The following is a 53,807-nucleotide window of genomic DNA, read 5'->3' as shown; positions in this document are numbered from 1 at the left end:
AGACTATATGCCGTTCGGCGAAAAGCGCAATTTCGAAGCGGCAACCGGCATGATTCTTTGGGGATATGTCGGCGCGGTAACCGCCGGATTTCGGGGCTTTCGCAATCGAGGACCGGATCAACCCTGAATCCTTTGTCATCAGACATTTACAGAACTGTCACATAAGTGTAATATGTATGTCACTAAAGAGTAATGCGGAGAGAGTGGATGACGAAATTCCTCATGATAGCAGCAGCTTGTGCTCTTCCTGTCGCGGTCCAGGCCGCGCCCTACCCGGAAGCGCACCCCACCGGGTACGACCCCTATGCCGCCGACGCGATCGAGCGCGCCGACTATGCGGCGGCCGAAGATCGCCTATTGCGGCGTCTGGCGGAAAATGATGGCGACGTTTCGGCGATGCTCAATCTTGCCACCGTCATGATGGAGACGGACCGGGTCGCACGCGCGTCTTCGATGCTCGAGCGCGTGCTCGATGCCGAGAATGTGCAGCTCACCAGCGTGGACGGCGAGCCGGTATGGTCACACGACGCGGCAACGGCCGGTCTGCGCGGTCGCGTGATGATCGGTTCGCGGTAAACGGATCCCCGAAAATTCGGGTCGCGAATAGCCCCGCCGGCATCACGTCGGCGGGGTTATTTGTTTCAAGCGAAGCCGTTGAAGGCGAGATGGACGATCTGGCCACTCGCGGGATTGAACTCCGCACCGAAGAAGGAGCGTCCGCCGTCGCAAACAATCATCGTAGAACGGCTGAAGTCGTTCTCCGGATGGCGTGTCACCATCTCCCTGGGAAAGAAGTTCCCGTATATCGTTTCGGTGCCGTCGCGAACGATGCCGATATATTGCCGCGCCCATCTGTCAGCGAGGTTCGACCAGCCCTGTCTTTCGGATTCCGGCCGATAAGAGTCGGGCGTTTCTCCCGAGGCACGTAGCGCCTCGGGCAGCGCTGCTTCGAAAGCCACGATGTCGGCCGGGGAAGGGGTGAAATAGCTGTCGCCGGGCGCGGGTGTGCTGCGTGAACACTGGTCGAGCAGGTCGGCCGCATCGTCGCCCCGATAAATATAGGCGCCAGCCGGAAGGGTTTGACTTTGTTCGGCGGCGGACGGCGTGCAAGCCATGAGCATCGCTAGAGTAACGGCGAAAACGGAACCGGGCTTTGCCATGGGTGTCTCCCAACGATCCAGACCGCAACCATGCCTTATAGCTTCGGCAACGTCACGCCTTTCTGGCCCATATATTTGCCGGCCCGGTCCGCATAGCTGGTCTCGCACGGCTCGTTGCCCTGCAGGAACAGGAACTGGCAAGCGCCTTCATTGGCATAAACCTTGGCGGGCAACGGGGTCGTGTTGGAGAACTCAAGAGTCACATGGCCTTCCCAGCCCGGTTCGAGCGGCGTGACGTTCACGATGATGCCGCAGCGCGCATAGGTCGACTTGCCGAGGCAGATAACGAGAATGTCGTTCGGCACACGGAAATATTCGACCGTCCGGGCGAGCGCGAAACTGTTGGGCGGTATGATGCAGCAATCGGTCTGCCGGTCGACGAAACTGTTGTTGGAGAAATTCTTGGGATCGACGATCGCATTGTCGACATTGGTGAAGATCTTGAACTCGTCCGCCGCGCGCGCGTCGTAGCCATATGAAGACAGCCCATAGCTGATCGTGCCTTCGCGGCGCTGCCCGTCCTCGAACGGCTCGATCATCCCGTCTTCGAGCGCGCGTTCGCGAATCCATTTGTCGGCCATGATGCTCATGAGCGCGATCCTTAGCCCGGCTGGTTCGGCCGCACCACATTCCAGCGTACGGGGTTTTCCACACCCTCGACCTGTCTGATGTCGCTCGCCTCCCACATCACCCAGGGCACCGCGCCGAAATCCGGTTTGAAGAGCCGGCGGGGCAGCCAGAAGCTCCGCTCGACCCGGCGCGTCACCTCATATTCGGCATCGAATTCGCGCGTGACGTAGATCAACGCCGGGCTTTGGGCGTGCCGCTCGACGATCTCGAGAAAGTTTGCGAGTTCCGCGATGAAGATGTCCAGGTTCGGCCGGTCGGTGCAGTTGCCGGTGAAGTCGAGCAGTATCGCGGGGGGCAGAGCATCTTCATGATCGGGCACGGTAGCCACGAAGTTCGTCGCCTGGTCGATGGCGAGGCGGCACAGCTCATAGGTGTGGATGGCGCCATGCCGGAGCCCCGCCTCGTGCGCGGCACGCCAATGCGCGGCGAAATTCGGATCGCGATCGGTATCGCCGTCGGTCGCGTGGATATAAGCGAAGTCGGCACCCGCGGCGCGCAGGGTCGGCCAGTGCACCTCGCCCTGCTCGGCACCGATGACCGGACCCTGGGTCGGATATTGGCTTTCGACCGGATGCCAGCGGATCGCGACCTGCCACAGCGCGATGGCCGCAACGCCGGCCAGCAGCAGCCAGAACACCCCCCATTTGATTGCCTTCATCGTTCCCCCGGTCCGAATGGCATGGCGATCAGCCCTTGATATGCAGGACGCAGATCAGCGTGAACAGACGGCGCGCCGTATCGAAATCCACCGCCACCTTCCCGTCCAACCGCTCCTTGAGCAGCTCGGCCGCGTCGTTGTGAATCCCGCGTCGCGCCATGTCGATCGTCTCGATTTGTTGCGGCGTCGCCTGGCGGATCGCCTGGAAATAACTGTCGCAGATAGCGAAATATTCGCGGATCGGCCGGCGAAAACGCGTGAGCCCTATGATGATCGTTTCGAGCAACGCATCGTTCTCCGCCGCGATATCGAGCGCAAGCCGGCCCTCCTCGACGCGCAGCGTAAGCTTGTAGGGTCCCGCATAGCCTTCCGGATAGTCCTTGGCCGGTTCGAAATGATTGCCTTCGAGCAGATCGAAAATGGCAATGCGCCGCTCCTGCTCGATATCGGCATTGCGCCAGATGATCGTGCGTTCGTCGAGCTGGACGTCTATGATCCGCGGATCGGCCATCCGCGACGCTTAGAGGGCGATTATGGCCGAAATCAATCGCTAAGGGGGCGAGGAACCTTTCCACAGACTTATGCAGGACTTTTACATCCTCTGTCCGCGACACGGTTAAGGGGTTGAGCGACACGCCAATCGAGACGACAAGGGGTATATGGCAGAACCCGCTCCACTCATCGGCGACAACGAAAACGGCATTATGGCGTTGCCGCACAATGTGGAGGCAGAGGCGGCGCTGCTCGGCGCGCTGCTGATCGACAATCGGCTGGTTGACGATGTGCAGCGGATCCTGCGCGAGGACCATTTTTTTGATCCCGTGCATGGCCGTATCTACCAGGCGATCATCAAGATGGTCGTCGATAAGAACATGGTCGCCAATCCGGTCACGCTGAAACCGATGTTCGAAGCCGATGAGGGCCTCAAGGAACTGGGCGGTGTCGGTTATCTGGTGAAGATCACGGAGAGCGGCGTCGCGTTGATCGGCGCCCGCGATTTCGCGACGCAGATCTACGAGCTGGCACTGCTCCGCGCGCTGATCGGCGTTGGGCGCGAGATGGTCGAAAAAGCCGTCGATACGAGTGATGCGGTCGATCCCAAGGCGCAGATCGAGGAAGCCGAAGTCGAGCTCTACAAGGTCGCCGAAGCCGGCGGCGAAAGCGGCGCAACCAAGAGCTTCGCCTCGGCCGCTGCCGAAGCCGTTACCATGGCGCAACGGGCGCTCAATTCGGGCGGCAATGTTTCGGGCTACACGACGGGTTTTTCGAGCCTCAACCATCATTTCGGCGGGCTGCACAAGTCGGACCTCATCATCCTCGCCGCGCGCCCCGGCATGGGCAAGACGGCGCTCGCGACGAATATCGCCTTCGAGACGGCCTTGCGCTTCCAGCGCGACCAGGAAGACGGGATCGAGGAATCGATCGGCGCCCCGGTCGCCTTTTTCAGCCTCGAAATGTCGGCCGACCAGCTCGCCACACGCATCCTGTCCGAGCGCTCCCGGATCAGTTCGGAGAAACTCCGCAAAGGCCAGATCAGCCAGGAAGAGTTCCGCAATCTCGCCCGGGCGGCGGCGGAGCTGGAAAGCCTGCCTTTCTATATCGACGATACGCCGGGCCTCACGATTGCCGCGCTGCGCACGCGCGCACGGCGGCTGAAGCGCCAGCGCGGCATTTCGATGATCGTCGTCGACTATCTGCAGCTATTGCAGGGTTCTGCGCGCACCGGCGACAATCGCGTGCAGGAGATTTCGGAGATCAGCCGTGGGCTCAAAACACTCGCCAAGGAACTGGAAGTGCCGGTGCTCGCGCTTTCGCAGCTCAGCCGCGCCGTCGAACAGCGCGAAGACAAGAAGCCGCAGCTTTCGGACCTGCGCGAATCGGGCTCGATCGAGCAGGATGCCGATATCGTGCTCTTCATCTATCGCGAGGATTATTATCACGGCTTTGCCGAGCCGCCGATGATCACCGAGCAAAGCTCGCCCGAGGATCGCGAGAAACGCTCCGCCTGGGAGCTGAAGAACCAGGAAGTGGCTGGGCAGGCGCAGGTCATTATCGCCAAGCAGCGCCACGGCGCGACCGGCACGGTCACGCTGCACTTCGATCGCGAATTCACGCGCTTCAGCGACATGGCCTATGAGGATCGGCGGCCGAGCTATTAGCGTGTCGCGCGCTTTCGACTAAAGCATCTCCATGCAGCTCCGCACGCGCGCCATTGTCTGCGCCATCCGCCCGCACGGCGAACATGGCACAATCGCCCGGCTGATGACGCCCGGAAGCGGGCTGATGGCGGGCCATGTCCGGGGCGGCCGATCGCGCCGCATCCGCCCGATCCTGTTGCCGGGCAATATCGTCGAAGCAGAATTCCGCGCGCGTACGGAGGAGCAGCTCGCCGGGTTGACCGTCGAACTGGTGACGAGCCGGAGTGGTCTCTACGCCGAAGCGCTGGCCGCAGCCGGCATCGAATGGGCCTGCGCGCTGACCGCCGCCACCTTGCCGGAGGGACAGGCTTATCCGCACATCCATGACGCGCTCGATGCCGTGCTGAGCGCGATCGAAGCCGCGCCGAGCGCGCGGCGCTGGGCGTCGGCGCTCGTCCGCTACGAACTGCTGATATTGCGCGAACTCGGTTTCGGCCTCGATCCTGAAAAGACGGACATTCCCGACGCGATGGAAGATTGGCCGGCGATCTTCGACGGATTTCGACTCACCGGGCATTTTCTCGGCCGCGACCTGTTGGACGAACGGCGCAATGATGTAATGGCGGCACGCGAAAGACTCGTCGAGCGTCTGAAACGCGCCGCGTGAAGAAGGGGAATAGAGCCATGCTGGTCGCGTTGCTGCCCGGAGACGGGATCGGTCCCGAAGTAATCGCGGAGGCGGTGCGTGTACTCGAAGCGCTCGGCATCGACGGTTTGGCGTTCGAGGAAGCGCCGATCGGCGGAGCGGCGTACAAAGCGTCCTGCCACCCGCTGCCGGACGCGACGCTCGATCTCGCTAGGCGCGCGGATGCGATCCTGTTCGGCGCGGTTGGCGACCCCGATTGCGATGGGCTGGAACGGCATTTGCGGCCCGAACAGGCGATCCTCGGACTGCGCAAGGAATTAAAACTCTTCGCGAATTTGCGCCCGGCCAACCTGTTTCCGGAACTTGCCGATGCATCGGCCCTTCGGCCCGAGATCGCACGCGATATCGATGTGATGATCGTGCGCGAACTGACCGGCGACGTCTATTTCGGCGAGAAGGGAATGCGGACGACCGAAGACGGGCTGCGCCAGGGCTATGACATCATGGCCTATGACGAGGCGGAGATCGCGCGGATCGCGCGCTCGGGTTTCGAGACGGCCCGTGCGCGCCGTGGCAAGCTCTGTTCGGTCGACAAGGCCAATGTCCTCGAAACCTCGCAGCTGTGGCGCGATGTCATGATCGAGGTGTCGGCCGATTATCCGGACGTCGCACTCAGCCATATGTATGTCGACAATGCCGCGATGCAGCTCGTGCGCGATCCCGGCCAGTTCGATACGATCGTCACCGGTAACCTGTTCGGCGATATCCTGTCCGACCTTGCCAGCATGTGCGCGGGCTCGATCGGGATGCTGCCGTCCGCCTCGCTCGATGCCGACGGCAAGGGGTTGTACGAACCGATCCACGGTTCCGCCCCCGATATCGCAGGCCAAGCCAAGGCCAATCCGCTCGCGACGATCCTGTCCGCCGCGATGATGCTCCGCTATTCGCTGAAGATGGGCGAGGCGGCGGACAGGATTGAGTCGGCAGTGAGCACGGCGCTTTCGGGTGGATTGCGGACCGCCGATCTCGGCGGCAGCGCCTCCACGCGGGAGGCGGGCGATGCCGTGATTGCCGCGCTACCGCATTGACGCGGCGCATCATCGCTTGGCAAAGCGGGATGCCATGAAACGCAATACCGGACAGGATCGCGCAACGACGGCGAAATGGCGCCCGGCCACGCAGGCCGTGCGCGGCGGCACCGCGCGTTCGGAATTCGGGGAAACCTCCGAAGCGATCTTCCTGACGTCCGGTTACGCCTATGATTGCGCGGCCGACGCGGCTGACCGCTTCGCCGGCGAGCAGCAGGGCATGACCTATTCACGGCTGCAGAACCCGACGGTCGAGATGCTCGAACAGCGGATCGCCCTGATGGAGGGCGCCGAGGCCGCACGCTGCACGGCGAGCGGCATGGCGGCGATGACCGCGGCCCTGCTCTGCCAGCTAAAGACCGGCGATCATGTCGTCGCCGGCCGGGCGCTGTTCGGTTCGTGCCGCTGGCTGACCGATACGCTGCTGCCGAAGTTCGGGATCGAAACGACCACCATCGACGCGCGCGATCCGGATTTGTGGAAGGTCGCAATCCGGCCCGAAACCAAGGCCTTTTTCTTCGAAACGCCCGCCAATCCGACGATGGATATCGTCGATTTGAAAGCCGTGTGCGATATCGCGCGCGATAACGGCGTCATCTCGGTCGTCGACAATGCGTTCGCGACGCCCGCGCTCCAGCGGCCGATGGAGTTCGGCGCGGATATCGTCGCCTATAGCGCGACCAAGATGATGGACGGGCAGGGGCGGGTGCTCGCCGGAGCGATCTGCGGCACCGAGGAATTCATCCTCGAAACCCTGCTGCCCTTTACCCGCAACACCGGGCCGACGCTGTCCGCGTTCAACGCCTGGGTGGTGCTGAAGGGCCTGGAAACGCTCGATCTGCGTATCCGCCGGCAGAGCGAGAATGCGGTGCAGGTCGGGAGCTTCCTCGAGGGTCGCGTCCCGCACATCCTGCATCCGGGTCTTCCCAGCCATCCCCAGCATAATCTCGCAATGACCCAGATGGACGCCTGCGGCCCGATCTTCTCCTTCTTCGTCGATGGCGGTCGCCGAGAGGCCCATGCCTTGCTCGATGCGCTTGAGCTCATCGACATTTCGAACAATATCGGCGACTCTCGCAGCCTGATGACGCACCCGGCGTCGACCACGCATAGCGGGCTGGACGAAAGCGTGCGGGAGGAAATGGGAATCGAAGAGAATATGCTCCGGATCAATGTCGGCCTCGAGGATCCACAGGATCTGATCGACGATCTCGATCGCGCGCTAAAGGCGGCGGGCCTGTGAATGCGCTCTTCCCCCATGCGGCGCGGACCGAAGATGTGATCGTGCGCGTTTCGGTCAGCTTCCTCCCCGAACAGTCCGAACTCGCCAAGGAACGCTGGTTCTGGGCCTATCATATCCGGATCGAGAATTGCGGAGACATGCCGGTGCAGCTGCTCACGCGCCACTGGTTCATCACCGACGCCAATGGGCGTCAGCAGGAGGTTGCGGGCGAGGGCGTGGTCGGCGAACAGCCGGTGATCGAGCCGGGCGGTGCGTTCGACTATGTGTCGGGTTGCCCGCTTTCGACGCCGAGCGGTTCGATGGAAGGCAGCTATGCGATGGTCCGCAACGATGGTGCGCAGTTCGACGTCGCGATCCCGCGCTTCCCGCTTGCAGCACCCGCGGTCGCCGGATGATCAGTCGAGAGGAAAACCGTTAGCCCTGAGCTTGTCGAAGGGCGTCTATCGTTGGATAAGCGGGCTTCGACAGGCTCAGCCCTAACGGAAACGCATGAAAAGAACTCTACTCCCCTTGAACGGATTGCGCGTGTTCGACGCCGCGGCGCGTCATCTGTCCTTCACGCGGGCGGCCGACGAGCTGGCCGTCACACCAGCCGCGGTCGGTCAGCAGATACGCGCGCTGGAAGACACGCTGGGCGTCGTCCTCTTCCGTCGCACACCCAAGGGCCTTGAACTGACGCCGGAAGGCGAACGCGGGCTCGACGCGCTGCGCGCGGGTTTCCTGCAATTCGAGGAAAGCGTGCAGGCGATGCGGCAGGGCCAGTCCTCCAACCGGCTGACGATCGCCGCGCCGCGCGATTTCAGCCGCTACTGGTTGCTCCCGCGCCTCGCCGAATTCGGCAAGACCGATCCCGATATGCGTTTCCAGCTGATCGCCAGCGACGAGCCGCTCGATTTTACCGAGGCCAATCTCGATCTGGCGATCCGGCTCGCCGACGGGCCGGGCGACCATATGGGCGTGAAGCTGGCCGAGCCGGAAGCCGTATGGGTCGGCAAGGGTGAGATCATCTGCTGGGAAGGCGGCAAGGCGGACGAAATCCGGCTGATCGTCGCCGATGCGGGGCTGGCACTGGAGGCGGCGATGTCCGGAATCGGCAAGGCGCGCGTGCCGCGGCTGCTCGCCGAAGCGGCCGGGGCCGAGATCGGCGAGAGCGAGGAGGCGCAGCGCGCCTATTGGCTGATGGCGCCGCTCCCGCAATGGCGGCAGCAAAAGGTCCGCAAGCTCGTCGCCGCGCTCACAGGCTGATGGCCGATCTGCCGACGTTGCAATCGAAGCGGCTCGTCCTCCGCCCCTTGGTCGAGGCCGACGCCGAAGCGATGCATCATTTCTTCTCGGACGAGGAGGCGATGCGCTACTGGTCGAGCGGTCCGCACCAGACGCTTCAGGAAACCGAGGGCTATGTCCGCATCAATGCGACGGACGAGAAATATCTGACTTGGGCGATCACGGAGGATGGCGGCGAGGCGTTGGGCTGGGTCTGTCTGATCCCGGGCCGGGAAGGCGTGGCCGAAATCGGCTACAATCTCCGCCGCAGCCATTGGCGCAAAGGCTTTGTGAGTGAAGCGCTCGCGCGCGTTATTACGCATGCGTTCGGCAAGATGGATCTAAGGCGCATTACCGCCGATACCGATCCGGATAACCACGGCTCGAACGCCGTGCTCGAAAAGCTCGGGTTCCAGCGCGAAGGTTATCTACGGGAAGAATGGACGACGCATCTGGGTGTCCGGGATAGTATCGTCTGGGGCTTGCTGAAGCGGGAGTGGACGGCGCGCTAGGCGTCGATCGCTTCTTCATCCAGCATCGCCGCATTCTCCTGAATGAACTGGAAGCGGTGTTCGGGATGTTTGCCCATCAGCCGGTCGACCAGGTCCTTCACGCCGGCTTCTTTCTGGAATTCCTTGGGCAGCGTGACTTTCAAAAGCGAGCGCGTATCCGGGTCCATCGTCGTTTCGCGCAGCTGTTTCGGGTTCATCTCGCCCAAGCCCTTGAAGCGCGCCACATCGACCTTCTTGCCCTTGAATATCGTCGCTTCGATCTCGGCGCGTTCGACATCGTCCTGCGCATAATGGCTCGTGCCGCCGGCCGTCAGGCGGTAAAGCGGCGGGCGGGCGAGGAAGACATGGCCGGCCTTCACGATGGCCCCCATCTCCTGGAAGAAGAAGGTCATCAGCAATGTCGCGATATGCGCGCCGTCGACATCGGCGTCGGTCATGATGATGATGCGTTCGTAGCGCAGCTGATCGGGATCGCATTGCTCGCGCGTGCCGCAGCCGAGCGCAAGGACGATGTCGGCAATCTCCTGGTTTGCCAATATCTTGGCCGACGTTGCTGAAGCAACGTTGAGGATCTTGCCGCGGATGGGGAGGATCGCCTGCGTCTTGCGATTCCGCGCCTGTTTGGCCGATCCGCCCGCGCTGTCGCCCTCGACGATGAACAGCTCGGTGCCCTCGGGGCCGGCTTCCGAACAATCGGTCAGCTTGCCGGGCAGGCGCAGCTTGCGCGCACTGGTCGCGGTCTTGCGCTTGACCTCCTTCTCGGCCTTGCGCGCGAGCCGCTCTTCCATCCGCTCGACGCAATAGGTGAGCAGCGCCTTGCCGCGTTCCATATTGTCCGTGCAGAAATGGTCGAAATGGTCGCGGACCGCATTCTCGACGAGTTTTGCCGCTTCGGGGCTGGTCAGCCGGTCCTTGGTCTGGCTCTGGAATTGCGGGTCCTTGAGGAACACCGAAAGCATCAGCTCGCTGCCGGACATGATATCGTCGGCCGTGATGCCCGATGCTTTCTTGACACCCACAAGCTCGCCGAACGCGCGGATGCCCTTTACGAGCGCGGCGCGCAGGCCTGCTTCATGCGTCCCGCCGTCGCGCGTCGGGATCGTGTTGCAATAATAGCTGTAGGCGCCGTCGGAATAGAGCGGCCAGGCGACGGCCCATTCGACCGAGCCTTGCCCATCCGGGAAATCCTGCTTGCCCGCAAAGAAGTCCGTCGTCGCGCACGGGCGTTCGCCGACTTCTTCGGCGAGATGGTCGGCGAGGCCGCCCGGAAACTGGAAGACGGCTTCGGGCGGCGTATCGTCCTTGATCAGGGCGGGGTCGCACTTCCAGCGAATCTCGACGCCAGCAAAGAGATAGGCTTTTGAGCGCGCAAGCTGGTGCAGCCGCTGCGGTTTGAACGCGGCCTTCTTGCCGAAGATTTCGGGGTCGGGGACGAAGGAGACGGTCGTGCCGCGCCGGTTCGGTGTATCGCCTACCTTTTCGAGCTTCGAAGTCACATCGCCGCGCGCATAGGTCTGGCGATGCACTTCCTTGTTCTTCGCCACCTCGACGATCGTTTCCTCGGACAGCGCGTTGACGACGCTGATGCCGACGCCGTGGAGGCCGCCTGACGTCGCATAGGCCTTGTCCGTGAATTTGCCGCCCGAATGGAGCGTCGTCATGATGACTTCGAGCGCCGATTTCTTTTTGAATTTGGGATGCGGGTCGATCGGGATGCCGCGACCGTTATCGCTGATCGTCAGCCGGTTGCCAGGCTCCAGCGCAATCTCGATCCGGCTTGCATGGCCGGCGACCGCTTCGTCCATCGCATTGTCGAGCACTTCGGCCGCGAGATGATGGAGAGCGCGCTCGTCGGTGCCGCCGATATACATGCCGGGCCGCCGGCGGACGGGCTCGAGCCCCTCGAGTACCTCGATCGCGGAGGCGTCGTAATCGTCCGTCGAACCGCCGCTTCCGGATTGGCCTGCAAAAAGATCGGTCATGCCGATCGATATAAGAATCGCGGAGTCGCTGCGCTAGCGCTCGGTCGGCGACTTATCCCCAACGTCGCGCCAGGGCTGGCCGACAAAGCGTTTCCAGCGATCGCGAAAGCCCCAGAGATAGTTGATGCGCCGCTCGGCGATGCCCGGCAGGCTGAACGGATCTAGACCCGTCCATGGGAGATAGGGATTGCGCCGGCCATAGGCCCATATCTCGACGCGGGTGGAAGGTCGCACGGACGGTCCGCGCGCGTGAAAGCCGAATGTGTCGCCCACGACCAGCGTATTGGCGGGCACAGCGAAGGTCCGCGGCTCAGGCAGACCGAGGCCCGGCAGCTCTTCGTGCGTGACGCGGAACGAGCCGCGCGACGAGAGACGGTCCACGCCTTCGGGCGCCTTGATGCTCATCTGCCGCTCCCATTCCAGCCGTTCGGGCGTCAGCCGGTGCGAGCCGGGCACGTAGCAGAACGGTCCCTCGTCCTCGGCGACATCGGTGAGGAACAGCCATGCCTTGACCGTCGGGTGGAAAGTGTCGGCGTGGAAATGCGTCTGCGGGTCGGGATCGGCGTCGCGGACATGCGAGAGGATCGATTGAATATATGTGAGCGGCTCCTGGTCGAAGCTGCCCGCATAGCGGATCAGCCCACGCCAGTCGGGATTGCGGAGAAGCGCCCGTGCCTCGGGAATTTTCGTAAGCAAAGCCGGGTCGAGCGCGAAACGCCGCGTGATCGTGTCGCCCTGCACCATGTCGCGCGCCGGGCCGCGATGGGCGAGCACGGCGTCGCGCAACCGCGCGAACTGCTCTGCGGGCAGGAAATCGGACTTGGCGACGAACCCATCCCGGTCGAACGCCGTGCGGTCCGCTGGGTCGATAAGCTTGGCGAGCTTCTCGCGCCGCTTCCACGCCATCGCATGCGCCCGCTTCACACGCGCCGCATGCAGCCCGCGTGCATTCAGCCGGTGCGAACCGATAATCGGATTCTTGCTGAAATTCTTCGCGCCTGTGGCGAGTTGCGCCACCCACCAGGGTGCGAGGAGATAGCGGGCGGGGTTCATGCTGGCCCCGCTGCTATCCGGCTAGCGTACCCGCGGGCCGCCAAAGGGCAGGGGCGGCGGCGGACGGCGGTCTTTGCGCGGGAGCTGCGCCTGATAGGCGCGGCCGCAATGTTCGACGCAATAGGGGAAACCCGGGTTCACCGGCTCGCCGCAGAAATGGAAATCGGATTCGCCCGGATGGCCCATCGGCCATTTGCAGATACGCTCGGTGAGGTCGAGCAGGCCGGTCTTGTCCTCATATTCCGGGTCGAGCTTCTGCGGCACGAGCCGGCGCGGCGGCGCGGGCGGCAGCGGTTGCTGGTCGGCCGGCGACTGGCGGGTAAAGCCGCCAGGGCCGATCGAGCGGTATTGCGGGCCCGACGGCGCGGGCGCGGCCTTTTGCTGCGGCGCTTCGGCGGGCTTGGCGGCGGGCGCGGGCGCTTGCGGCGCCGGCTTCGCTTTCGCCTTGGTTGCTGCCTTGGCTTTCGGCGCGGCCTTCTTCGTGGCAGGCTTCTTCTTCGCCTTCGACTTCGCTTTCACGGGCGAGGGGCGGGACTTGAGGCCCAGCCGATGTGCCTTGCCGATCACCGCGTTGCGGCTCACGCCGCCGAGCTTTTCGGCGATCTGGCTCGCCGTCATGCCTTTTTCCCACATCTTCTTCAGTTCATCGATGCGTTCGTCGGTCCAGGCCATCAATTTTCCTTCTTTAGCTCAAAGCCCAACTGGCTTGCCGGAGCGTGCCGCAGCGGATAGTCGCCTTGGCGATGTCAGACCAGCCCCAATCGCACGATACCGATTTTCGGATGCCGGAAGCCCGAACACTGCCCGAACCGGGCGTACCCTCGATCGCTTTCGTCAACTGGGTTGGATTACGTACGCTCTACATTAAGGAGGTTCGCCGTTTCTTCAAGGTCCAGCTGCAAACCGTCTGGGCCCCGGCGGTCACGACTTTGCTGTTCCTAGTGATATTCACCGTAGCGCTCGGGCGGGGCGACCGCGAAGTGCTGGGCGTGCCGTTCAACACCTTTCTCGCGCCCGGTCTGATCGTTATGGGCATGATCCAGAACGCCTTCGCCAATTCCAGCTTCTCGCTGCTCGTCGGCAAGATCCAGGGCACGATCGTCGACTATCTGATGCCGCCCTTGTCGACGCTCGAACTCCTCATCGCGCTGGTCGCCGGCGCAGTGACGCGGGCCTTCTGCGTCGGCATCGCCGTATGGGTCGCGATGTGGCTCTGGGGGATCGACGTGTCGACCGAGCATGTCTGGGCCATCGTCTATTTTGGCCTCATGGGTTCGATTATGCTCGCCTTTCTCGGCGTGCTGACATCGATCTGGGCGGAAAAATTCGATCACGCGGCGGCGGTGACCAATTTCCTCGTCGCGCCGCTCGCGCTCCTGTCCGGCACCTTCTACACGATCGAGCGGCTCGATCCGATCTTCCAGGCGGTCAGCGCGCTCAATCCGTTCTTCTATGTCATTTCCGGGTTCCGATACGGGTTCATCGGCGCGACGGACTCCAATCTTGCGATGGGCGTTGTTGTGCTGCTGGCCCTCAATATCGGCCTGTGCGCGCTATGCTACGGGCTGCTCGTGCGCGGGTGGAAGATAAAGAGCTGAGGCGCGTTTTCGCCATTTGACGGACTCGTTTCGCGCTCGGTATAAGGCGGTCCGATTGGCGGCCATCGGGGCCGCCTTTTGCTTTTGCGAACGCCGAACAGGAACGCCACAATGACGATCACGCCGCTGATGCCCGTTTACCCCCGCAGCCCGGTGCGTCCGGTGCGCGGCGAGGGCGCCTATCTGTTCGGCGAAGAGGGCGAGCGCTATCTCGATTTCGCGAGCGGCATCGCGGTCAACCTGCTCGGCCATAGCCATCCGCACCTGACCAAGGCGATCCAGGAACAGGCGGCGCAGCTCGTCCATGTCTCGAACATGTATGGCTCTCCGCAAGGCGAACATCTCGCGCAGCGGATTTGCGATCATTCCTTCGCCGATACGGTCTTCTTCACCAATTCGGGCGCCGAAGCGGTCGAATGCGCGATCAAGACGGCGCGGCGCTATCATCACGCGAACGGCGCGCCCGAACGCAAGAAGCTGATCACCTTCTCGGCGGCTTTCCACGGGCGGACGATGGCGACGATCAGCGCCGCGGGATCGGAAAAGATGGTCGGCGGCTTCGAGCCGGTGCTGCCCGGTTTCGAAACTGTCGAGTTCGACAATCTCGATGCGGCCGAAGCGGCGATCGATGCGCAGACGGCCGGCTTCCTTGTCGAGCCCGTGCAGGGCGAGGGCGGCATCCGCCCGGCGAGCGAGGAGTTCATGCAGGGCCTGCGCAAGCTCGCCGACGAGCACGGGCTGATGCTGGCGCTCGATGAAGTCCAATGCGGCTATGGCCGGACCGGGACCTTCTTCGCCTATGAGCAATATGGCATCGAGCCGGATATTCTCGCGTCGGCCAAGGGTATCGGCGGCGGTTTCCCGCTCGGCGCCTGCCTCGCGACCGAAAAGGCGGCATCCGGCATGGTCGTCGGTACGCACGGCTCGACCTATGGCGGCGGGCCGCTGGCGATGGCGGCGGGCGAGGCGGTGCTCGACGTGATCCTTGAAGAGGGTTTCTTCGATCATGTGAAGCAGATGGGCGACCGGCTCCGCCAGGCGCTGGAGCAGATGCTGCCCAATCACGATCATCTCTTCGAAGGTGTGCGCGGCAAGGGCCTGATGCTGGGCATCAAGATGAAGGTCGATAGCAAGCCCTTCGTGCCCTATCTGCGCAGCAAGGGACTGTTGCTGGTCGCGGCCGCCGACGATGTCGTGCGCGTCCTGCCGCCGCTCAATATCGAAGAGCATCACATCACCGAGTTTATCGAACTGCTGTCCGATGCGGCCCGGGACTACGAGCCGCCGCAGGACTCATGACCCGGCATTTCCTCGATATCGCGGAACTGGACGGTGACGCGCTGGCGGCGATCCTCGACGATGCGCTGACGGCCAAGGCCGCGCGCACGGATAAGTCGAAAGGCGCAGTCGACGATGATGCGTCGCTCGCGGGCCATGCCCTGGCGATGATTTTCGAGAAGAACTCGACCCGCACGCGCACCTCGTTCGATATGGCGATCCGGCAGCTCGGCGGCTCGTCGATGGTGTTGGAATCGGGCACGATGCAGCTCGGCCGCGGCGAAACGATCGCCGATACCGCCCGCGTCCTTTCCCGTTACGTCGACGCGATCATGATCCGGACCGACGATCATGCAAAGCTGACGGAGATGGCCGACCATGCGAGCGTTCCCGTCATCAACGGACTGACGGACCGGTCACATCCCTGCCAGATCATGGCCGACATGCTCACGGTTCTTGAGAAACTGAACCGGCTTGCGGGCACGAAATGGGCCTGGCTGGGGGACGGCAACAATGTGCTGACCTCGATCATCGAGGCCGGCAGCATATTGAAGTTCGACGTGGCGGTGGCTTGCCCGGAAAGTCTCATGCCTGCGCCGGACGTTGTCACCGCCGCACGAGAACGCGGCGGTACCGTCGAAATCACACGCGATCCGATGGCCGCGGTCGCCGATGCAGATGTCGTGGTGACCGACACCTGGATTTCGATGGGACAGCAGGGCGGGGACGCGAAGCTGGCCGCGCTTGAGCCCTATCAGGTGACGGAACGCGTAATGGCCGCGGCGAAGCCGGATGCTATCTTTCTCCATTGCCTGCCTGCGCATCGCGGCGAAGAGGTTACGGCCGACGTGATCGACGGTCCGCAGTCGGCGATCTGGGACGAGGCGGAGAACCGGCTGCACGCGCAAAAGGCGATCCTGCGCTGGTGTTTCGGCCTGATCGGATGAGCGACGCCATGGCAGACAGTGCGCTCGGTTTCTCGATACCGGGGCGTAACGCGCGCGGCCGGGTCGTCAGAATCGGACCGGCGCTCGAGGAGGTGCTCGAGGCGCACGCCTATCCCGAACCGCTGGCGCACCTGCTCGCCGAAGCGCTGGTCCTCGCCGCGCTGTTGGGCTCGACGCTCAAGGAAGCGGGTGGTCAGCTCACCATCCAGGCGCAGACGAAAAACGGCGTCGTCGAGCTTCTCGTGGCCGACTACAAACGCGGCGAGTTGCGCGGTTATCTCCGGCACGACGCGGATCGCTTCGCGGAGGCGCCGGCCGATCCGTCGCTGTTCGCGCTGTTCGGCCAAGGCTATCTGGCGATCACTTTCGATCAGGCGATAACCGGGGAGCGCTATCAGGGTATCGTGCCGCTCGAAGGCGGATCGCTGGCCGAGGCCGCCGAGCATTACTTCGTGCAGTCCGAACAGATACCGAGTTTGCTTCGGATCGCCGTGGCGCAGGACGATGCCGGGCGCTGGACCGCCGGGGGCATCCTACTGCAGCATCTGCCGGAAGGCGAAGAAGGCCGCGAGCGAATCCATGTCCGGCTCGATCATCCCGAATGGGAGGACGTTCGCATGCTTGGCGAGACCGTGACGGAAGAAGAGCTCGCCAATCCGGACCTGGAGATGGACGCGCTGATATGGCGGCTGTTTCACGACGAAGGCGAGATACGCGTGCTGCCCCAAACGCCGCTCGGCAAGGGATGCCGCTGCGATCCCGTCCATATCCGCCAGGTCGTCGGCCAGTTCAGCGCCGAGGAGCATAGCGAAATGGCCGATTCCGACGGCATCATTCGCGTGAATTGCGAATTTTGCGCCAAGAGTTTCCCGATAGAAGTCTCTGACCTTTAAAGCGAAAATGTGACTTTCAGCACCGGTTCACCTTGTTTCGGCTATAAAGTGGCCGTGATGGCGGAGTATCGCCGTCAGCTATGGGAGTGAATATGCAGCTTTCCCGGCCCTTCAAGCCGGCCCTTTTTGGCGCCGCGGCGTCGGTCCTGCTCGCGACGCCCAGCGCCGCGCAGGCGCCTGCGGCCATATCCGGCCTGCAGAGCGGCAATTGGGAATTGCGCGATCTTGGCCGTACTGGCGCGCGAACACAGATTTGCGTGCGCAACCCAGCGCGTCTGCTGCAGATCCGCCATGCGGGCCGATCCTGCCCACGCCGCGTGCTGAGCGAGGACAGCCGATCGGTTACCGTGCGCTATGACTGTTCGAGCGCGGGCTGGGGCCAGACGGAAGTATCGGTCGAGACGCCGCGGCTCGCGCGGATCGACACACAGGGCATCGCGAATGGCAGCCCGTTTCACAATGTCTACGAGGCACGCCGGACCGGCGACTGCTGAAAATCGCGCCTTAACCGCCTGTTTACCATATTCGTTTAGACAGAATGGCGTGCCTTTCATGGGGGCACGCTTTCCTCCCTAGCGGGCCGAGAGGCCCAAACCTGGCCGCCTTTACGGGCGGCCTTTTATTTGCGGCAAAGCTTGCACGGCGCGGCCCGCGGGCATAGCTGCGTCGCCGATGACCGAAAATGCGAACAGATATGCGGTGCTGCTGCTGTCCGGCGGCCTCGATTCCATGGTGACGGGCGGCCTTGCACGCGAGGCCGGCTATCGCCTGTTCGCGCTGACTATCGACTATAACCAGCGCCATCGGATCGAGCTGCAGGCGGCGGCGAATGTGGCGGCAGCGCTCGGCGTCGAGAGACATATCGTACTGCCGCTCGACCTGTCGCAATTCGGCGGCTCGGCGTTGACCGACGATATCGCCGTGCCGAAAAGCGGCGTTGGCGACGATATCCCGATCACCTATGTGCCCGCGCGCAACACGATCTTCCTCTCGCTGTGCCTGGGCTGGGCCGAGGCGGCGGATGCGCGCGATATCTTTATCGGCGTCAATGCGCTCGACTATTCGGGCTATCCGGATTGCCGTCCCGATTTCATTGCGAGTTTCGAGGCGATGGCCAATCTCGCCACCAAGGCGGGCGTCGAGGGCGATCGCTTTTCGGTGCACACGCCACTCATCGATATGAGCAAGGCCGACATTGCGCGCGAGGCAGACCGGCTGGGGCTCGATGCGGGGATGAGCTGGTCCTGCTACGATCCGACGCCGGACGGAAAACATTGCGGCCTGTGCGACAGTTGCCGGCTGCGCCGTAAAGGCTTTGCCGAGGCAGGCCTTGCCGATCCGACCGATTATGCGGTGGCCCTGTGAGCTACGCAGTCAAGGAAATGTTCCTCACGCTGCAGGGCGAGGGGATGCAGGCGGGGCGCAAAGCCGTGTTCTTGCGGTTCGCCGGTTGCAATCTCTGGACGGGCCGCGAGCAGGATCGCGCGACCGCCGTCTGCCAGTTTTGCGATACCGATTTCGTCGGGACGGACGGCGAGAATGGCGCGCGCTATGCCGATGCGGAGGCCGTCGCCGCGAAAGCGGGCGAGTTGTGGGGCGATGAACGCGCGCAGGCCTATATCGTCTGCACGGGCGGCGAGCCACTGCTCCAGCTCGATGCGCCGCTGATCGATGCGCTCCATGCCGAAGGCTTCGAGATCGCGGTCGAGACCAATGGCACGATTGTGGCGCCCGGTGGCATCGACTGGCTCTGCGTCAGCCCCAAGGCTGGGAGCGAAGTGGTCCAGCGGTCGGGCGACGAGCTCAAACTGGTCTGGCCGCAGGACGGTATCGATCCCGCAACGTTTCTGGACTGGGATTTTCGCAACTTCCTTATCCAGCCGATGGATTGCGAAGAGGCCGACGCCGCACGGCAGGCGGCGATAGCTTATGTCCGCGATCACCCCGAGTGGCGGCTGACGCTCCAGACCCACAAAATGCTTGGCATTCCCTAACCCGCTAATATTGCACGGGCTTGGCGCGGCTGAGGCTGTTCCAAAGCGCGCGAAGCCAGCGCAGCCTTTTATGCCCGGGCTCGGGCGCATGGGCCGCCAGCCAGTCGACAATCTCTTCCGGCGTGCAGGGTAGGCCGGTCGGCGGATGGATGTAGCGCGGGTAGAGGATCAGCGTGCCGGCGACGAGCGCGTCCAGCGACAGGGTGCGCGTGCGGCGGTCGAAATCGAGCCGGTCGTCGGTCAGGCCCCAGCCCGCATAGAAAGGCCCGCCATAGGTCATCACTCTCTTGCCGCGCATCAGCGCCTCGAAACCGGCGAGCGAGGTCATCGTCGCGAGACTGTCGCACGCCGCTATACAGGCATCGATATTGGCGTCGCTAACGATCCGGTCCGCCAGCGCCGCACTATCGCCATCCGTTATCCGGCCCTTCCGGTTACCGGTCTCCACATCGGGATGCGGCTTGTAGAGGATATAGGCGTCCGGATGGTCGGCACGGACGGCTTCAAGCAGCCCGAGATTGGTATTGATGTCCGCCGTCCCGCGCTCGATGGAGCGGTCGTCCTCAACCTGCCCGACGACGAGGATCGATGCGCGGCCTTCTGGCGGATCGATGTCGATATGCGCGCCGACATTATATTTGCTGATCTTGGCGGCAACGAGCCGTTCGCGCAGCCGCGTCGCGCGCTCCAGAAGGTCTGGCGTGAAATCGGCGGTCTCGAGGATCGTCTCGAGGCGCGAGCTTTGATGCCGGTCGAAATACATGCCGCGATCGTCGATCACCACCGAAGCGGGCAGGTGGAAATCGGAACCCAGCCCGCGCGAGCGCAGGAATCCGTCTTCCATGCGCCAGACCGGGGTCCCGCCGCGCGCGAGCGCGTCCCGCTTTGCCGGATCCTCCTTGCCCGACCAGATCAGCACTTTGCCGTTCTGCCCGCGCGCGTCGCGAACCGCGCTGTCGACCGAACCGTGAAAGCGGATGCTGTTGCGTGGGCCGGCCATCATGTTGCGTACGGCCGCCCGCTTCCAAGGGGTGAACCCGATGGCGGCGAAATGGCCTGCATTGCGGTCCGCGATGCGCCGCCAGTGATGCAAGCGTTCGATCGTCGCCTCGAGCGTCGTCGGCTGGCCACTGATCGGATCGACATAGCGCGAATAGAGCAGGTAAGCGGCGGCGAATATTTCCGCGACGCTGCGCGTGGCCGTTCGGCGCTCGCAGCGGATCTCGTCGCGCGTCGCGCCCCAGCCGGCATAGAAGGGCATGCCGAAACAGCGCACGGGCTTGCCCATTACCAACGCCTCGAAACCCATCAGGCTGGTGACGCAATAGACGGCATCGACGCGCGCGAGGATATCGGCCGCCCGCGCCTCGCTGTCGAGCAGCGTGACCCCGTCCAGCGCGTCGGCAGGTATGCAGCCCTGCTTGAGTCCGCTGGCTACAGCCGGATGGCGGCGAACGACGATCTCCGCACCGGGTTCGTCCCGTTTCGCGGCTTCGACCATATCGGCAAAGCGCGCGCCATCGGCGAGCCCGCCTTCAATGGACACATCGCCATAGGTCTGGTCGACGACCAGCACCCGGCGCTTGTCGGTGGCGGGGAGCAGGTGGTTGGGCAGTTTCGGCGCGCTATTGGTCTTGCTCAGCCCGTAATCGCCGATCTGCCGCATGGCCGTACGCGCGCGCTCGAGCAGCTCGGGCGACTGCCAGCCGCCGTCTTCCAGCAGCCGTTCGATCCGAGAGGGTGAGCGGGCGTCGTAATAGATGCCGATATCGTCGGCGATCAGGCTGAGCGGAGGCGCGCCGGCCTCGCCCAATCCGATCGAGCGGAGAAAACCGTCTTCCAGTGCGATATAGGGCAGGCCCTTTTCGGCAGCGATGGCCCGGGCGCGCTTCGCGGTCGGTTTATAGCCCCATCCCGCCACCGCATCGGTGTCGCTCCGCGCTGTCCGGCTGCGGTCGATACGCTCGACTTCGGGCAGAAACGCGTCGAGATGGGGCACGGCCGCTACCCCGTGGCCGGGGACGAGCAGATTACGCGCCGTCAGACGGTGATGGACGGGTTCGGACATTGCGGGCGGGATGCAAGGCCCGGCCCTTTTTGGCAAGGCCGGTGCGAGCGGTCAGCAGCGTCCGCTGTTATAGCTGCTGCCGCGCCAGCAGCGGTCATCGAGGCGGAGCAGCGGCGGGAGCGGCACCGGCTCGTGATAGGGCATGGTCGCGTCCGCGTAGGAGACGAGGCTGTTGCGCATTTCGCGCATCCGGTTTTGCGCCGTTATGTGAAGCTGGCCCTTGGGCCGGGCGAGCGCATCGCGCGCGATATCGGCGGCGGCATGGCAGAAGCTGCGCTGCGAACCGACGCGCACGTAACTCTGGTACATCGTCGTCGTATATTCATCCATCGTCGCCTGCCAGCGCCGCCCGACGGTTCGCCGGAAATAGGCTTGGAGGCCCTCATAGGCCGCGTTCAGCTCGTCGGCGTGATGGGTGAGGATCGCGTTGTAATTGTCGACCGACATCGCCGAGGGCCAGAACTGGCAGTTCAGCGCCGCGACGTTGAGGCTCGAGCGCAGGTTCCAGACGAGGTTCGCGCGGATATCGGCGGGCTGGCCATTGGTCATTGTGGGCACGAAAAGTCCGGGCTCGGCGCCGGAAACCGGCTGGCCCTGATGCTGGGGCGGAAAGAAGAAGATCTGCGCCGATGCGGGCGCCGCAATCGCCAGCCCCAGCATTGCCGCAATCCCGGCAAAAGCCGCTTTGATCCTGCGCATCTTCACTCTCCCTCGCTCATTCACTCGTCACACTAATAATCTTGCTGTCCGGCGCTGCATCGCGGTTCCGCTCGTCTCGTCGCAACTGCGACTCGCTCCGGCCCAATATCGGCGGCTATTCGGCCGCTTCTTCTTCACCGTCTTCTTCGTCGGCCGGTTCTTCTGCCGGGGCAGGTGGCTCCGCTTCGGCGTCATCGGATACAACCGAACCGCCGGAGGCCGCCGCCGGTGCGTCCGGTGCTTCGGAGCTATCGGCCGGCATCCGGCTTTCCATGCCCATCGTTTCTTCGGCGCCGATCGTGCCGTCGATCAGCGTCGTATCGTTGATCGTGCCGTCACCTTCGCCGGGATCGACATCGGTTACGGCGGTGTCTTCGTCGGTAGTCGCGGTGTCGGAGCCGCCGCCACATGCCGTCAGTGCGAAAGTCGCCATGATCGCCGCCGTTCCGTTCAGAAATCTGGTGGAAATACGCATCTTCCGTCTCCCTCGTTCGCCCGGTTGGATAGCGGGCCGATTTTGACGTCACAAGCCCATCGATCACATGGCCGGGGTCAATATGCTCGGGCGGAACTCTCCAATGTTTTCAAGACGCCGGAGAAATTGCGCTTAATCGTCGCGTCGATCTTCGCCATGTCCGTGACAGCGCCCAGCTTTTCCAGGCTCGTCACCGGATATTCAGCGATCCCGCACGGCACGATCCCGTCGAAATGGGAAAGATCGGGCGCGACGTTGAGCGCGAAGCCGTGGAAGCTGATCCATTTACGGATGCGCACGCCGATCGCGCCGATCTTGGCCTCCTTGTCGCCGTCATCCGTCCAGATTCCGATCCGGCCTTCTGCGCGCCGGGCATCCACGCCGAGTTCGGCCAGACTGTCGATCACCCAGCCCTCAAGCGCATGAACGAAACATCGCACATCGCGCCCGCGCTTTGCTAGATCGAGCATCACATAGACGATCCGCTGGCCCGGCCCATGATAGGTGTATCGCCCGCCGCGCCCGGCGGTGTAGACCGGAAACCGCTCGGCGCTGAGCAATTCCGCCGGATCGGCACTGGTGCCGGCGGTATAAAGCGGCGGGTGTTCGAGCAGCCAGATGCATTCGTTCGCCTCGCCGCGGCGGATCGCAGCCGCGCGCGCTTCCATCTCCGCCAAGGCCTCGGGATAGGGCGTGAGGCCCGGCGAGATACGCCATTCGATACCGGTATCGTCCATCACCACGTTAAATGCGGGCGGCGCGGGCGGCGATCAAGGGTTGTGCCCGCGCGCCAGTCGCCGCATGAAGGCGCCCATGTCCGATAGCTTTCGCTTTTCCCCCAGCACCGGCTGGGACGAGGTTCGGCAACTGCTGGGCCGCGAGATGCAATTGCTGGTTGCGATCGCCGGCGTGTTCTTCCTGCTGCCAGGGCTCGTCCTGTCTTTCGTGCTGCCGCCGATAGCGGATGTCAGCAGTCTCGGCGTGATCGTCGCGGCACTCCAGCCCTATTTGCCGCTGATCATTCTCGTCAGCCTCGTCCAGATGATCGGCCAGCTTGCGATCTGGGTGCTGGTCATGGCGTCGGACCGCCCCACGGTGGCCGAGGCGATCAAGGCGGCGCTCCTCTTCCTGCCTTTCTATTTCCTTATCAATATCCTCAGCAACATCATCGTCGGCGCGGGGCTGCTGCTGTTCATCCTGCCGGGCATCTATCTCGCTTGCCGCCTCGCGCCGATCGGCGCGATCGCCGTCGCCGAGAATGTGCGCAATCCGTTTGCGGCAATCCAGCGCAGTTTCGCAGTGACCAAGAGCAACGCCCTGCCGATCTTCGCCTTCCTGCTGATCGTCGGAATCACGTTCCTGCTGATCTCGCTGGCCGTGTCGTTCGTGTTCGGGACGCTGTTCGTTATCGTCGGGCTGGAAATGGGGCCGGGCGAGACCGGCGCGACGCTGCTCGCCTTCGTGACCGGTATCGTTTCGGCGGCGGGCACGACGATCTTCGCGCTGATGCAGGTCGCCATCTATCGCCAGTTGACCGGCGCCGGCACCCCGGCAGTCTTCGACTAGCTCTCCAGCAGCGGCACGTGCGGCGCGGCATCGCGCGGCAAGATGCCGGCGAGCCGCGGATCGGGAAAGGTCTCGACCGCCCGGCCGCGCGGCACGAAACCCATGCGCCGATAGAAGGCGAGGGCGCTCGGATGGTCGAGCGTGCATGTGTGAAGATGGACGCGCTCGACGTCCGCTCGCCAGGCCAGCGCCAGCGTCTGCATCATCAGCCAGCGGCCATGGCCCTTCCCGGCGAGCTCCGGCACCAGCCCGAAAAACTGGATCTCGCACTGCCGCTTTTCGCGGAAATCGAGCTCGATCATGCCGATCTCGATGCCCTGCCGGTCTTCGACCGCGTAGAATGCGATATCGGCGTGGTTGATGATCGCGTCGAGCTCGGTATCGTCCATCACGAGCCGCGAATACCAGAGCCAGGGCGCGCCGACGCGTTCAAACAGGATACGATATTTGGCGAGATCGACCGGCTTCCATCGATTGAGCCGCAGCGGCGAAGCGGGCATCGGCGCGGGCTTCGGCCGTTCGCGCATATCCAGATAGGTCACGACCTCGGCCAGATGCCCGGCCGGAATATCGTGCAGCTTCATGTCCATATGGCGCGAGGCGGGAGGCTCATGAGAATTGCGTCGATATTGCCGCCGGTCTTCAGGCCGAACAGCGTGCCGCGGTCATAGACGAGGTTGAACTCGGCGTATCGGCCGCGCCATTCGAGCTGTTGCTGCTCCTCCTCGGCCGTAAATTCGGAATGCATCCTTTTTCGGACCAGCGCCGGGAAGGCCTTGAGAAACGCGTCGCCGACATGATCGACAAAAGCGAGATGCGTGTTGAACGATTCATCGTCGTCGATTTCGAGATGATCGAAGAAGATGCCGCCCACGCCGCGTGAGACATTGCGGTGCGGGATCCAGAAATAGTCGTCCGCCCATTTCGAGAAGCGCTCATAATCGCCGGGCTCGTGCGCGTCGCACGCCTTGAACATTTCGGCATGGAAGAAATCGGTATCTTCCTTGTACGGGATCGGCGGGTTGAGATCAGCGCCGCCGCCGAACCAGCGCTTCGTGGTATTGAGGAAGCGCAGGTTCATGTGCACGGCGGGCACATGCGGATTGGCCATATGCGCGACGAGGCTGATGCCCGTGGCGAAGAAGCGCGGGTCGTTCTCCGCGCCATGAATGGTTTTCGAGAACTCTTCGCTGAACTGCCCGGCGACGGTAGAGACGTTGACGCCCGCCTTTTCGAAGACCTTGCCTTTGATCAGGCCCTGGACGCCGCCGCCGCCCGGCGCGCCGGTCTCGTCCGGCCGGTTCCAGGGCGTATAGACGAACTTCGCATCGCTCCCCGCTTCCGCTTCGATCGCTTCATATTCGGCACAGATCCGGTCGCGCAGCGTTTCGAAGGTGGTGCGCGCGGCTTTTTGTTGCGCGTCGAGTTCGATCATTCGGGCCATCCTCCACTTTGCCTGAGTGCTTCGCCGAGAGCGATGCCCGTTGCCACCGCGACATTCAAGGATCGAAAGCCCGGGCGCATCGGTATGCGCACCCTGAGGCCAGCGGCATCGTGGACGTATTCTGGCACGCCGGCGCTTTCCGATCCCATAAGGAGGATGTCGTCGGCTGCGAACCGCGCATCGGGGAGCGGCGTGCCACCCTGAACCGTCAACAGGACCAGCCGGGAGGTGTGCGAATCGCGAAAGGCGGTCCAGTCCGCATGGCGGGTCACATCGGCGGCGGCCGCATAATCCATGCCGGCGCGCTTCAACCCACGGTCGGAAAAGGGAAATCCACACGGTTCGATGATATCGACCTGTACCCCGAGGCAGGTGGCGGTGCGCAGTATAGTGCCTACATTTCCGGCGATATCGGGTTGATATAGAGCGATTCTCATGCCGCAGTCATTCGCATCGCAGGGTCATTGTCACAAGCCGGTCAAAAACGCTGTTGGCAAATGGCATCGAGGGCGGCTATCAGGCCCTCCAAGAGGGGCTGGGGGACGTCTGTCCGCCCCGATATCATTTGAACCACGAAGGCCCGAGGAATGGCGACCGAAGACCATGTAGACCAGCCTGCAGCCGAGCAGCCCGAAGAGGGCGTGCGTCGGCGCGATTTTCTTAACATTGCGGCGGTCAGCGTCGCTGGCGTGGGCGGTGTAATCGCCGTCTTGCCGCTGGTGAACCAGATGAACCCGGACGCCGATGTTCTGGCGCTGGCGTCGATCGACGTCGATCTATCCGCCGTCGAGCCGGGTCAGACGATCAAGACGAGCTGGCGCAAGCAGCCGCTATTCATCCGGCATCTGACCGCGGAAGAGATCGCGGAAGCCGAGGCTGTGGACGTGTCGGGGCTGCGCGACCCGCAGACGCTCGCGGACCGCACCGCCGAAGGCTATGAACAATGGCTGATCTCGCTCGCGGTCTGCACGCATCTGGGCTGCATCCCGCTTGGCGCCGCTCCGGGTGAGAATAAAGGCGAATTCGGGGGCTATTTCTGCCCCTGCCACGGTTCGCATTACGATACCGCCGGCCGCATTCGCAAAGGCCCGGCCCCGACCAATCTTGTCGTGCCGGAATATGAATTCACCTCCGACACAACCGTCACGATAGGCTAAGGCAGACTGATATGAGTTTTCCCTGGGCAGAACAGTATACCCCGAAAAGTCCGTTCATGAAGTGGATGGACGAACGGCTGCCATTGCCGCGGCTCGTCTATAATTCGGTCGGCGCCGGCTATCCGGTTCCGCGCAACCTCAACTATTTCTGGAATTTCGGCGTTCTTGCCGGCCTCGCCCTGATGATCCAGATCGTCACCGGCGTCGTGCTGGCGATGCATTATGCCGCGAACAGCGAAATCGCTTTCGCCTCGGTCGAGCACATCATGCGCGATGTGAATTCGGGCTGGCTCATGCGTTATCTCCACCAGAATGGCGCGAGCTTCTTCTTCATCGTGGTATATATCCACATCTTCCGCGGGCTATATTTCGGCTCCTACAAGGCGCCGCGCGAGATGGTATGGCTGCTTGGCCTCGTCATCTTCCTGCTGATGATGGCGACCGCGTTCATGGGCTATGTCCTGCCCTGGGGCCAGATGAGCTATTGGGGTGCGCAGGTCATCACCGGCCTGTTCGCGGCGATCCCGCTGGTCGGCGAGACGATCCAGCAATGGCTACTCGGCGGTTTCGCGCCGGACAATGCCGCGCTCAACCGCTTCTTCTCGCTCCATTATCTGCTGCCGTTCGTGATCGCCGGCTGCATCATCCTGCATATCTGGGCGTTGCACCTGCCGGGTTCGAACAACCCGACCGGCATCGATGTGAAGGGTCCACAGGATACGATCCCGTTCCATCCCTATTACACGGCGAAGGACGGTTTCGGCGCCGGCGTATTCCTGATCGCGCTGTCGATCATGGTGTTCTTCGCGCCGAACTTCCTCGGCCATGCCGACAACTATATCGAGGCAGACCCGCTGGCCACACCCGCGCATATCGTTCCTGAGTGGTATTTCTGGCCGTTCTACGCGATCCTGCGCGCCTTCACCGTGGACTTCATTCTGCCGGCGAAGTTGTGGGGCGTGATCGCGATGTTCGCGTCGATCCTGCTGCTCTTCTTCCTGCCCTGGCTCGACAAGTCGCCGGTGCGGTCGGGCAAATACCGGCCGAAGTTCAAGATCTGGTTCTGGGTGCTCGTGGTCAATATCCTGATCCTCGGATATTGCGGCGGCGCGCCGGCGGAAGAGCCATATGTGATGCTCAGCCAGATCTCCTCGATCTACTATTTCGCTCACTTCCTCATCATCCTGCCGTTGATTTCGCGGACGGAGCGGCCATTGCCGTTGCCCAACTCGATCACCGAAGCGGTGCTCGGCAAAGACAAACACGAAGACAAGGCAGCACCCGACAAGGGGATGGGCACGGCGCAGCCGTTGCCGGCCGAATAAGGGGTTCGACACATGGTTCGCGTTATTGGTTTTCTCGTCGGCCTCGGCTTCGTCGTTGTGCTCGGCTATTCGCTGATCGTCGGCGCCATCGCCTTTGCGACCGAAGAAGAGTCGGGGCCTACGGCTTATGACTATCATCTCTATGCGCAGGATGTGAGTTTCCCGAGCGACGGTCCGCTCGGCCGGTTCGACCGGCAGCAGCTGCAGCGCGGTTTCCAGGTGTTCCGGGAAGTCTGCGCGGCCTGCCACAGTCTCGAATATGTCGCGTTCCGCAACCTGACCGAGATCGGTTTCACGGAGGCCGAGGTCGATGCGATCGCCGATCAGTGGCCGATTCAGGTGCCGACTGTCGATCCCGATACGGGCGAGGAAACGACGCGTAACGCCGTTGCCGCCGACAATTTCCCGCATGTTTATGCGAACGAGACTGCGGGCCGGGCTGCGAATAACAACGCCTATCCGCCCGACCTTTCGCTCATGACGAAGGCACGTGGCGAGGGCGCGCCCTATGTCTATTCGCTGCTTGTCGGCTATCAGGACCCGCCCGCAGACTTGCCGGAAGAATTCCTGCCGGGCACCGGGCTCTACTACAATCCGTATTTCCCGAACCTGAATCTGGCGATGCCCCCGGCGCTGTTCCCGGACCAGGTGACCTATGCGGACGGCACCGAAGCGACCGTCGAGCAGATGGCGTGGGATGTCTCGGCCTTCCTGATCTGGACGGCTGAACCCAGGATGGAAGAGCGCAAGGCGACCGGCTGGGCCGTTTTGATCTTCCTGATCTTCGCGACGGTTCTCGCCTTCCTGTCCTACAAGAATATCTGGCGCGACCAGAAGCACTAGGTCATGAGCGGCGGGGCTGAACGCAACGCCGACTTGAAGGCGCTGATCCGGACGATCCCCGACTTTCCGAAGCCGGGGATCCAGTTCCGCGACATCACGACATTGCTGCTCGATCCGGCCGGCCTTGCGACCGCTGTCGAGCGGCTGGCCGGGATGGCCGATGGGCCGATCGACGCCATTGCCGGGATCGAAGCACGCGGCTTCGTTTTCGGCGCGGCGCTGGCGCGGGAGCTCAATGTCGGGCTCGTCCTCGTCCGCAAGCGCGGCAAGCTGCCCGGCAAGACGCTGACCGAGGACTATGCGCTCGAATATGGCAGCGACAGTCTCGAGATGCACCACGACGCCATTCCGCAAGACGCGCGCATCCTGCTGGTCGACGATCTGCTTGCCACCGGCGGTACGGCGCTGGCCGCGGTGAAACTGTTGCGTGGGGCAGGGGCGCAAGTCGGTCAGTCGCTCTTCGTCATAGACCTTCCCGATCTCGGCGGCGGGGCCAAGTTGCGCGGAGCGGGCGTATCGGTGGAAACCCTCGTCGAGTTCGAGGGCGACTAGGATTCATGTGCTCCTGCGTAGGCAGGAGCCCAGAGCAGCAAGCCATATCGTCGTAGGCCCTAGGCTCCTGCCTGCGCAGGAGCACAGCTCATATAACGGCTAGTCGTCGGCCGGCCGCCGCCGGATCAACCCGATCGAGATGAACGTCATGACCGGCTCGTCATTCTGGTTGAAGACGGTCATCCGGCCGCGCATCGATCCCATGTCCGGGCGGCTCTTCGAGGCGCGTTTCTCGATAACCTCGCTCTCGCAGCGCAGCACATCGCCAGGATAGACGGGTTTGAGCCAGCGGATTTCGTCGACGCCTGGCGAGCCGAGCCCGGCCTGGCGGTTGGCCGCCATATTCTCGACCACCATCCGCATCGTCATCGCGCACGTATGCCAGCCGCTCGCCGAGATTCGCCCGAAATAGGTTTGCGCCGCCGCCTCGTCGTCGAGGTGGAAGGGCTGCGGATCATATTTCGTCGCGAATTCGATCACCTCTTCGCGCGTGACTTCATAGCGGCCGAAGCTGGACTTCCGGCCGATCTCGATATCTTCGAAATAGAGCATGGCGCGACGATATCAGTGCCGCAGGTTTACGCAAGCGTAAAGCAGATCAGACGTTGAACTTGAACAGCATCACATCGCCGTCCGTCACCGTGTAATCCTTGCCTTCCTGGCGCAGCTTCCCGGCGTCGCGCGCACCGGCTTCGCCGCCCAAGGCGATATAGTCGTCATAGGCAATCGTCTCGGCTCGGATGAAACCGCGTTCGAAATCGGTATGGATGACGCCGGCGGCCTGGGGCGCCTTGGCATTGCGCGCGACCGTCCAGGCGCGCGATTCCTTCGGCCCGGCGGTGAAGAAGGTGATGAGATCGAGCAGCTCGTAACCGGCGCGGATGACGCGCGCTAGGCCGGTTTCCTCCAGACCCAGATCGGCCAGGAATTCGGGCCGGTCTTCGGGGTCCATGGTGATGATCTCGGCTTCGATCGCGGCCGAGATAACGACCGCCTGCGCGCCTTCCGCCTTGGCCTTTTCGAAGACCCGCGCGCTATGTTCGTTGCCGTCGGCGGCCGAAGCCTCGTCAACATTGCAGACATAGAGGACGGGCTTCGCGGTCAACAGCTGCGCTTCGCGAAACAGCCGCGCCTCTTCCTCGTCATTGGGTTCGGTCAACCGGGCGGGCTTCCCGTTCTTGAGCAACTCCAGCGCCTGGCCGAGCACGGACGCGATGGCCTTGGCCTGTTTGTCGCCGCCGGTTGCGCGCCGCTTGGCATTCTCGACGCGTTTCTCGACCGATTCGAGATCGGCGAGCAGCAATTCGGTCTCCACCGTCTCGGCATCGGCGATCGGATCGATCCGGTTATCGACATGCTGGATGTCGTCATCCTCGAAACAGCGCAGCACGTGTACGATGGCGTCGACCTCGCGGATATTGGCGAGGAACTGGTTCCCCAGCCCTTCGCCCTTGGATGCGCCTTTGACGAGCCCGGCGATATCGACGAATTCGAGCTGCGTTTCGATCTTCTGCGCCGACCCCGCGATTTCCGCGATCTTGTCGATGCGCGGATCGGGGACCGCGACCTTCCCGACATTGGGTTCGATCGTGCAGAAGGGATAATTGGCCGCCTGCGCCGCCTGCGTCTCGGTGAGCGCGTTGAAAAGCGTCGACTTGCCGACATTTGGCAGGCCGACGATGCCGCATTTGAAACCCATGGGAGTCTTTCGTCTGGTTCGTCAGTCGCTCAGGCAGATAGGATCAATCGAGCACCGATTCCACCCATGGCGCGAACTGGCTGCCACTGTACATGGCGAGCTGTGTTTCGCGCGAGACGCGGTTGATCGCCTCTTGCGGAATGCGCGTCGGATGGACGGCACGCCGGAGCGGCCGCGTCCCGGGCGGCATGGCGATGATCTCGGCGATCGCGCGCGGGATATCCATCGGATCGGTGCTGCCGCCACCGCCACTCCGCATCGCATTCTCCACGAAACCCGGATAGGCGGCCTTTTCCGCGTCGGTGAGCCGTCCGAGCAGCGCCTGGGTGTTCTCGTTGGAATTGCGCCAGATTTCGGTCGGATAGCCGCCGGGCTGGATCACCGTCACCTCGATACCGTGCGGCACGAGCTCATAGGCCATCTGTTCGCTCATCGCCTCGACGGCGAATTTGGTCGCACAATAATGGCCATAGCCGACGGCGATCACGCGTCCCAATTGCGAGGAGACGTTGAATATCTGGCCTGATCCGCGCGCCCGCATGCCCGGCAGGACGGCGCGCGCCATGCGCTGATAGCCGAATACGTTGGTGTCAAAGATCAGCTGCGTCATCTCCATGTCCTGCAGCTCGACTGGCAGGCCGTTGCCGATCCCGGCATTGTTGACGAGGACGTCGATCGCGCCGCCAGCTATCCGCTCCGCTTCGGCGACGCCCGATGCGACCTGTTCGTCGGACAGGACGTCGATTTCGACGATATGGAGGTCGAGCTCCTCGGCTGCCGCCTCGGCAGCCAGCGATTCCGCTTCGGGGCGCGGCAGGTTGCGCATCGTGGCGATCACTTTCGCGCCGAGCCGCGCATAATGCAGCGCGCCGAGCCGCCCGAATCCGGACGAACTGCCGGTGATCAGAACCGATTTGCCCGAGAGATCGGGCGGCGTCTGCGCGAAACTGGGGGTGCTCGCGGGCATCGTGGACAGCGCGGCGACGGCGGCGGTTCCGGCGAGCAAATGGCGGCGGCTGATATCGGGCATCGGGAATCTCCTGCTTTTCGGATCCCCTAGCAGAAACGGACGACCGCTTCACGCCCGCGCGCGTTATTTGGCCTCCGGCAGATCGGGCAACCGATAGATATTTCTCTCTTTCCCGTCAGGAAAAGGCTCGCGCGCGATCACAGTGCCGCCGAGCTTTTCGGCGAGCCGTCGGGCGGCCTCATTCTCATCGTCCATATGCGTCTCGACCTGCGGCCATTCCCATTGCCGATAGGCGAAGTCGACGATGGCCCGCGACGCTTCGAACGCATAACCCTTGCGCCGCCCGGCGGGCGTGATCCACCAGGTCAGTTCGTGCCGCGGCCAGCTTTCGGGCCAGACGAGGCCGCAACCACCGACCATCTGTCCGCTTTCCCGGTCGACGACCGACCACATACCGAAGCCGCGCAACTCCCAATGGCCGATATCGGCGGCGAGCTTGCGCCAAGCCATCCCCGCGTCGAGCGGGCCGCCATAAAAGGCGGACGCTTCGGCATCGGCGTAAAAATCGCGATAGACGGGAAAATCATCGGCGCCCGGCGCGCGCAGCAGCAACCGCTCGGTTTCGATACGCGGAATATCGGCCATGCTCAGTCCTGCAATCTCAGCGCAACCTCATTCAGGAACCGCGCATCGTCGCCCTCGGCAAGCCAGACAGCTTCCGCCGCGATGGCGCCGAGAAGGTCGGTCAGCGGCTCTATCTCGGCTTTGCTGTAATTACCGAGCACATGTCGGGTGACGCGGGCCTTGTCGCCCGGATGGCCGATGCCGATTCGGACGCGGCGAAATTCGTTGCCGATATGCGCGTCGGTCGATCGGATGCCGTTATGCCCGGCCGTCCCGCCGCCGCGCTTCACCTTTACCTTGAACGGCTCGAGGTCGAGCTCGTCGTAGAACACGGTCACATCTTCGGGGCCGAGCTTGTAGAAGCGTATCGCCTCGCCGATCGATTGGCCGGACTTGTTCATATAGGTCGCGGGTTTCAGCAACAGGACCTTCTCGCCGCCCAATCGGCCTTCCTGCGTCCAGCCCTGGAAGCGGGTGCGCACGCTGTCGAAATCATGCACCTCGGCGATCGCGTCGACCGCCATGAAGCCGACATTGTGCCGCTGCATGCTGTGCTCCGCGCCCGGATTGCCGAGGCCTACCCATAATTGCATTTTTTATGTCGCCTGATTGATGGACGTCCTTCGACAGGCTCAGGACTAACGGATTTAGGGTAACCGTTAGCACTGAGCCTGTCGAAGTGCGATTATCGGATATGCGGCACCTAAAAGAAAACCGGCCTGTTCGATAGAACAAGCCGGTCTTCCTATCCACTTCAAGCGGAAATGGCGGGGAAGGGGACTTAGCTGTCCTCGCCTTCGCCGTCCTCGTCGCCGCCCTGTTCCGTGGCCGGAACTTCGTCGGCTGCGACTTCTTCGCCCTCTTCGCCTTCTTCACCTTCCTCGGCTTCGGCTTCGTCGCGCTTGAGCGCGGACGGCGCCACGACGCCGGCGATGGTGAAGTCGCGATCGTCGATCGCCGAAACGACGCCTTCGGGAAGGGTGATCTCGGAGATATGGATCGAATCGCCAACCTCGAGGCCATCGAGAGCGACGATGATTTCGCTCGGAATGTCGTCGGCCGGGCAGGTGAGTTCGAGCTCATGCCGCACGACGTTGAGCACGCCGCCACGCTTGAGGCCCGGCGAAGCTTCTTCGTTGATGAAGCTGACGGGCACGGCGAGCGTGACCTTCGCACCCTTGCCGATGCGCATGAAATCGACATGCAGCGGGCGATCGGTGACCGGGTGGAACTGCACATCCTTCGGCAGCGCTTTCGTCGTGTCCTTGCCGACGGTCAGCGAGACCAGGCTGTTCATGAAATGGCCGGTATGCAGCAATTTCATGAGCTCGCGCTCTTCGAGGTGAATGGGTTCCGGATCTTTCTTGTCGCCGTAGATAACGGCGGGAACGCGGCCTTCGCGACGCATTGCGCGAGAGGCTCCCTTGCCCGCTCGCTCGCGCACTTCGGCCGACAGGGTCAGCTGATCGCTCATCTGATGTCTCCAAATGCTGGTTGGTTGGTATCAATCGCCCGCCACGCCTCCAGGGTGCACATGGCGGGGAAGCGGCGCATATAGGCGGGACAGCGGGCTTTGGCAACTGTTTGTCGGACGTGGTTTCCGTCAGAGTTTTCCGACGGTTCGGGTCTAACAGATAGCGCCTACTGCACCCGTTCGACCTCGATCCCCGCTTCGGCCAGGAAATCCTGAACGGTGAACTGACCGGCCAGATGGCCTGCACCCACGGCCATGAACACCGTGCCGGGCTCCGCCAGCCGTTCGCCGATCCATTCCGCCCAATTGGCGTTGCGGCGCGTCAGCAGCGCCTCGCGCAGCGGATCGGACTCGACAAGCTCGCCGTCGAACGCTTCGGCGATCGCCGCTTCGTCGCCGCGTCGCCAGGCATCGAGCATCGCGTCGAACTCTTCGCGCGCCTCGTCCGCCGATCCGACGACCGAGGTCAGGAAATAGCGCTGCGCCTCTTCCGGCAGCGTATCGAAAAAGCCCAATTGTTCGGCCGGTGTTTCGAGGCCCGAAATCGGTTTCTCGGCAAGCTGGAAGGTCAGTTCGAGCTGCTCCTCCACGCCGTTTTCCGGATCGAGGCCGAGATCGGCGAGCGTCACCTGCACGAGCATCAGCGCCGCCGCCCAGGTCTCCAGACCGTTGAGGAAGGATTCGGGGAAGGGGCCGCGCTCGATCATCGCCGCAAGATCGGCTTGCGCGTCGGCATCCACACGGTCGCCGATCGGCGGCAGGTTGGGCGAAATGCCGAGCCGCATTAGCAACAGCGCCGCATCGCTCTGTTCGCCCGAAATCACGGTTTCGATGACGAGCGCGTCGGACGCGGCGATGGCTTCGTCGATGACCGCGTTCCGCCATTCGAAACCGGTCGGGAGGATGTGGATCGTGCCGAACAGCCAGATCGTCGTATCCTCGTCGGCAATCCGCCATAGTGCGGGAGAGGCCGTAGTTGCAGCAAGCGTCTCCGCGACGGCCGTGGCAGGCGTGGTTTCGACGGTTTGCGGCGTTTGCGCCGGGGCGCAGGCGGCGAAGAGCATGCCGGCGAGTGCGGCGGTGATCATCTTGATTTTCATGGCGCCCCTATCCGCGATTTGCCGGGCAAAGAAAAGCCTGCATCAGTGCACACGCTCGACGGTAAAGCCGCGCGCGTTCAGCATGGTCTGCAGCGAGGCGCTGCCGGCGAGATGGCAGGCGCCGACCGCGAACAAGACGTCGCCCGGATTGCCGAGCCGCCCGATCAGCCATTCGATCCAGTTGGCATTGCGCTGGACGAGGAGGATTTCGCGGAGCTGGGGCGGGAAATTCTCGTCATCGTCGCACTGTTCGGCCATCGTGCCCATATTGCCCGTCACCCAGCCCTGCAGCAGCGTATCGAGCTCGGCACTCGCCGATTCCGGCGCGCCATCGCCGACCAGGCTTTCCAGCAATTCCCGCTGCGTCTCTTCGGGCTGCAGCCGGAAGAAATCTATCTGCTCCATGGGGCTTTCAACGGCCCCGATCGGCTTGTCCTGACCTGAGAAGATATCGATCAGCTGATATTCGACGCCCGTCGTCTCGTAATCGTCGCCCTCGGCATAGGCGTTCTCGAACGAACTCGCGATCAGATAGAGGATCACCATCCAGGTCTGCATGTGATCGAGATCGCCGGGCCCGATATTGCTGTATTTGAGCACTTCGCGCAGCGGCATCCGATATTCGCGCGATACGCGATCGAGCAGCGGCACGGGTTCGTCGAGCCTGATCAGCGCGCCGAAGCCGTCCGTATCCGCATAGAGCGCTTCGGCTTCCTCCTCGCTGGATTCGAGGACCAATTCGTCGGCCTCGGCGATGATCGCGTCGAGCTCCGGACTGCGCCAGGCGAAGCTGTGGGGCAGGACGTGATTGGTGCCGAACAGCCAGATGCGCGTGTCAGCGTCCGACAGGAGCCAGATGGCGGGTTGCGGCGCGCCGGCGGCGAGCGTGCGATCGGGTTCGGCCGGTGGTTCCGGCGGCGGCGCGGCGGTGGCGGAGGCGACAAATAGCGGCAGCGCGGCGGCGCAGATCGCAAATTTCAAAAAACTTCGGAGCGGCATCTACTCAACTTTCGCGGGCTTCGGCCATGGTCGACACGAATTCGGCCCCCGTCAACCATTTGGCGGCGGACTGCGGTGCATGGCCGACTGTGGGCATCCGCATCACGCTTCGCTTGACCCCTGCGGCCGCATGCGCCAATCCGCGCGCACCGTTTATTGCAACTGCGAAGGCATGTCCCGAGCACAGCCGAAGGGCCGACCATTGGGCGATACGACCCCGCTCAGTTTCCAGCGATTGATCCTCACGCTTCACGATTATTGGAGCGACAAGGGCTGCGTGATCCTGCAGCCCTATGACCTCGAAATGGGGGCGGGGACGTTCCACCCGGCAACGACGCTGCGCGCGCTCGGCCCCGATCGGTGGAACGCGGCCTATGTCCAGCCTTCGCGGCGCCCGACAGACGGCCGCTATGGCGAAAACCCGAACCGGCTCCAACACTATTATCAATATCAGGTAATCCTGAAGCCGAGCCCGCCCGATATCCAGCAGCTCTATCTTGACAGCCTTGTCGCGATCGGGATCGATCCGCTGAAGCACGATATCCGGTTCGTCGAGGATGACTGGGAGTCGCCGACGCTCGGCGCCTGGGGTCTGGGCTGGGAGGTCTGGTGCGACGGGATGGAGGTGACGCAGTTCACCTATTTCCAGCAGGTCGGCGGGTTCGATTGCAAGCCGGTCTCGGGCGAGCTGACCTATGGGCTGGAGCGCCTCGCCATGTATATCCAGGGCGTCGACAGCGTATACGATCTCGCCTTCAACGATGAGGGGGTGACGTACGGCGACGTGTTCTTCGATAACGAAAAGCAATTCAGCGCCTGGAATTTCGAGCACGCCAATACCGAAACGCTGTTCCAGTGGTTCAAGGATGCGTCGGCGGAAGCGAAGAATTGCATCGCTGCCGAATTGCCGCTCCCGGCCTATGACCAGGCGATCAAGGCCAGCCATATCTTCAACCTGTTGCAGGCGCGCGGCGTGATCTCGGTCGCCGAGCGTCAGGCCTATATCGGCCGGGTCCGCGACCTCGCGGTCGGCGCGTGCGAAGCGCATATGACGAAGAACGGGTGGAGCGCCTGATGGCCGATTTCCTGCTCGAACTGCTGTCCGAGGAAATCCCGGCGCGGATGCAGCGCAAGGCGCGCGAAGACCTCGAACGTCTGTTTGCCGCCGAACTGGAGGGCGCGGGGCTGAAGGCCGAAAGCATTGAAACTTATTCCACGCCGCGGCGGTTGGCGCTGATCGCGCGCGGGCTGCCGACCGAGACCGAGGCGACGCGCGAGGAGCGCAAGGGGCCCAAGGCGGATGCGCCGGATCAGGCGATCGACGGTTTCCTGCGCTCGACCGGGCTGACGCGCGACGATCTCGAAACGCGCGAGGTGAAGGGCAAACCGACGCTGTTCGCGGTGATCGACAAGCCGGGCCGCAAGACGGCCGATGTGCTGGGCGAGGCGATCCCCGCCATCATTCGCGCTTTCCCATGGCCGAAATCGATGCGCTGGGGCGCGGCATCGGCGAGCACCGAAAGCCTGCGCTGGGTCCGCCCGCTGCAGGGCATCGTCGCGATCCTCGGCGATGAGCTTGTCGCGTGCGAGATCGACGGTATCGCTTCGGGCTACGAGACGGTCGGTCATCGCTTCCATCATCAGGGCGTGGTGACCATCGGCGGGGCGGACGATTATGCGGAGAAGCTGCGCGCCTGCCATGTCATCGTCGATCACAAGGAGCGCGAGGGGATCATCCGCACGCGCGCCAATGCGCTGGCCGAGGCGGCGGGGCTGACCCGCAAGCAGGACCTGGGTCTGGTCGAGGAAAATGCCGGGCTGACCGAATGGCCGGTGCCGCTGCTCGGCAGTTTCGACGAGAATTTTCTCTCGGTAGCGCCCGAGGCGATCACGCTGGCGATGCGCAGCCACCAGAAATATTTCGCCTGCCTGAAACCGGACGGCAACCTCTCGCCCCACTTTATCTGCGTCGCGAACCTTGAGCCGGCGGACGATGGCGCGCATGTCGTCGCGGGCAATGAGAAGGTGCTGGCGGCGCGGCTGTCGGACGCCAAATTCTTCTGGGAAGAAGATCAGTTTGTATTCACGGACTCTTCTCGCACGGAGATTGAAAGACGGAAGACATTAGAAGAGCATGCGCAAAAGCTCGACCAGATCGTCTTTCACGAAAAGCTCGGCACGGTCGCCGACAAGGTGGATCGCGTCGCCAAGCTCGCACGCTGGCTGGCGGAAGAGGGCATCGTGCCCAATGCGGATCCCGACAAGGCCGAACAGGCCGCTCGCCTCGCCAAGGCCGATCTCGTCACCGGCATGGTCGGCGAGTTCTCGGACCTGCAGGGGATCATGGGCGGCTATTACGCAGCCAATGAAGGGCTGGACGACGAAGTCGCCGCCGCAATCCGCGATCACTATAAGCCGGTCGGGCAGGGCGATGAGGTTCCGACAGCGCCTGTAACGGTGGCGGTGTCGCTGGCGGACAAACTGGATACGCTCGCTGCGTTCTTTGCGATCGACGAGAAGCCCACCGGGTCGAAAGATCCATTTGCACTAAGACGAGCGGCTTTAGCGATCATTTCTATAATTTTGGACAATCGTCTCCGCTTAAGCTTCGTTACTGAGTTCTATAATGCGCATCTCGGTGTCCTAGAGATGGCTTTCGAGAAGGCTGAGCGGCTGAAACTGAAGTCTGAGTCCTTCATGGCTTTTCAAGAGGACGTAAAGAAGGCGATAGCAGCTGGTCCTCAAGCTGCTTCGTCAATTAATATTCGACAAGAGCTTGCTGATGAGATCACTGATCCAGTCACGCTCGCTTTGATGCTTGCTCTTAGAGACCAGTATCGCCAAGGCCCTGAGGTGTTCGTCGAGTCCGCGATGAACTTCTTCGCCGACCGCCTCAAAGTCCAACAGCGCGAGGCCGGTGTCCGGCACGACCTGATCGATGCGGTGTTTGCGCTGGGCGGGGAGGACGATCTTGTCCGGTTGCTCGCCCGCGTGAAAGCGTTGCAGACATTCCTCAAAACTGCCGACGGCGCGAACCTGCTTGCCGGGTACAAGCGCGCGGCAAATATCCTCAAGAAAGAAGAATGGGAGCCGGTCGAGGGTGACTATTCCCCCGAACCCGAAGAGGCGCTGTTGCGCGAGGCGCTGGAGCGGGCGGAGCCCGAGGCCGAAGCCGCGATCGCGGCCGAGGATTTCGAAGGGGCGATGGCGGCGCTCGCGACGCTGCGCAAACCGATCGACGCCTTTTTCGACAAGGTCACCGTCAATGACGACGATCCCGTGAAGCGCGCATCGCGGCTTCAAATGTTGGAACGGATGCGCGATGCTGTACACCGGGTCGCCGACTTCTCGAAGATCGAAGGCGGATAGCGGGATGCGTTTCGAGGAGGAGGCCTGCCAGGGGTTTATCGGGCGGGCCAGTGTCAACCAGTGTCAACCGAGCGAAGGAAAGCGCCCGTAATGACCCAATATGTGTACCGGTTCGGCGGCGGCGTGTCCGATGGCGGGCAGGGGGACAAGAATCTCCTCGGCGGCAAGGGTGCGAACCTTGCCGAAATGGCGTCGATCGGCCTGCCGGTGCCGCCGGGCTTCACGATTTCGACCGAGATGTGCACGCGCTATTATGCGGATGGGGAGGTGTTTCCGGATGAATTGCGGGAGCAGGTCGCCAATGGCATCGCCCATGTCGAACAGGTAACCGCCAAGCGCTTCGGCGACGCCGCCGATCCACTGCTCGTCTCGGTGCGGTCGGGCGCGCGGGTGTCGATGCCGGGCATGATGGATACGGTCCTCAATCTCGGCCTCAACGACGAGACGGTGCAGGGGCTTGCCGAGACGTCCGGCGATCCGCGTTTCGCCTGGGACAGCTATCGCCGCTTCATCCAGATGTATGCCGACGTCGTGCTCGGCCTCGATCATGGCACGTTCGAAGAAGCGCTCGAAATCGCCAAGGAAGACAAGGGTATATATCTCGATACGGAGATGGCGGCTGAAGACTGGGAGAAGCTGGTCGGCGAATATAAGCGCATCGCCGAGGAGGAACTCGGCCATCCTTTTCCGCAAGACCCGCAGGACCAGCTTTGGGGCGCCGTAGGTGCGGTGTTCGGCTCGTGGCAGGCGGAACGCGCGAAGGTCTATCGCCGGATCAACGATATCCCCGGCGACTGGGGCACGGCGGTCAATGTCCAGGCCATGGTTTTCGGCAATATGGGTGAAACCTCGGCCACCGGGGTGGCGTTTACCCGCGATCCCTCGACCGGCGAGCGCGCCTATTATGGCGAATGGCTGATCAATGCGCAGGGCGAGGATGTCGTCGCCGGCATCCGCACGCCGCAATATCTGACGAAAGCCGCGCGCGGGGCGGCGAATGCCAAGCCCGCCTCGATGGAAGAGGCGATGCCCGACACCTATGGCGAGCTCGCCAAGGTCTTCGATCTGCTGGAAACCCATTATCGCGACATGCAGGATATCGAGTTTACCGTGGAACGCGGCACACTCTGGATGCTGCAGACCCGCGCGGGCAAGCGCACGGCGACGGCCGCGCTCAAGATCGCCGTCGATATGGCGGGCGAGGGGCTGATCAGCGAAGAGGAGGCCGTGCAGCGCGTCGATCCGGGCGCGCTCGATCAGTTGTTGCACCCGACGCTCGATCCCGATGCGGAGCGCGATGTGATCGCGCAGGGCTTGCCCGCGTCGCCGGGCGCGGCCTCGGGCGTCGTCGTGTTCGATGCCGATAGCGCCGAGCGGCATGCGGCGGCCGGCGAGGATGTGATCCTGGTGCGCGTCGAAACCTCGCCCGAGGATATTCACGGGATGCACGCGGCCAAGGGCATTTTGACGGCGCGCGGCGGCATGACGTCGCACGCCGCCGTCGTCGCGCGGGGCATGGGGCGGCCCTGCGTATCGGGCACGGGCAGTGTCTCGATCGACGCCAAGGCGAAACAGTTCACCGTGATGGAGCGCGTCTTCAAGGAAGGCGATACGATCACCATCGACGGCGCGACCGGCGAGGTGATGGCCGGCGAGGTCGCGACCGTGAAGCCCGAGCTCGCCGGCGATTTTGCGCGGCTGATGGAATGGGCCGACCGGGCGCGGCGGATGCGCGTGCGCACCAACGCCGAGACGCCCGCCGATTGCCGCACGGCGCGCGAATTCGGCGCGGAGGGCATTGGCCTCTGCCGCACCGAACACATGTTCTTCGATGCGCGGCGGATCACGGCGGTGCGCCAGATGATCCTCGCGACGAACGAGGCCGGGCGGCGCGATGCTCTGGCGAAACTGCTGCCTGAACAGCGCGGCGACTTTGCCGAGATATTCACGATCATGGCCGGGCTGCCGGTCACGATCCGGCTGCTCGATCCGCCGCTGCACGAATTCCTGCCGCATGGCGATGAGGAGATGCAGGACGTTGCCGACGCGGTGGACGTGTCGATCGATACGCTGCGGCGGCGCGTGCAGGAGCTGCACGAGTTCAACCCGATGCTCGGCCATCGCGGCTGCCGGCTCGGTGTTACGTATCCCGAGATATACGAGATGCAGGCGCGCGCGATTTTCGAGGCGGCGCTCGAAGTTGCGGCGGACAGCGACGAGGCGCCGATCCCCGAAGTCATGGTCCCTTTAGTCGCGACGCGGCGCGAGCTGGAGCTGATGAAAGCGGTCATCGACCGGACGGCCGAAGCCGTGTTCGAGGAGAAGGGCGCGCGTATCGACTATATGGTCGGCACGATGATCGAATTGCCGCGGGCCGCCCTGCGGGCGGGTGAGATTGCGGAAGAGGCCGAGTTCTTCAGCTTCGGCACCAACGATCTCACGCAAACCGCGCTCGGCGTGTCGCGCGACGATGCCGGACGTTTCCTCGGCGCCTATGTCGATCAGGGCGTCTATCCGCGCGATCCGTTCGTGAGCCTCGATATCGAAGGTGTGGGCGAGTTGATCGCGTTGGCGGCCGAGCGTGGCCGGGCAGCGCGCGACGGAATCAAGCTCGGCATTTGCGGCGAACATGGCGGCGATCCGGCTTCGATCGTCTTCTGCGAAGAGACCGGGCTCGATTATGTCAGCGCCTCGCCCTATCGCGTGCCGATCGCGCGGCTGGCGGCGGCGCAGGCGGCGCTGGCTTCGTCAAAGAGCCGCGCCTGAGCGTTAGCGAAGGTCTGAAAAAATCGCAGCGGAGCCGGGAGAGAGGTGCCCGGCCCCGCCGCGATATCATCAGCCGACGAGATTGTCCGAGATCGAGCAGGCCGCAGGGCCGAGGATCACGACGAACAGCGTCGGCAGGATGAACAGGATCAGCGGAACGGTCATGATCGCCGGGAGGCGCGCTGCCTTTTCCTCGGCGCGCATCATGCGCTCGTTCCGGAATTCGGCGGACAGGACGCGTAGTGCGCTGGCCAGCGGCGTACCGTATTTCTCGGTCTGGATCATGGTCGTGACCACGCCGCGCACCGCTTCGAGATCGACGCGATAGGCGAGATTCTCGAACGCCTGGCGCCGTTCGGTCAGGAAGCCGAGTTCTATAGCGGTCAGCGCGAATTCGTCGCCGAGTTCGGGATAGGCCGCGCCCAGTTCGCGCGCGACGCGGGTGAAGGCCGCATCGACGGTAAGGCCGGCTTCGGCACAGATGACGAGTAGATCCAGCGCATCGGGCAGACCCTTGCGAATCTCGTCCGACCGCTTGGCGACTCTGTTCGATACGTAGAGATCGGGCGCTTTGTAGCTGAGCAGCAACGTACCGCCGACGATCATGAACTTCTTGAACGGCGTATAGTCGGCCAGATAGCCGAAGCCATAGACGGCGATTGCTAGGCCGCCCCCGATGACGATCGGCAGCACGAGCCGCGCGAAGATGACCGCAACCGCCAAGTCCTTCGACCGGATGCCGGCCTGTGCGAGGCGCTGCTGCGCTTTCTGGAGCTGTTCGTCCTGCAGCGTGTTGAGCGACTTCAGCAGCGAGCGCATGCGATCCGTCGTCTCGTTCTTGCGGACGAGCGATTTACGCTCGCGGCGCGCCGACGCCGTGATCCCGGCTTTCAGCTGCTCGCGCCGGTCGTTGAGCGACTTGACGCGTTTGGCCATGGGATCGCGCACCGTGGTCGCGGCGTAGAGCGCAACGAGCACGGCAAAGGTCGCCACGGCCGCGAGTAGCGTCGCGACGAGGATTACGTCGATGCCGAGTATCGTGGGGCCGGCAGCTTCGGTCATGTCTCTCTTGCTCCCGTCCCGCTAGATTTCGAAATTGACCATTTTGGCCATGATGAACACGCCGATACCCATCCAGACGAGCCCGCCCAGCCCGGCGATGATCAGTCGTTCGTCGACGAAGAACTCGCCCATATAGCTCGGGTTGATCATCATGATCATGCCGAACACGATGAACGGCAGCGATCCGACGATATAGGCCGAAGCCTTGGATTCCGCGGACATTGCCTTGATCTTCAGCTTCATCTGGCTCCGCTGGCGCAGGACGTTCGCTAGATTGGACAATGTTTCGGCTAGGTTGCCGCCCGTTTCGCGCTGAATGGCGAGCGTGATGCAGAAAAAGTTGAACTCGGGCGTGTTGAGCCGCTTCGCCGTATCTTCCAGCGCCTCGTCCATCGTCTTGCCGATCTTCATCTTGTCGACAACTTCGCCGAACTCGGTCCCGACCGGGTCGGGCACTTCGCTGGCGACGACCTGCAGCGTTTCGGAGATAGGCAGGCCCGACCGCAAGCCGCGAACGAGAAGCTCGATCGCGTCGGGAAATTTGGCGTTGAAGCTGTTGATGCGCCGCTTGATCAGGAAACCGACCACCATGTGCGGCAGGCCGAAACCGAGAAAGGTGCCGACCAGAAGCGCGAGATAGATCGGCATGCCACGGAAATAGAAAAGTCCGCCGACGACCACGGTGATGCCGACGATCGCCATCATATACTGGCCGAGCGTCCAGTTCATGCCGGTCTGCTTCAATCGCAGGCGTAGCATTTCGGGCTTCGGAATGAAGCGGCCGGCGAAGCTGTCCATCTTCGTATCGCGCTTCGCGAGGATCCGGTTCATCTGCGCTTCGGCGGAAATCTGGCTTGTCGCCGGAGCATGCCGCTGACGCAGCGAGCCGAGCCGCTTCGCCTGGGCCTTCTGCACATTAGGCCCGGAAAAGGCGAAATAGAGCAGCGCCAGGAAACCGAGCGTCCCAACGAAAAAGATGATCATGGGAAGGATAGTCATAAAACGCTTTCCATTCGCTGCTGGGCCAACGGCCGTATCGGGCCGCCGGCTTTACGCGTCCGCCGTTTCCTTTTTCCCCGATTTCTTGGAGATCAGCGACTTGAGTCCGCCGAGCTTGTCCATCAGCGAACCGCCGTCGTCGGTTTCGTCGCTCTGCTCGCCGTCGAGGCTGACTATGCGATCGGCAAGCTGCCGCAGCCCCGAGCCGACCTTGCTGGACCCCGACGCTTCGGCAAGCGTCTTGCCAAGCTTGGCCGCCTGGACCGCGATCTTCTGATCGAACGGAATGACCAGATCGATCTTGCGTTCGACCGACGTTTCGAAATCCTTCTTTGAGATTTCGAGCATGTTGCCGGCCGGTACGCGGTTCGCGACCAGTATCACCTGCGCCTGTGGCGCGTTCGATTTGAACCAGGACAGCAGCCGGATCGTATCGCGCGTCGCAGCGAGTGTCAGCTCGGTCACGATCACGGCGCGGTTTACGTCGTTGAGCAGATGCGGATACTGGATCAGCGTCTGGCGCGGAATGTCGATCACCGAGATTTCAAAGGCGCTGCGGATCTCTTCTTCGAGCTGGTAATAGGCACTACCGTCAGTCAGCATCGGCTGGTTGATCGGGGCCTCCGCGGAGAGGACGGCGAGCTTCTCGTTCGCCTTGACCATGGCGCGTTCGATGAACAGGCCGTCGATGCGGCTCGGATTTTCGATCGCGTCGATCAGCCCGCGGCCGGGCTCGAGGTCGAGCGCCAGCGCATCGGTACCGAAATGGATGTCCAGATCGAGCAGTGCCGTCAGCCGGCCTTGCTGCTCGCTCGTCAGCCAGGCGATCGAACTCGCAAGCGTCGAAGCGCCGACGCCACCACGCGTGCCGATAAAGGCGGTCATCACGTGCGGCCGATCCTGTTCCTCGCCATCCGCATTGCGCGGTCCGGCTAGCACCATCTGCGCCTGCGTTAGCGCATCGCGGAGCTGATCGGCGTTGAACGGCTTCAGCAGATAGTCCTGAATTCCGCTCGACAACAGATCGCGATACAACCGTACGTCGTTGACCTGGCCGGCCGCGATAACGATCGTACCGGGCTCGCAGACTTCGGCGAGCCCATTGATATCGTTCAGCGGATCGCTGCTTTCGGACAGGTCGACGAACAGGATGTTCGGGCTTGCCGATACCGAGAGCGACTGGACTGCGTTGCTAAGCCCGCCCTTGGCGACCTTTTCCTGTGCCCAGCCAAGTTCCGAAGCAATCGGCTTCATAAGCTCGGCGGTTTCGTCGTCGCAGACATAGGCCTGGAACGGATCGCGCATTGAGGCCGAACCTGGGTTAAAAGGTGCGTTCATCAATTGCCTCCTGTCGTCGTAGCTTCTTGCTGCAAGCCGTTACCGGCGCCTGTCGGTGTGGCGTCGCGATAGCTGTCAATGGCCCGCGAGGTCGTACGCGGATCGATCGTGCCGTCGCCGCGCTGGCCACGAACCAGATCTTCGGGATTGGCCACCATCGCGGCGAGATTACCGTTGGTCGAACAGCCATAGTTCGAACCCGTCGAACCCGCGTAATTCCAAAGCGAGTCGCGATCCCAGTTCGGGCAGTTCGGCACCTCGGCATGCATGCGGCTTACGACGACACGCATCTGGCCCGGCGCGATCTGACCGGCGGTAACCGGCGCCCGATCGGCGAGAAGCAATCCGTAACGGCCGGCGATCTCCGCGACAGCCTGGCGCCGTCCGGCGTTGCCGTACGGGCTGGGGTCGTCGATGGAAACGCGGTCGCCATAACCGAGTTCGATCGTTTCGAACCAGTCGGCGATGCGCGCCTGTTCGCTATAGGACAGCGTATCGCCGCCGGCATTGACGTCGAAAACGTAGTCAGCGCGGCTGACGACAGGCTGGTTGATCGGCGTGAGACCCTGGTTCACCGGACCACCCGCACAGGCAGACAGCGTGCCGGCTATGGCGAGAAGGGCGGAAGTGGCAAGAATGCGCATGATAATCTTCTCCAAGAAACGCTGAAACTAGTCGGTGAACGAAAAGCCCGGTGCCGCTGAGCGTGCCGGCTGGGCGCTGGCGGCATTTTGCTGCGGCGCCGGCGCCTGGCTGACCGCTCCATTCTCGAGGCCCGGTTGTACGGTCGTCGGCGGTGCCATCGTCGGCCCCGGACGGGTCGCGCCCGTCTCGCCGCTGAAAGTCCGGCCCAGGAACACACGCTCGAGATCGCTGGGCGAGCGATAGCCATCGGTCGGCAACGCAATCTGATTGGCCGATACCGGCTGCACCAGATAGGGCGTCACGACGATCACCAGTTCGGTTTCCGCACGCCGCCAGCGATTGGAGCGGAACAGCGTACCGAGGATCGGCACATCGCCGAGCCCGGGTGTGCGGTCGACATTGCTGTTATGGCTGTTCTGGAGCAAGCCGGCGATCATGAAGCTCTGGCCGGAGCCGAGTTCGACGGTCGTTTCCGCCCGGCGCGTCGTCAGAGCCGGAACGGTGAAGCCGTTGAGCTGGATCGCGCCATTGTCCGAGAGCTCGGAGACTTCCGGACGCACGCGCATCGAAATGCGGCCATTGTCCAGAACGACCGGCGTAAAAGCCAGGCTGACGCCGAACTGCTTATATTCGATCGAGACCGAACCCAGACCCTGAGAGAGCGGGATCGGGAACTCGCCGCCAGCGAGGAAGCTTGCGGTCTCGCCCGAAAGCGCCGTCAGGTTCGGCTCGGCGAGCGTGGTCACCAGGCCTTCGGTTTCCGCGAGATCGAGACGGCCCAGAATATCGAGTCCGAAAAGCCGGCCCGCGGCGGCGAGCGCGGTCCGTCCATCCTGCGGCAGGTTGAACGTGTTGGCCGTGCCCGGCGATGTGATGAACTGACCCGTAGCCGGATTGAACGGCAGATCGATTGATCCCGGCGGAAGTCCGTACAGCGCGCTTGCGTCGACAAGCGGGAAACCGGAGAGATCGGCATTGCCGATCGTGCCCGGATTGCCGCGGCCGATACCGAACTGGAAACCGCCCGTAGTGTCACGCGTCAACAGGTTGGCGCCGATATCGCGGACAACCGAGCGGCTGACCTCGGCGATGCGGACCTGCAGATTGACCTGCAGCGGCGTTGCGGTGCGCAGGCGGGAAACCACCTGCGTGCCCTCGCCGACAAAGGCCTGGACCAGGGACTGGGCTTCCTGCACGTCGCTCGGCGACGCAACGGTACCGGTCAGCAGTACAAGACCATTCATCGGTGTGGCGACGATCGATGCTTCGGGCATCGCCAGGTCCAGCATCGAGGAGACGCTGTTGAGATTCTGGCCAACGCGCACGGTCGTCGAATAAACCACATTGCCGGCTGCGTCGGTTGCATAGACCGTGGTCTCGCCAGCGGCCTTGCCGAACACGTAGAGCGCACGCGAGGAGCGCACCTGGACATCCGCGATATCGTCGTTGGCGACGAACAGGTCCGTCATGGAGCGCGGAAGATTGACCAGCTGGCCGCGGCCGACAGAGAGCGTCAGGCTGCTCGTCGGCTGGGGCCGGGCGTCAACCTGTGCCTGTACCGGATCGGCAGCGGGCGCGCCGAGGCCGAGTGCGATCGCCGAAACTGCGGCGGCAGCGACGGCCGTAAGGCGGGTTTTGCGTAGAATGGTCATCTTAGTTACCCCCAACAGGTACGTGCGTGACAGAGTTGCCGCGGGCGACGCGCACCGAAGGACCTTCGGGGCGTGCGCTCGACTGGGCACCCGGGATCGGATTGCCAGTAGCAGCGGCGAGCATGGCAGCCGCCATCTGCGCGGCCGTGCTGCCCGGGCCATCATTGTCCTGGCTCTGGGCCGGCACCGTGCGGCGCTGGAAGCGCGAAACGTCGCCGCCCGTCACATAGGTCGTGTCGGTGTCGACTGGCCGCTGCGCGACTTCGATCAGCATCCGGCGTTCGGCATCGGGATCGTCGCCGTCAGGCATTTCGATCTCGCCGGCAGCGATGGCGCGTTCGAGTTCGGCTGTGTTGTCGGCGATCGAGCGCAGCGAGAGCGAGAGCGAGCCCATGGTCTGAGCAACCGCGATCTTTTCCGCGATGCGCGGCGTCACCTCGACGGTGACGGTGTTCGACACCTGAACGCGGGTATCCCCGTCTTCAGTCGTCTCGGTTTCGGTGCGCTGGTCGGTCGCGAGAATGCGCAGATTGCGAATGATGGTCTCCGACGCATGAAGCGCGGGTCCGTCACCGCCGCCTTCGACTTCCTGGGTCAGGACAAGGTCGACGCGGTCGCCCGGAAACACGAAACCGGCAACACCGCTCTGTACCGAGACCGGCACCGTTACGGCGCGCATGCCCGGGCCGAGCGCCGCGGCAAGGAAGCCACGATCGCCGGGGCGCACGAGCGAACCCTGCGTGATCGGCTGACCGGCGGTGATTTCGGTACGCACGACCGTACCGAGCAGTTCGTCGATATTGGATTCGTCGCGAATGAAATAGCTGCCTTCGATCAACTCTTCCGGCCAGGGCTGGAAGCGGAAGCTGTCCTGGTTGATGATAGTGCCGACGGGAAGCGCGCGTGTCGCGACCAGCACCATCGGCCCCTGGGGCTCGGCTTCGGCAGCAACCGCGGTCGGCGCACTGCCGTCCGCGAACATGCTGCGCGCCATAAAGGCGGTAACCGCTGCGACCAGCAGCGCACCTACGAGCAAAATGACTTTACGTGCATCCATGACGGTCTTTGCCTCCTGTCAGGCTTTCTTGGCCGATCAGATCGTTACGGCCCCAATGGTTAAAATCTCGTTCAGCACCACCCAAAGACCGCCGATGGCGATTGCGATCCCGTAAGGAACCTCGGGTTTCTCGGGCTTTTTTCGGAGGCGGTGGTAAATCAGCATCACTGTGGTCAGGATGCCACCGGCAATTGCCATGACGACCAGCATTATCGGGAGTTGCATCGGCGTCATCCACAGCGCGAGCGCGCCGATCATCTTGACGTCGCCCCCGCCCATGGCGCCGATCGCGAAGGCGCCCGTAAAAAGAATGAATAGTGCGAGCGCCAGCCCGACGATGATTGCGATTTCGGGCCACAGCGCAAAACCCGCGGCCCACCAGTAGAGCGGCGCTGTGAGCGCGATAGCCGCATTCAGCTTGTTCGGAATGTCGCGGCGCAGCCAGTCGCCATACGCCGCGTAGAGCAGCGCAGGCACCAGCAATACTACCGAAAAAAGTGGTGCTGCCCCTGTCATGGGGGATGGCACTAAGGCTTACTGCTTTCTAAACCGTAACCAGCAACTATGAAAAAAAACCACGTAGACCGCCGCGCCTATCCCGAAGCCATGGTCCTCGACCGCTGGCATGCGCCCGATGGCTGGGATCACAGGCGATGGACGTGGAACGTGCCGGAACCCCGAAAATCATGCGGCAGCATCATATTCCAGACTGGCCGCGGCGATATCTTCGAAAAATATCTGGAGACCCTTCACGAATGGCATCGGGCAGGCTGGAATCTCACCGGCTTCGACTGGCGGGGACAGTCCGGTTCTGGCCGCTTCCTGACAGATCCGACGGTTGGCCATATCGCCAGTTTCGATCCCTGGATCGAAGACCTCGCGGAATTTGTGCGCGGCTGGCGGGCCGAAATGCCCGGGCCGCACATTCTCGCAGGGCATTCCATGGGCGGGCATCTTGCCATGCGGTACCTGATCGATCACCGGCCCGGACTCGATGGCGCCATTCTCAGCGCGCCGATGCTCCGTGTCGTGTCCCAACCGCTGCCGAAGCGCCTTGCCGCCTTTATCGCGCGCCAGTTCGCGCGGTTCGGTTTTGCGGACCAGCATGCCTGGCAGGAAAATGAACGGCCTTCATTGCCCGGCAGTTCGCGGCAGAAATTGCTGACCCATGATTTCGAGCGCTACTCGGACGAGGATTGGTGGTTGAAGCGCAAGCCCGAACTCAAGATCGGCCCGCCGAGCTGGCAATGGCTGGTCTCCGCCTATGCATCGTCCGCGGCCATGTTTGCGCCCGATACGTTCGAAAAGGTCACAACCCCCGTCCTGATCGTCGCAGCGCTCAAGGATCGGCTCGTCGATGCCAATGCCATCAAGGAAGCGGCGCGCCGGCTGCCAAACGCCAAATTGTTCATGCACGATCACGCCGCGCATGAGGTGCTTCGCGAGCGAGACGATATGCGCGACGAATTCATGGCGGAGGTCATGCGGTTTCTCGATGAGCGGGCGACGCAGGCCGCATGACATTCGATTTCGCGATTGTCGGCGCCGGCATGGCCGGCGCGAGCCTTGCGGCGGAACTCGCGCCCGCGGGATCGGTCGTCATGCTCGAAGCGGAAGAGATGCCGGGATATCACGCGACCGGCCGGTCGGCGGCCTTCTGGTCGGAAACCTATGGCGGACCTGCGGTGCAGCCACTGACCAGCGCTTCGCACGATTTTCTCGCCGCGCCGCCGCCCGACTTCGCTGACCGTTCCTTTCTCGACCGTCGCGGCGCGCTGCATATCGCAGAGGCGACCGGCGCATCGATGCTCGAAGCCTTTCTCGCCGATTTCGCGAAAAGCGACGTGGTGCTTGAACCGTTATCGGCCGCGGCGCTCGCCGGTCATTGTCCCGGATTGCGCGACGGCTGGAACCGTGCCGTTCTCGAGCCGAGCTGTGCGGATATCGATGTCGCCGGTTTGCATCAGGCCTATCTCCGCGCCGCGAAACGGGCCGGTGCCGACTTGCGCTGCTTAGCCCCCGTGACCGAAATCGAGCGTGTCGGCGATGGTTGGCGGTTACGTGCAGGAAACGAAACGATAGAGGCCCGCATTCTCATCAACGCCGCCGGCGCATGGGCGGATGAGGTTGCCGCATTGGCCAGTGTCGAACCGATCGGCATCGCGCCGTTTCGCCGCACGGTCGTGCAGTTGCGAACCGACCCTGCCGCGCCCGCCGATCTTCCGCTGGTAATCGACATTGAGGGGCGCTTTTATTTCAAAGGCGAGGCCGGCGGTCGTATCTGGCTAAGTCCGCACGACGAGACGCCGGCACCGGCTGGCGACGTTGCCGTGGAAGAAATGGATATCGCGCTCGCCATCGACCGTTTCGAAAAGGCTGTCGACTGGAAGGTTCTCGCGGTCGAGCGGAAATGGGCGGGGCTCAGAAGCTTCTCGCCGGATCGCTTGCCCGTCTACGGTTTCGACCCCGCGTCGCCCGATTTCTTCTGGTGCGCGGGGCAGGGCGGCTTTGGCATTCAGACAGCGCCCGCCGCTGCCAGGCTGTCACGCGCACTGATTCTCGAAGAGGCGATGCCCGCATCGCTCGCGGGTGTCGATGCGGCGGTCTACGCGCCAGATCGCTTTTCCTGATCCGATTGTTACAGTTTAAAGGCTTTCGCCCTAGGCGTCCGAGCCGCTTTCGCTTAATGCCATTGGCCCAATACATAATCGGGAGGCCCTGATGGCGCATAAATTCGAAATCTGGAAAGACAAAAAAGGCGAGTTTCGCGTTCGCTTCAAATATAATTCGGAAGTGATGTTCTCGACCGAAGGCTATTCCAGCAAATCGAGCGCCAAGAATGCGATCAAGTCGATCCAGACCAAGGGTCCCGACGCCCCGATCGAAGATAACAGCTGAAGCTTTTGTCAGACCCGACCTGTCGGTCGAGCGCGGCACCGGCCCTCTCCCCCTCCCGACCTCCCACAGGGTACAATGAATGGGAGGTCGGGAGGGGGAGAGGGCCGGTGCCGCGATTTCGCGTTAGCGAAATTCTGACAAAAAGAATCTGCCGCGCCTGAGGCGAAGCCGAAGGTCTGACAATCAGAATCCCGCCGCGATCGCCTCGGCGGCGTCGCTGGCGAGCCGATCCGCGCGTTCATTGTCGGGATGGCCGGTATGGCCCCTGACCCAGGTCCATTCGATATCGTGCGGCTCTATGGCGGCGAGCAGTTCCTGCCATAGATCGGCATTCTTTACCGGCTTCTTGGCTGCCGTGCGCCAATTATTGCGCAGCCAGCCATGGATCCATTTGGTGATCCCGTCTTTCACATAATTGCTGTCGGTGGTCAGCTTTACGCGGCTCGGCCGCTTGAGCGCTTCGAGCGCGCGGATCGCGGCGATCAATTCCATGCGGTTGTTGGTCGTCTCCGGCTCGGCGCCGGACAGCTCCTTTTCGTGCTCGCCATAGCGGATGACGGCGCCCCAGCCGCCCGGCCCCGGATTGCCCTTGCAGGCGCCGTCAGTGAAAATCTCGACCAGGCTCATGCGGCGAATACCTCGCTCCCCGTCGACCGATAGAATTCAAGCCGGCGGAGAAAGGCGAGCGGATTCTTGCGGGTGACGAGCGCGTCCGCCGGCGTATTGAGCCAGTCCCAGGCCCGGGTCAGCAGGAAACGCAGAGACGCGCCGCGCGCGAGGACCGGCAGCGCCGCCCGCTCGGCATCGCTCAACGCCTGTTCGGCGTCATATCCGGACAGAAGCGCTTGGGAACGATCGGTATCGAAGCCGCCGCCATCGTCGTCGAAACACCAGGCGGCGTGGGTGACGGCGAGATCGTAGGCGCGGATATCGGTGCAGGCGAAATAGAAGTCGATGATGCCGGTGACCCTGTCACCGAGCATCAACACATTGTCCGGAAACAGATCGGCGTGGATGGCCGAGCGGGGCAGGGCATCAGGCCAGTTGGCTTCGAGAAAAGCCAATTCCTCTCCAACGGTCGCGCGCAACCCGGCCTGAATATCATCCAGCGCGGGGCCGCATTGCTCCGCCAATTCCTGCCAGCCATGCAGCGAAAGCGGGTTGGGGCGCTCATCCTCAAAACCGGCCAGCGCCACATGCAGTTTGCCTAGGGCCGTGCCGGTCGCGCGTGCCTGATCGGCATTCGGTTCGCCGAGCGAGACACCGGGCAGGAAAGCGATGAGACAGGCCGGCTTGCCCTCGACCGTCTGAATCTTCTCTCCCTGCCGGTCGGCAATGGCGGGCGGGACAGGCTGGCCGTGTTCCGCGAGATGATCGAGCACATCCAGGAAGAAGGGCAGATCGCTCGCATCGACCCGCTTTTCATAAAGCGTCAGGATGAAACGGTCTTTGCTAGTCTCAATGAGATAGTTGCTGTTCTCGACGCCTTCCGCGATGCCCTTCGCCGATACGAGGGTCCCGACATCATAGCGTTCGAGCAGCCGCGCGATCCGCTCGGCGGACACATGGGTATAGACCGCCATGCGAGATCAGGCGGCTTCGAGGCCGCGTGGCAATTTGAAAAGCATCTTCTCGCGCGTAGTTTCCACTTCGCGTTCTGCGATATCGTAACGTTCGGCGAGCGTATCGACGACCTCGCGGACGAGGATTTCGGGGGCGGAGGCGCCGGCCGTAATGCCGAGCGTCGCCACGCCGTCCAGCCAGTCGAAATCGATTTCCGTCGCGCGCTGGATCAGGCATGCGCGCGTGCCCTGACGCTCCGCCACTTCTACCAGCCGAAGAGAATTGGAGCTGTTCGGCGCCCCGATCACGAACATGGCGTCGCAATTCGAAGCGATGGCCTTCACCGCTTCCTGCCGGTTCGACGTCGCATAGCAGATGTC

General features: G+C 63.1%; 58 protein-coding genes (1 of these 58 cut by a window edge). 26 read left to right on the top strand and 32 right to left on the bottom strand.

The genetic code is table 11. The features are described 5' to 3' along the window. Positions 1-207 precede the first annotated feature (207 nt). Positions 208-576, top strand: a complete 369-nt coding sequence (locus ACTS1Z_RS15390) for a tetratricopeptide repeat protein (protein WP_442625351.1) — start codon at positions 208-210, stop codon at positions 574-576. 65 nt (positions 577-641) lie between these two features. On the opposite strand, the gene ACTS1Z_RS15385 is transcribed toward ACTS1Z_RS15390, so the two are convergent. The 4 genes from ACTS1Z_RS15385 to ACTS1Z_RS15370 are packed head-to-tail and all read right to left on the bottom strand — an operon-like array spanning position 642 to position 2,959. After that, positions 642-1,160, bottom strand: coding sequence for a hypothetical protein (locus ACTS1Z_RS15385; protein WP_442625350.1), 519 nt, complete (start codon positions 1,158-1,160; stop codon positions 642-644). A 35-nt stretch (positions 1,161-1,195) separates the two neighbouring features. Then, on the bottom strand, positions 1,196-1,750 hold the full coding sequence (dcd, locus tag ACTS1Z_RS15380; RefSeq protein ID WP_442625349.1) for a dCTP deaminase: 555 nt from the start codon (positions 1,748-1,750) through the stop codon (positions 1,196-1,198). Positions 1,751-1,761: 11 nt separating this feature from the next. After that, a complete protein-coding gene (locus tag ACTS1Z_RS15375; RefSeq protein ID WP_442625348.1) occupies positions 1,762-2,448 on the bottom strand; it encodes a GH25 family lysozyme in 687 nt (228 codons plus the stop codon). A gap of 28 nt (positions 2,449-2,476) precedes the next feature. Then, positions 2,477-2,959, bottom strand: a complete 483-nt coding sequence (locus tag ACTS1Z_RS15370) for a UPF0262 family protein (protein ID WP_442625347.1) — start codon at positions 2,957-2,959, stop codon at positions 2,477-2,479. Between the two features lie 148 nt (positions 2,960-3,107). Between ACTS1Z_RS15370 and ACTS1Z_RS15365 the strand changes: the two genes are divergently transcribed. The 7 genes from ACTS1Z_RS15365 (at position 3,108) to ACTS1Z_RS15335 (ending at position 9,338) form a co-directional block, all read left to right on the top strand. Continuing rightward, on the top strand, positions 3,108-4,607 hold the full coding sequence (locus ACTS1Z_RS15365; protein ID WP_442625346.1) for a replicative DNA helicase: 1,500 nt from the start codon (positions 3,108-3,110) through the stop codon (positions 4,605-4,607). A gap of 31 nt (positions 4,608-4,638) precedes the next feature. After that, positions 4,639-5,253, top strand: coding sequence for a DNA repair protein RecO (recO, locus tag ACTS1Z_RS15360; RefSeq protein WP_442625345.1), 615 nt, complete (start codon positions 4,639-4,641; stop codon positions 5,251-5,253). 17 nt (positions 5,254-5,270) lie between these two features. Further along, a complete protein-coding gene (gene leuB / locus ACTS1Z_RS15355) occupies positions 5,271-6,320 on the top strand; it encodes a 3-isopropylmalate dehydrogenase (protein WP_442625344.1) in 1,050 nt (349 codons plus the stop codon). Between the two features lie 34 nt (positions 6,321-6,354). Then, positions 6,355-7,563: a trans-sulfuration enzyme family protein gene (locus ACTS1Z_RS15350; RefSeq protein ID WP_442625343.1), complete on the top strand. Its 1,209-nt coding sequence runs from the start codon at positions 6,355-6,357 to the stop codon at positions 7,561-7,563. After that, positions 7,560-7,958 carry a Co2+/Mg2+ efflux protein ApaG gene (gene apaG, locus ACTS1Z_RS15345; protein ID WP_442625342.1) on the top strand — a complete coding sequence of 133 codons (399 nt, stop codon included), beginning with the start codon at positions 7,560-7,562 and terminating at the stop codon, positions 7,956-7,958. The genes ACTS1Z_RS15350 and apaG overlap by 4 nt, the downstream gene beginning before the upstream one ends. A gap of 94 nt (positions 7,959-8,052) precedes the next feature. After that, positions 8,053-8,808, top strand: coding sequence for a LysR family transcriptional regulator (locus tag ACTS1Z_RS15340; protein ID WP_442625341.1), 756 nt, complete (start codon positions 8,053-8,055; stop codon positions 8,806-8,808). Further along, positions 8,808-9,338: a GNAT family N-acetyltransferase gene (locus ACTS1Z_RS15335; protein ID WP_442625340.1), complete on the top strand. Its 531-nt coding sequence runs from the start codon at positions 8,808-8,810 to the stop codon at positions 9,336-9,338. The genes ACTS1Z_RS15340 and ACTS1Z_RS15335 overlap by 1 nt, the downstream gene beginning before the upstream one ends. Here the strand turns inward: ACTS1Z_RS15335 and parE are convergent. From parE to ACTS1Z_RS15320, 3 genes are read right to left on the bottom strand one after another with little or no spacing between them, the layout of a single operon-like run. Beyond that, complete coding sequence (parE, locus tag ACTS1Z_RS15330) at positions 9,335-11,320, bottom strand: DNA topoisomerase IV subunit B (protein ID WP_442625339.1); 1,986 nt, start codon at positions 11,318-11,320, stop codon at positions 9,335-9,337. The two genes, ACTS1Z_RS15335 and parE, sit on opposite strands and share 4 nt — an antisense overlap. Before the next feature lie 33 nt (positions 11,321-11,353). Then, positions 11,354-12,373: a phytanoyl-CoA dioxygenase family protein gene (locus ACTS1Z_RS15325; protein WP_442625338.1), complete on the bottom strand. Its 1,020-nt coding sequence runs from the start codon at positions 12,371-12,373 to the stop codon at positions 11,354-11,356. A gap of 21 nt (positions 12,374-12,394) precedes the next feature. Beyond that, on the bottom strand, positions 12,395-13,045 hold the full coding sequence (locus ACTS1Z_RS15320; protein WP_442625337.1) for a GcrA family cell cycle regulator: 651 nt from the start codon (positions 13,043-13,045) through the stop codon (positions 12,395-12,397). Positions 13,046-13,116: 71 nt separating this feature from the next. Between ACTS1Z_RS15320 and ACTS1Z_RS15315 the strand changes: the two genes are divergently transcribed. The 7 genes from ACTS1Z_RS15315 to queE all read left to right on the top strand — a co-directional run bounded on the left by ACTS1Z_RS15315 (position 13,117) and on the right by queE (position 19,083). Continuing rightward, positions 13,117-13,971: an ABC transporter permease gene (locus ACTS1Z_RS15315; protein WP_442625446.1), complete on the top strand. Its 855-nt coding sequence runs from the start codon at positions 13,117-13,119 to the stop codon at positions 13,969-13,971. A gap of 111 nt (positions 13,972-14,082) precedes the next feature. Then, on the top strand, positions 14,083-15,270 hold the full coding sequence (locus tag ACTS1Z_RS15310) for an aspartate aminotransferase family protein (protein ID WP_442625336.1): 1,188 nt from the start codon (positions 14,083-14,085) through the stop codon (positions 15,268-15,270). Next, entirely contained in the window at positions 15,267-16,196 is a 930-nt protein-coding gene (gene argF, locus ACTS1Z_RS15305; protein ID WP_442625335.1) for an ornithine carbamoyltransferase, read from the top strand. The genes ACTS1Z_RS15310 and argF overlap by 4 nt, the downstream gene beginning before the upstream one ends. Positions 16,197-16,204: 8 nt before the next feature. Further along, positions 16,205-17,089, top strand: a complete 885-nt coding sequence (locus ACTS1Z_RS15300) for an Hsp33 family molecular chaperone HslO (RefSeq protein ID WP_442625334.1) — start codon at positions 16,205-16,207, stop codon at positions 17,087-17,089. Between the two features lie 92 nt (positions 17,090-17,181). After that, on the top strand, positions 17,182-17,583 hold the full coding sequence (locus ACTS1Z_RS15295) for a DUF3617 domain-containing protein (protein ID WP_442625333.1): 402 nt from the start codon (positions 17,182-17,184) through the stop codon (positions 17,581-17,583). Between the two features lie 178 nt (positions 17,584-17,761). Next, positions 17,762-18,454 (top strand): 7-cyano-7-deazaguanine synthase QueC, encoded by a 693-nt coding sequence (gene queC, locus ACTS1Z_RS15290; RefSeq protein WP_442625332.1) that lies wholly within the window; start codon positions 17,762-17,764, stop codon positions 18,452-18,454. Next, a complete protein-coding gene (queE, locus tag ACTS1Z_RS15285; protein WP_442625331.1) occupies positions 18,451-19,083 on the top strand; it encodes a 7-carboxy-7-deazaguanine synthase in 633 nt (210 codons plus the stop codon). The genes queC and queE overlap by 4 nt, the downstream gene beginning before the upstream one ends. Before the next feature lie 4 nt (positions 19,084-19,087). Here queE and ACTS1Z_RS15280 read toward each other — a convergent pair whose 3' ends face one another. The 4 genes from ACTS1Z_RS15280 to lipB form a co-directional block, all read right to left on the bottom strand. After that, positions 19,088-21,151 carry a capsular polysaccharide biosynthesis protein gene (locus tag ACTS1Z_RS15280; RefSeq protein WP_442625330.1) on the bottom strand — a complete coding sequence of 688 codons (2,064 nt, stop codon included), beginning with the start codon at positions 21,149-21,151 and terminating at the stop codon, positions 19,088-19,090. A gap of 51 nt (positions 21,152-21,202) precedes the next feature. Then, positions 21,203-21,850 (bottom strand): hypothetical protein, encoded by a 648-nt coding sequence (locus ACTS1Z_RS15275; protein WP_442625329.1) that lies wholly within the window; start codon positions 21,848-21,850, stop codon positions 21,203-21,205. A 115-nt stretch (positions 21,851-21,965) separates the two neighbouring features. Continuing rightward, a complete protein-coding gene (locus ACTS1Z_RS15270; protein ID WP_442625328.1) occupies positions 21,966-22,325 on the bottom strand; it encodes a hypothetical protein in 360 nt (119 codons plus the stop codon). Between the two features lie 77 nt (positions 22,326-22,402). Further along, positions 22,403-23,062, bottom strand: a complete 660-nt coding sequence (gene lipB / locus ACTS1Z_RS15265) for a lipoyl(octanoyl) transferase LipB (RefSeq protein WP_442625327.1) — start codon at positions 23,060-23,062, stop codon at positions 22,403-22,405. A 76-nt stretch (positions 23,063-23,138) separates the two neighbouring features. Between lipB and ACTS1Z_RS15260 the strand changes: the two genes are divergently transcribed. Further along, positions 23,139-23,891 (top strand): hypothetical protein, encoded by a 753-nt coding sequence (locus tag ACTS1Z_RS15260; protein ID WP_442625326.1) that lies wholly within the window; start codon positions 23,139-23,141, stop codon positions 23,889-23,891. Here ACTS1Z_RS15260 and ACTS1Z_RS15255 read toward each other — a convergent pair. The 3 genes from ACTS1Z_RS15255 to ACTS1Z_RS15245 are packed head-to-tail and all read right to left on the bottom strand — an operon-like array spanning position 23,888 to position 25,772. After that, positions 23,888-24,475: a GNAT family N-acetyltransferase gene (locus tag ACTS1Z_RS15255; RefSeq protein ID WP_442625325.1), complete on the bottom strand. Its 588-nt coding sequence runs from the start codon at positions 24,473-24,475 to the stop codon at positions 23,888-23,890. The two genes, ACTS1Z_RS15260 and ACTS1Z_RS15255, sit on opposite strands and share 4 nt — an antisense overlap. After that, positions 24,472-25,326, bottom strand: coding sequence for an oxygen-dependent coproporphyrinogen oxidase (hemF, locus tag ACTS1Z_RS15250; protein ID WP_442625324.1), 855 nt, complete (start codon positions 25,324-25,326; stop codon positions 24,472-24,474). Before hemF ends, ACTS1Z_RS15255 begins: the two co-directional genes overlap by 4 nt. Then, the gene (locus ACTS1Z_RS15245) at positions 25,323-25,772 is read right to left on the bottom strand and encodes a tRNA (cytidine(34)-2'-O)-methyltransferase (protein ID WP_442625323.1); all 450 of its coding nucleotides are present in this window, start codon (positions 25,770-25,772) and stop codon (positions 25,323-25,325) included. The genes hemF and ACTS1Z_RS15245 overlap by 4 nt, the downstream gene beginning before the upstream one ends. Before the next feature lie 150 nt (positions 25,773-25,922). Between ACTS1Z_RS15245 and petA the strand changes: the two genes are divergently transcribed. From petA to ACTS1Z_RS15225, 4 genes are read left to right on the top strand one after another with little or no spacing between them, the layout of a single operon-like run. Beyond that, complete coding sequence (gene petA / locus ACTS1Z_RS15240) at positions 25,923-26,492, top strand: ubiquinol-cytochrome c reductase iron-sulfur subunit (RefSeq protein ID WP_442625322.1); 570 nt, start codon at positions 25,923-25,925, stop codon at positions 26,490-26,492. 11 nt (positions 26,493-26,503) lie between these two features. Beyond that, on the top strand, positions 26,504-27,817 hold the full coding sequence (locus ACTS1Z_RS15235) for a cytochrome b (RefSeq protein ID WP_442625321.1): 1,314 nt from the start codon (positions 26,504-26,506) through the stop codon (positions 27,815-27,817). 12 nt (positions 27,818-27,829) lie between these two features. Then, positions 27,830-28,660: a cytochrome c1 gene (locus ACTS1Z_RS15230; protein WP_442625320.1), complete on the top strand. Its 831-nt coding sequence runs from the start codon at positions 27,830-27,832 to the stop codon at positions 28,658-28,660. A 3-nt stretch (positions 28,661-28,663) separates the two neighbouring features. Next, a complete protein-coding gene (locus tag ACTS1Z_RS15225; protein WP_442625319.1) occupies positions 28,664-29,212 on the top strand; it encodes an adenine phosphoribosyltransferase in 549 nt (182 codons plus the stop codon). Between the two features lie 99 nt (positions 29,213-29,311). Here ACTS1Z_RS15225 and ACTS1Z_RS15220 read toward each other — a convergent pair whose 3' ends face one another. The 8 genes from ACTS1Z_RS15220 to ACTS1Z_RS15185 all read right to left on the bottom strand — a co-directional run bounded on the left by ACTS1Z_RS15220 (position 29,312) and on the right by ACTS1Z_RS15185 (position 36,078). Beyond that, positions 29,312-29,764, bottom strand: coding sequence for a MaoC family dehydratase (locus ACTS1Z_RS15220; protein ID WP_442625318.1), 453 nt, complete (start codon positions 29,762-29,764; stop codon positions 29,312-29,314). A 46-nt stretch (positions 29,765-29,810) separates the two neighbouring features. Continuing rightward, positions 29,811-30,911, bottom strand: coding sequence for a redox-regulated ATPase YchF (gene ychF / locus ACTS1Z_RS15215; RefSeq protein WP_442625317.1), 1,101 nt, complete (start codon positions 30,909-30,911; stop codon positions 29,811-29,813). 43 nt (positions 30,912-30,954) lie between these two features. Next, positions 30,955-31,941, bottom strand: coding sequence for an SDR family NAD(P)-dependent oxidoreductase (locus ACTS1Z_RS15210; protein WP_442625316.1), 987 nt, complete (start codon positions 31,939-31,941; stop codon positions 30,955-30,957). Between the two features lie 63 nt (positions 31,942-32,004). Continuing rightward, a complete protein-coding gene (locus ACTS1Z_RS15205) occupies positions 32,005-32,526 on the bottom strand; it encodes a GNAT family N-acetyltransferase (RefSeq protein ID WP_442625315.1) in 522 nt (173 codons plus the stop codon). 2 nt (positions 32,527-32,528) lie between these two features. Further along, complete coding sequence (gene pth / locus ACTS1Z_RS15200) at positions 32,529-33,098, bottom strand: aminoacyl-tRNA hydrolase (RefSeq protein ID WP_442625314.1); 570 nt, start codon at positions 33,096-33,098, stop codon at positions 32,529-32,531. A gap of 188 nt (positions 33,099-33,286) precedes the next feature. Beyond that, complete coding sequence (locus ACTS1Z_RS15195) at positions 33,287-33,979, bottom strand: 50S ribosomal protein L25/general stress protein Ctc (protein ID WP_442625313.1); 693 nt, start codon at positions 33,977-33,979, stop codon at positions 33,287-33,289. Positions 33,980-34,146: 167 nt separating this feature from the next. Continuing rightward, positions 34,147-35,079, bottom strand: coding sequence for a TraB/GumN family protein (locus ACTS1Z_RS15190; RefSeq protein WP_442625312.1), 933 nt, complete (start codon positions 35,077-35,079; stop codon positions 34,147-34,149). Between the two features lie 42 nt (positions 35,080-35,121). Further along, on the bottom strand, positions 35,122-36,078 hold the full coding sequence (locus tag ACTS1Z_RS15185; RefSeq protein ID WP_442625311.1) for a TraB/GumN family protein: 957 nt from the start codon (positions 36,076-36,078) through the stop codon (positions 35,122-35,124). A gap of 172 nt (positions 36,079-36,250) precedes the next feature. Here ACTS1Z_RS15185 and ACTS1Z_RS15180 point away from each other — a divergent pair, with 172 nt between their 5' ends. From ACTS1Z_RS15180 to ppdK, 3 genes are all read left to right on the top strand, one after another. Beyond that, positions 36,251-37,153, top strand: a complete 903-nt coding sequence (locus ACTS1Z_RS15180) for a glycine--tRNA ligase subunit alpha (RefSeq protein WP_442625310.1) — start codon at positions 36,251-36,253, stop codon at positions 37,151-37,153. After that, a complete protein-coding gene (glyS, locus tag ACTS1Z_RS15175; protein ID WP_442625309.1) occupies positions 37,153-39,447 on the top strand; it encodes a glycine--tRNA ligase subunit beta in 2,295 nt (764 codons plus the stop codon). The genes ACTS1Z_RS15180 and glyS overlap by 1 nt, the downstream gene beginning before the upstream one ends. A 90-nt stretch (positions 39,448-39,537) precedes the next feature. After that, positions 39,538-42,213, top strand: coding sequence for a pyruvate, phosphate dikinase (gene ppdK / locus ACTS1Z_RS15170; protein ID WP_442625308.1), 2,676 nt, complete (start codon positions 39,538-39,540; stop codon positions 42,211-42,213). A 69-nt stretch (positions 42,214-42,282) separates the two neighbouring features. Here the strand turns inward: ppdK and ACTS1Z_RS15165 are convergent, their stop codons facing one another. The 7 genes from ACTS1Z_RS15165 to ACTS1Z_RS15135 are packed head-to-tail and all read right to left on the bottom strand — an operon-like array spanning position 42,283 to position 49,482. Continuing rightward, complete coding sequence (locus tag ACTS1Z_RS15165) at positions 42,283-43,275, bottom strand: type II secretion system F family protein (RefSeq protein ID WP_442625307.1); 993 nt, start codon at positions 43,273-43,275, stop codon at positions 42,283-42,285. Between the two features lie 21 nt (positions 43,276-43,296). Beyond that, positions 43,297-44,274: a type II secretion system F family protein gene (locus ACTS1Z_RS15160; protein WP_442625306.1), complete on the bottom strand. Its 978-nt coding sequence runs from the start codon at positions 44,272-44,274 to the stop codon at positions 43,297-43,299. 51 nt (positions 44,275-44,325) lie between these two features. Continuing rightward, on the bottom strand, positions 44,326-45,612 hold the full coding sequence (locus ACTS1Z_RS15155) for a pilus assembly protein CpaE (protein ID WP_442625305.1): 1,287 nt from the start codon (positions 45,610-45,612) through the stop codon (positions 44,326-44,328). Continuing rightward, positions 45,612-46,256, bottom strand: coding sequence for a CpaD family pilus assembly protein (locus tag ACTS1Z_RS15150; protein ID WP_442625304.1), 645 nt, complete (start codon positions 46,254-46,256; stop codon positions 45,612-45,614). Before ACTS1Z_RS15150 ends, ACTS1Z_RS15155 begins: the two co-directional genes overlap by 1 nt. 27 nt (positions 46,257-46,283) lie before the next feature. Further along, entirely contained in the window at positions 46,284-47,909 is a 1,626-nt protein-coding gene (locus ACTS1Z_RS15145) for a type II and III secretion system protein family protein (RefSeq protein ID WP_442625303.1), read from the bottom strand. A gap of 1 nt (position 47,910) precedes the next feature. Next, complete coding sequence (gene cpaB, locus ACTS1Z_RS15140; protein ID WP_442625302.1) at positions 47,911-48,966, bottom strand: Flp pilus assembly protein CpaB; 1,056 nt, start codon at positions 48,964-48,966, stop codon at positions 47,911-47,913. Between the two features lie 36 nt (positions 48,967-49,002). Then, a complete protein-coding gene (locus ACTS1Z_RS15135) occupies positions 49,003-49,482 on the bottom strand; it encodes an A24 family peptidase (RefSeq protein WP_442625301.1) in 480 nt (159 codons plus the stop codon). Positions 49,483-49,530: 48 nt separating this feature from the next. Between ACTS1Z_RS15135 and ACTS1Z_RS15130 the strand changes: the two genes are divergently transcribed. The 3 genes from ACTS1Z_RS15130 (at position 49,531) to ACTS1Z_RS15120 (ending at position 51,864) form a co-directional block, all read left to right on the top strand. Continuing rightward, positions 49,531-50,487 (top strand): alpha/beta fold hydrolase, encoded by a 957-nt coding sequence (locus tag ACTS1Z_RS15130; protein WP_442625300.1) that lies wholly within the window; start codon positions 49,531-49,533, stop codon positions 50,485-50,487. Beyond that, positions 50,484-51,596 (top strand): NAD(P)/FAD-dependent oxidoreductase, encoded by a 1,113-nt coding sequence (locus ACTS1Z_RS15125; RefSeq protein ID WP_442625299.1) that lies wholly within the window; start codon positions 50,484-50,486, stop codon positions 51,594-51,596. Before ACTS1Z_RS15130 ends, ACTS1Z_RS15125 begins: the two co-directional genes overlap by 4 nt. A 91-nt stretch (positions 51,597-51,687) precedes the next feature. Further along, entirely contained in the window at positions 51,688-51,864 is a 177-nt protein-coding gene (locus tag ACTS1Z_RS15120) for a YegP family protein (RefSeq protein ID WP_442625298.1), read from the top strand. A 183-nt stretch (positions 51,865-52,047) separates the two neighbouring features. Here ACTS1Z_RS15120 and rnhA read toward each other — a convergent pair whose 3' ends face one another. The 3 genes in view from rnhA to ispH are tightly spaced (at most 6 nt apart) and all read right to left on the bottom strand, a layout consistent with a single transcriptional unit that may run on beyond the window. Then, positions 52,048-52,491 (bottom strand): ribonuclease HI, encoded by a 444-nt coding sequence (rnhA, locus tag ACTS1Z_RS15115; protein ID WP_442625297.1) that lies wholly within the window; start codon positions 52,489-52,491, stop codon positions 52,048-52,050. Beyond that, entirely contained in the window at positions 52,488-53,447 is a 960-nt protein-coding gene (gene thrB / locus ACTS1Z_RS15110; protein ID WP_442625296.1) for a homoserine kinase, read from the bottom strand. The genes rnhA and thrB overlap by 4 nt, the downstream gene beginning before the upstream one ends. Positions 53,448-53,453: 6 nt before the next feature. Next, positions 53,454-53,807: the end of a 4-hydroxy-3-methylbut-2-enyl diphosphate reductase gene (gene ispH, locus ACTS1Z_RS15105; RefSeq protein ID WP_442625295.1), read on the bottom strand. Its footprint extends 597 nt past the window's final position; the window shows 354 of its 951 coding nt (coding positions 598-951); the start codon falls outside the window, past its right edge; the stop codon is at positions 53,454-53,456.

Origin of the sequence: Parasphingopyxis sp. (assembly GCF_052168295.1) — a bacterium.
Taxonomy (GTDB): domain Bacteria; phylum Pseudomonadota; class Alphaproteobacteria; order Sphingomonadales; family Sphingomonadaceae; genus Parasphingopyxis.
The sequence above is the reverse complement of the archived record's forward strand: the minus strand, read 5'-3'. Positions and strand labels throughout refer to the sequence as shown.

What these genes read in the sequence shown, in the direction of transcription:
- ACTS1Z_RS15335 (WP_442625340.1), top strand. Translation starts at nt 8,808, where the DNA reads ATGGCCGATCTGCCGACGTTGCAATCGAAGCGGCTCGTCCTCCGCCCC.
- thrB (WP_442625296.1), bottom strand. Translation starts at nt 53,447, where the DNA reads ATGGCGGTCTATACCCATGTGTCCGCCGAGCGGATCGCGCGGCTGCTC.
- dcd (WP_442625349.1), bottom strand. Translation starts at nt 1,750, where the DNA reads ATGAGCATCATGGCCGACAAATGGATTCGCGAACGCGCGCTCGAAGAC.
- ACTS1Z_RS15270 (WP_442625328.1), bottom strand. Translation starts at nt 22,325, where the DNA reads ATGCGTATTTCCACCAGATTTCTGAACGGAACGGCGGCGATCATGGCG.
- ACTS1Z_RS15385 (WP_442625350.1), bottom strand. Translation starts at nt 1,160, where the DNA reads ATGGCAAAGCCCGGTTCCGTTTTCGCCGTTACTCTAGCGATGCTCATG.
- ACTS1Z_RS15165 (WP_442625307.1), bottom strand. Translation starts at nt 43,275, where the DNA reads ATGACCGAAGCTGCCGGCCCCACGATACTCGGCATCGACGTAATCCTC.
- ACTS1Z_RS15155 (WP_442625305.1), bottom strand. Translation starts at nt 45,612, where the DNA reads ATGAACGCACCTTTTAACCCAGGTTCGGCCTCAATGCGCGATCCGTTC.
- lipB (WP_442625327.1), bottom strand. Translation starts at nt 23,062, where the DNA reads ATGGACGATACCGGTATCGAATGGCGTATCTCGCCGGGCCTCACGCCC.
- ACTS1Z_RS15150 (WP_442625304.1), bottom strand. Translation starts at nt 46,256, where the DNA reads ATGCGCATTCTTGCCACTTCCGCCCTTCTCGCCATAGCCGGCACGCTG.
- ACTS1Z_RS15205 (WP_442625315.1), bottom strand. Translation starts at nt 32,526, where the DNA reads ATGGCCGATATTCCGCGTATCGAAACCGAGCGGTTGCTGCTGCGCGCG.
- ACTS1Z_RS15120 (WP_442625298.1), top strand. Translation starts at nt 51,688, where the DNA reads ATGGCGCATAAATTCGAAATCTGGAAAGACAAAAAAGGCGAGTTTCGC.
- parE (WP_442625339.1), bottom strand. Translation starts at nt 11,320, where the DNA reads ATGACCGATCTTTTTGCAGGCCAATCCGGAAGCGGCGGTTCGACGGAC.
- ACTS1Z_RS15180 (WP_442625310.1), top strand. Translation starts at nt 36,251, where the DNA reads ATGTCCCGAGCACAGCCGAAGGGCCGACCATTGGGCGATACGACCCCG.
- ACTS1Z_RS15350 (WP_442625343.1), top strand. Translation starts at nt 6,355, where the DNA reads ATGAAACGCAATACCGGACAGGATCGCGCAACGACGGCGAAATGGCGC.
- ACTS1Z_RS15130 (WP_442625300.1), top strand. Translation starts at nt 49,531, where the DNA reads ATGAAAAAAAACCACGTAGACCGCCGCGCCTATCCCGAAGCCATGGTC.
- ACTS1Z_RS15275 (WP_442625329.1), bottom strand. Translation starts at nt 21,850, where the DNA reads ATGCGCAGGATCAAAGCGGCTTTTGCCGGGATTGCGGCAATGCTGGGG.
- ychF (WP_442625317.1), bottom strand. Translation starts at nt 30,911, where the DNA reads ATGGGTTTCAAATGCGGCATCGTCGGCCTGCCAAATGTCGGCAAGTCG.
- argF (WP_442625335.1), top strand. Translation starts at nt 15,267, where the DNA reads ATGACCCGGCATTTCCTCGATATCGCGGAACTGGACGGTGACGCGCTG.
- ACTS1Z_RS15185 (WP_442625311.1), bottom strand. Translation starts at nt 36,078, where the DNA reads ATGCCGCTCCGAAGTTTTTTGAAATTTGCGATCTGCGCCGCCGCGCTG.
- ACTS1Z_RS15260 (WP_442625326.1), top strand. Translation starts at nt 23,139, where the DNA reads ATGTCCGATAGCTTTCGCTTTTCCCCCAGCACCGGCTGGGACGAGGTT.
- ACTS1Z_RS15125 (WP_442625299.1), top strand. Translation starts at nt 50,484, where the DNA reads ATGACATTCGATTTCGCGATTGTCGGCGCCGGCATGGCCGGCGCGAGC.
- recO (WP_442625345.1), top strand. Translation starts at nt 4,639, where the DNA reads ATGCAGCTCCGCACGCGCGCCATTGTCTGCGCCATCCGCCCGCACGGC.
- queC (WP_442625332.1), top strand. Translation starts at nt 17,762, where the DNA reads ATGACCGAAAATGCGAACAGATATGCGGTGCTGCTGCTGTCCGGCGGC.
- cpaB (WP_442625302.1), bottom strand. Translation starts at nt 48,966, where the DNA reads ATGGATGCACGTAAAGTCATTTTGCTCGTAGGTGCGCTGCTGGTCGCA.
- ACTS1Z_RS15280 (WP_442625330.1), bottom strand. Translation starts at nt 21,151, where the DNA reads ATGTCCGAACCCGTCCATCACCGTCTGACGGCGCGTAATCTGCTCGTC.
- ppdK (WP_442625308.1), top strand. Translation starts at nt 39,538, where the DNA reads ATGACCCAATATGTGTACCGGTTCGGCGGCGGCGTGTCCGATGGCGGG.
- ACTS1Z_RS15190 (WP_442625312.1), bottom strand. Translation starts at nt 35,079, where the DNA reads ATGAAAATCAAGATGATCACCGCCGCACTCGCCGGCATGCTCTTCGCC.
- ACTS1Z_RS15255 (WP_442625325.1), bottom strand. Translation starts at nt 24,475, where the DNA reads ATGAAGCTGCACGATATTCCGGCCGGGCATCTGGCCGAGGTCGTGACC.
- ACTS1Z_RS15230 (WP_442625320.1), top strand. Translation starts at nt 27,830, where the DNA reads ATGGTTCGCGTTATTGGTTTTCTCGTCGGCCTCGGCTTCGTCGTTGTG.
- ACTS1Z_RS15295 (WP_442625333.1), top strand. Translation starts at nt 17,182, where the DNA reads ATGCAGCTTTCCCGGCCCTTCAAGCCGGCCCTTTTTGGCGCCGCGGCG.
- ACTS1Z_RS15365 (WP_442625346.1), top strand. Translation starts at nt 3,108, where the DNA reads ATGGCAGAACCCGCTCCACTCATCGGCGACAACGAAAACGGCATTATG.
- petA (WP_442625322.1), top strand. Translation starts at nt 25,923, where the DNA reads ATGGCGACCGAAGACCATGTAGACCAGCCTGCAGCCGAGCAGCCCGAA.
- ACTS1Z_RS15325 (WP_442625338.1), bottom strand. Translation starts at nt 12,373, where the DNA reads ATGAACCCCGCCCGCTATCTCCTCGCACCCTGGTGGGTGGCGCAACTC.
- ACTS1Z_RS15340 (WP_442625341.1), top strand. Translation starts at nt 8,053, where the DNA reads ATGAAAAGAACTCTACTCCCCTTGAACGGATTGCGCGTGTTCGACGCC.
- ACTS1Z_RS15390 (WP_442625351.1), top strand. Translation starts at nt 208, where the DNA reads ATGACGAAATTCCTCATGATAGCAGCAGCTTGTGCTCTTCCTGTCGCG.
- ACTS1Z_RS15245 (WP_442625323.1), bottom strand. Translation starts at nt 25,772, where the DNA reads ATGAGAATCGCTCTATATCAACCCGATATCGCCGGAAATGTAGGCACT.
- ACTS1Z_RS15145 (WP_442625303.1), bottom strand. Translation starts at nt 47,909, where the DNA reads ATGACCATTCTACGCAAAACCCGCCTTACGGCCGTCGCTGCCGCCGCA.
- ACTS1Z_RS15210 (WP_442625316.1), bottom strand. Translation starts at nt 31,941, where the DNA reads ATGCCCGATATCAGCCGCCGCCATTTGCTCGCCGGAACCGCCGCCGTC.
- ACTS1Z_RS15160 (WP_442625306.1), bottom strand. Translation starts at nt 44,274, where the DNA reads ATGACTATCCTTCCCATGATCATCTTTTTCGTTGGGACGCTCGGTTTC.
- ACTS1Z_RS15310 (WP_442625336.1), top strand. Translation starts at nt 14,083, where the DNA reads ATGACGATCACGCCGCTGATGCCCGTTTACCCCCGCAGCCCGGTGCGT.
- ACTS1Z_RS15235 (WP_442625321.1), top strand. Translation starts at nt 26,504, where the DNA reads ATGAGTTTTCCCTGGGCAGAACAGTATACCCCGAAAAGTCCGTTCATG.
- ACTS1Z_RS15375 (WP_442625348.1), bottom strand. Translation starts at nt 2,448, where the DNA reads ATGAAGGCAATCAAATGGGGGGTGTTCTGGCTGCTGCTGGCCGGCGTT.
- ACTS1Z_RS15320 (WP_442625337.1), bottom strand. Translation starts at nt 13,045, where the DNA reads ATGGCCTGGACCGACGAACGCATCGATGAACTGAAGAAGATGTGGGAA.
- ACTS1Z_RS15300 (WP_442625334.1), top strand. Translation starts at nt 16,205, where the DNA reads ATGGCAGACAGTGCGCTCGGTTTCTCGATACCGGGGCGTAACGCGCGC.
- ACTS1Z_RS15220 (WP_442625318.1), bottom strand. Translation starts at nt 29,764, where the DNA reads ATGCTCTATTTCGAAGATATCGAGATCGGCCGGAAGTCCAGCTTCGGC.
- hemF (WP_442625324.1), bottom strand. Translation starts at nt 25,326, where the DNA reads ATGATCGAACTCGACGCGCAACAAAAAGCCGCGCGCACCACCTTCGAA.
- ACTS1Z_RS15315 (WP_442625446.1), top strand. Translation starts at nt 13,117, where the DNA reads ATGTCAGACCAGCCCCAATCGCACGATACCGATTTTCGGATGCCGGAA.
- ACTS1Z_RS15370 (WP_442625347.1), bottom strand. Translation starts at nt 2,959, where the DNA reads ATGGCCGATCCGCGGATCATAGACGTCCAGCTCGACGAACGCACGATC.
- pth (WP_442625314.1), bottom strand. Translation starts at nt 33,098, where the DNA reads ATGCAATTATGGGTAGGCCTCGGCAATCCGGGCGCGGAGCACAGCATG.
- glyS (WP_442625309.1), top strand. Translation starts at nt 37,153, where the DNA reads ATGGCCGATTTCCTGCTCGAACTGCTGTCCGAGGAAATCCCGGCGCGG.
- ACTS1Z_RS15135 (WP_442625301.1), bottom strand. Translation starts at nt 49,482, where the DNA reads ATGACAGGGGCAGCACCACTTTTTTCGGTAGTATTGCTGGTGCCTGCG.
- ACTS1Z_RS15195 (WP_442625313.1), bottom strand. Translation starts at nt 33,979, where the DNA reads ATGAGCGATCAGCTGACCCTGTCGGCCGAAGTGCGCGAGCGAGCGGGC.
- leuB (WP_442625344.1), top strand. Translation starts at nt 5,271, where the DNA reads ATGCTGGTCGCGTTGCTGCCCGGAGACGGGATCGGTCCCGAAGTAATC.
- rnhA (WP_442625297.1), bottom strand. Translation starts at nt 52,491, where the DNA reads ATGAGCCTGGTCGAGATTTTCACTGACGGCGCCTGCAAGGGCAATCCG.
- ACTS1Z_RS15225 (WP_442625319.1), top strand. Translation starts at nt 28,664, where the DNA reads ATGAGCGGCGGGGCTGAACGCAACGCCGACTTGAAGGCGCTGATCCGG.